This is a genomic window from Comamonas sp. CAH-2 (genome assembly GCF_009668305.1).
GTDB lineage: Bacteria > Pseudomonadota > Gammaproteobacteria > Burkholderiales > Burkholderiaceae_C > Comamonas > Comamonas aquatica.
Map to the genome: position 1 here is coordinate 112,535 of NZ_VSWF01000004.1, position 55,111 is coordinate 167,645.

56 protein-coding genes and 2 tRNA genes (2 of these 58 cut by a window edge) are annotated in these 55,111 nt (G+C 64.3%); 25 read left to right on the forward strand and 33 right to left on the reverse strand.

Features of this window, described 5'->3' with window-relative positions:
- From FYM52_RS04680 to FYM52_RS04705, 6 genes are all read right to left on the reverse strand, one after another.
- Window positions 1–63: the start of a hypothetical protein gene (locus tag FYM52_RS04680; RefSeq protein WP_154163262.1), read on the reverse strand. Its footprint begins 177 nt before the window's first position; the window shows 63 of its 240 coding nt (coding positions 1–63); the start codon lies at window positions 61–63; its stop codon lies off the left edge, out of view.
- Between the two features lie 54 nt (window positions 64–117).
- The gene (locus FYM52_RS04685; protein WP_154163263.1) at window positions 118–363 is read right to left on the reverse strand and encodes a hypothetical protein; all 246 of its coding nucleotides are present in this window, start codon (window positions 361–363) and stop codon (window positions 118–120) included.
- Window positions 360–578 (reverse strand): hypothetical protein, encoded by a 219-nt coding sequence (locus FYM52_RS04690; RefSeq protein ID WP_154163264.1) that lies wholly within the window; start codon window positions 576–578, stop codon window positions 360–362. Before FYM52_RS04690 ends, FYM52_RS04685 begins: the two co-directional genes overlap by 4 nt.
- A 1-nt stretch (window position 579) precedes the next feature.
- Window positions 580–891 carry a hypothetical protein gene (locus tag FYM52_RS04695; RefSeq protein ID WP_154163265.1) on the reverse strand — a complete coding sequence of 104 codons (312 nt, stop codon included), beginning with the start codon at window positions 889–891 and terminating at the stop codon, window positions 580–582.
- Window positions 892–912: 21 nt separating this feature from the next.
- The gene (locus tag FYM52_RS04700; RefSeq protein ID WP_154163266.1) at window positions 913–2,001 is read right to left on the reverse strand and encodes a replication initiation factor domain-containing protein; all 1,089 of its coding nucleotides are present in this window, start codon (window positions 1,999–2,001) and stop codon (window positions 913–915) included.
- Window positions 2,002–2,269: 268 nt separating this feature from the next.
- Window positions 2,270–2,491: a hypothetical protein gene (locus tag FYM52_RS04705; RefSeq protein ID WP_154163267.1), complete on the reverse strand. Its 222-nt coding sequence runs from the start codon at window positions 2,489–2,491 to the stop codon at window positions 2,270–2,272.
- Between the two features lie 70 nt (window positions 2,492–2,561).
- Between FYM52_RS04705 and FYM52_RS04710 the strand changes: the two genes are divergently transcribed.
- Together FYM52_RS04710 and FYM52_RS04715 are read left to right on the forward strand one after the other, a co-directional pair.
- Window positions 2,562–3,212: a hypothetical protein gene (locus FYM52_RS04710; protein ID WP_154163268.1), complete on the forward strand. Its 651-nt coding sequence runs from the start codon at window positions 2,562–2,564 to the stop codon at window positions 3,210–3,212.
- Entirely contained in the window at window positions 3,209–4,207 is a 999-nt protein-coding gene (locus tag FYM52_RS04715) for a tyrosine-type recombinase/integrase (protein ID WP_154163269.1), read from the forward strand. The genes FYM52_RS04710 and FYM52_RS04715 overlap by 4 nt, the downstream gene beginning before the upstream one ends.
- 397 nt (window positions 4,208–4,604) lie before the next feature.
- On the opposite strand, the gene FYM52_RS04720 is transcribed toward FYM52_RS04715, so the two are convergent.
- Window positions 4,605–4,681, reverse strand: a tRNA-Ile gene (locus FYM52_RS04720).
- A 53-nt stretch (window positions 4,682–4,734) separates the two neighbouring features.
- On the reverse strand, window positions 4,735–5,742 hold the full coding sequence (gene hrcA / locus FYM52_RS04725) for a heat-inducible transcriptional repressor HrcA (RefSeq protein ID WP_154163270.1): 1,008 nt from the start codon (window positions 5,740–5,742) through the stop codon (window positions 4,735–4,737).
- A 29-nt stretch (window positions 5,743–5,771) separates the two neighbouring features.
- Here hrcA and FYM52_RS04730 point away from each other — a divergent pair, with 29 nt between their 5' ends.
- From FYM52_RS04730 to rapZ, 3 genes are read left to right on the forward strand one after another with little or no spacing between them, the layout of a single operon-like run.
- On the forward strand, window positions 5,772–6,674 hold the full coding sequence (locus tag FYM52_RS04730) for an NAD kinase (protein ID WP_042416851.1): 903 nt from the start codon (window positions 5,772–5,774) through the stop codon (window positions 6,672–6,674).
- A gap of 2 nt (window positions 6,675–6,676) precedes the next feature.
- A complete protein-coding gene (gene recN / locus FYM52_RS04735) occupies window positions 6,677–8,335 on the forward strand; it encodes a DNA repair protein RecN (RefSeq protein ID WP_154163271.1) in 1,659 nt (552 codons plus the stop codon).
- Between the two features lie 26 nt (window positions 8,336–8,361).
- Window positions 8,362–9,282, forward strand: a complete 921-nt coding sequence (gene rapZ / locus FYM52_RS04740; RefSeq protein ID WP_042416857.1) for an RNase adapter RapZ — start codon at window positions 8,362–8,364, stop codon at window positions 9,280–9,282.
- A gap of 147 nt (window positions 9,283–9,429) precedes the next feature.
- On the opposite strand, the gene mutY is transcribed toward rapZ, so the two are convergent.
- The 3 genes from mutY to mutM all read right to left on the reverse strand — a co-directional run bounded on the left by mutY (window position 9,430) and on the right by mutM (window position 13,437).
- The gene (mutY, locus tag FYM52_RS04745; RefSeq protein ID WP_154163272.1) at window positions 9,430–10,515 is read right to left on the reverse strand and encodes an A/G-specific adenine glycosylase; all 1,086 of its coding nucleotides are present in this window, start codon (window positions 10,513–10,515) and stop codon (window positions 9,430–9,432) included.
- 47 nt (window positions 10,516–10,562) lie between these two features.
- Complete coding sequence (locus FYM52_RS04750) at window positions 10,563–12,524, reverse strand: dynamin family protein (protein ID WP_162524651.1); 1,962 nt, start codon at window positions 12,522–12,524, stop codon at window positions 10,563–10,565.
- A gap of 91 nt (window positions 12,525–12,615) precedes the next feature.
- Entirely contained in the window at window positions 12,616–13,437 is an 822-nt protein-coding gene (mutM, locus tag FYM52_RS04755) for a bifunctional DNA-formamidopyrimidine glycosylase/DNA-(apurinic or apyrimidinic site) lyase (protein WP_154163274.1), read from the reverse strand.
- A gap of 198 nt (window positions 13,438–13,635) precedes the next feature.
- Between mutM and FYM52_RS04760 the strand changes: the two genes are divergently transcribed.
- The 7 genes from FYM52_RS04760 (at window position 13,636) to pth (ending at window position 19,319) form a co-directional block, all read left to right on the forward strand.
- A complete protein-coding gene (locus FYM52_RS04760) occupies window positions 13,636–15,246 on the forward strand; it encodes a tetratricopeptide repeat protein (protein ID WP_238826123.1) in 1,611 nt (536 codons plus the stop codon).
- A gap of 14 nt (window positions 15,247–15,260) precedes the next feature.
- Entirely contained in the window at window positions 15,261–15,782 is a 522-nt protein-coding gene (locus FYM52_RS04765; RefSeq protein ID WP_154163275.1) for an outer membrane lipoprotein LolB, read from the forward strand.
- 45 nt (window positions 15,783–15,827) lie between these two features.
- Window positions 15,828–16,688: a 4-(cytidine 5'-diphospho)-2-C-methyl-D-erythritol kinase gene (gene ispE / locus FYM52_RS04770; protein ID WP_154163276.1), complete on the forward strand. Its 861-nt coding sequence runs from the start codon at window positions 15,828–15,830 to the stop codon at window positions 16,686–16,688.
- 43 nt (window positions 16,689–16,731) lie between these two features.
- A tRNA-Gln gene (locus FYM52_RS04775) sits at window positions 16,732–16,808 on the forward strand.
- Window positions 16,809–16,850: 42 nt separating this feature from the next.
- Window positions 16,851–17,810 carry a ribose-phosphate pyrophosphokinase gene (locus FYM52_RS04780; protein WP_042416873.1) on the forward strand — a complete coding sequence of 320 codons (960 nt, stop codon included), beginning with the start codon at window positions 16,851–16,853 and terminating at the stop codon, window positions 17,808–17,810.
- 129 nt (window positions 17,811–17,939) lie between these two features.
- A complete protein-coding gene (locus tag FYM52_RS04785) occupies window positions 17,940–18,557 on the forward strand; it encodes a 50S ribosomal protein L25/general stress protein Ctc (RefSeq protein WP_154163277.1) in 618 nt (205 codons plus the stop codon).
- A gap of 120 nt (window positions 18,558–18,677) precedes the next feature.
- Complete coding sequence (pth, locus tag FYM52_RS04790) at window positions 18,678–19,319, forward strand: aminoacyl-tRNA hydrolase (RefSeq protein ID WP_154163278.1); 642 nt, start codon at window positions 18,678–18,680, stop codon at window positions 19,317–19,319.
- Window positions 19,320–19,382: 63 nt separating this feature from the next.
- Here the strand turns inward: pth and FYM52_RS04795 are convergent, their stop codons facing one another.
- Entirely contained in the window at window positions 19,383–19,643 is a 261-nt protein-coding gene (locus tag FYM52_RS04795; protein ID WP_043380097.1) for a YfhL family 4Fe-4S dicluster ferredoxin, read from the reverse strand.
- A 188-nt stretch (window positions 19,644–19,831) separates the two neighbouring features.
- On the opposite strand from FYM52_RS04795, the gene FYM52_RS04800 reads away from it, so the two are divergent.
- From FYM52_RS04800 to FYM52_RS04820, 5 genes are all read left to right on the forward strand, one after another.
- Complete coding sequence (locus FYM52_RS04800) at window positions 19,832–20,794, forward strand: ABC transporter permease (protein ID WP_154163279.1); 963 nt, start codon at window positions 19,832–19,834, stop codon at window positions 20,792–20,794.
- The gene (locus tag FYM52_RS04805) at window positions 20,791–21,639 is read left to right on the forward strand and encodes an ABC transporter permease (RefSeq protein WP_154163280.1); all 849 of its coding nucleotides are present in this window, start codon (window positions 20,791–20,793) and stop codon (window positions 21,637–21,639) included. The genes FYM52_RS04800 and FYM52_RS04805 overlap by 4 nt, the downstream gene beginning before the upstream one ends.
- An 8-nt stretch (window positions 21,640–21,647) precedes the next feature.
- Entirely contained in the window at window positions 21,648–22,691 is a 1,044-nt protein-coding gene (locus tag FYM52_RS04810; protein ID WP_154163281.1) for an ABC transporter ATP-binding protein, read from the forward strand.
- Window positions 22,688–23,551 carry an ATP-binding cassette domain-containing protein gene (locus FYM52_RS04815; RefSeq protein ID WP_154163282.1) on the forward strand — a complete coding sequence of 288 codons (864 nt, stop codon included), beginning with the start codon at window positions 22,688–22,690 and terminating at the stop codon, window positions 23,549–23,551. The genes FYM52_RS04810 and FYM52_RS04815 overlap by 4 nt, the downstream gene beginning before the upstream one ends.
- 82 nt (window positions 23,552–23,633) lie before the next feature.
- A complete protein-coding gene (locus tag FYM52_RS04820; RefSeq protein WP_154163283.1) occupies window positions 23,634–25,133 on the forward strand; it encodes an ABC transporter substrate-binding protein in 1,500 nt (499 codons plus the stop codon).
- 96 nt (window positions 25,134–25,229) lie between these two features.
- Here the strand turns inward: FYM52_RS04820 and FYM52_RS04825 are convergent, their stop codons facing one another.
- The 17 genes from FYM52_RS04825 to FYM52_RS04905 form a co-directional block, all read right to left on the reverse strand.
- Window positions 25,230–25,880 (reverse strand): LysE family translocator, encoded by a 651-nt coding sequence (locus FYM52_RS04825; protein ID WP_043380069.1) that lies wholly within the window; start codon window positions 25,878–25,880, stop codon window positions 25,230–25,232.
- Between the two features lie 71 nt (window positions 25,881–25,951).
- Complete coding sequence (locus tag FYM52_RS04830; protein WP_042417021.1) at window positions 25,952–26,167, reverse strand: hypothetical protein; 216 nt, start codon at window positions 26,165–26,167, stop codon at window positions 25,952–25,954.
- A 10-nt stretch (window positions 26,168–26,177) separates the two neighbouring features.
- Window positions 26,178–27,059 carry an EamA family transporter gene (locus FYM52_RS04835; RefSeq protein ID WP_154163284.1) on the reverse strand — a complete coding sequence of 294 codons (882 nt, stop codon included), beginning with the start codon at window positions 27,057–27,059 and terminating at the stop codon, window positions 26,178–26,180.
- Between the two features lie 97 nt (window positions 27,060–27,156).
- Window positions 27,157–27,891, reverse strand: coding sequence for a GTP cyclohydrolase I (gene folE / locus FYM52_RS04840; protein WP_043380060.1), 735 nt, complete (start codon window positions 27,889–27,891; stop codon window positions 27,157–27,159).
- 59 nt (window positions 27,892–27,950) lie between these two features.
- Window positions 27,951–28,754, reverse strand: coding sequence for an endonuclease/exonuclease/phosphatase family protein (locus FYM52_RS04845; RefSeq protein ID WP_051519360.1), 804 nt, complete (start codon window positions 28,752–28,754; stop codon window positions 27,951–27,953).
- On the reverse strand, window positions 28,751–29,224 hold the full coding sequence (gene nudB, locus FYM52_RS04850; RefSeq protein ID WP_154163285.1) for a dihydroneopterin triphosphate diphosphatase: 474 nt from the start codon (window positions 29,222–29,224) through the stop codon (window positions 28,751–28,753). Before nudB ends, FYM52_RS04845 begins: the two co-directional genes overlap by 4 nt.
- A gap of 136 nt (window positions 29,225–29,360) precedes the next feature.
- Window positions 29,361–31,163: an aspartate--tRNA ligase gene (gene aspS / locus FYM52_RS04855; RefSeq protein WP_042416919.1), complete on the reverse strand. Its 1,803-nt coding sequence runs from the start codon at window positions 31,161–31,163 to the stop codon at window positions 29,361–29,363.
- Window positions 31,164–31,207: 44 nt separating this feature from the next.
- A complete protein-coding gene (locus tag FYM52_RS04860; RefSeq protein ID WP_042416923.1) occupies window positions 31,208–31,831 on the reverse strand; it encodes a DUF502 domain-containing protein in 624 nt (207 codons plus the stop codon).
- A gap of 16 nt (window positions 31,832–31,847) precedes the next feature.
- The gene (locus FYM52_RS04865; RefSeq protein ID WP_043380045.1) at window positions 31,848–32,123 is read right to left on the reverse strand and encodes an FmdB family zinc ribbon protein; all 276 of its coding nucleotides are present in this window, start codon (window positions 32,121–32,123) and stop codon (window positions 31,848–31,850) included.
- A 167-nt stretch (window positions 32,124–32,290) separates the two neighbouring features.
- Window positions 32,291–33,745 (reverse strand): sodium:solute symporter family protein, encoded by a 1,455-nt coding sequence (locus FYM52_RS04870; protein ID WP_042416928.1) that lies wholly within the window; start codon window positions 33,743–33,745, stop codon window positions 32,291–32,293.
- Window positions 33,746–34,002: 257 nt separating this feature from the next.
- Window positions 34,003–35,568, reverse strand: coding sequence for a ubiquinone biosynthesis regulatory protein kinase UbiB (ubiB, locus tag FYM52_RS04875; RefSeq protein WP_154163286.1), 1,566 nt, complete (start codon window positions 35,566–35,568; stop codon window positions 34,003–34,005).
- Window positions 35,565–36,128, reverse strand: a complete 564-nt coding sequence (locus FYM52_RS04880; RefSeq protein ID WP_042416934.1) for an SCP2 domain-containing protein — start codon at window positions 36,126–36,128, stop codon at window positions 35,565–35,567. The genes ubiB and FYM52_RS04880 overlap by 4 nt, the downstream gene beginning before the upstream one ends.
- Window positions 36,129–36,161: 33 nt before the next feature.
- Complete coding sequence (locus FYM52_RS04885) at window positions 36,162–37,160, reverse strand: Tim44 domain-containing protein (RefSeq protein ID WP_043380018.1); 999 nt, start codon at window positions 37,158–37,160, stop codon at window positions 36,162–36,164.
- An 81-nt stretch (window positions 37,161–37,241) separates the two neighbouring features.
- Window positions 37,242–37,973, reverse strand: coding sequence for a bifunctional demethylmenaquinone methyltransferase/2-methoxy-6-polyprenyl-1,4-benzoquinol methylase UbiE (gene ubiE, locus FYM52_RS04890; protein ID WP_042416939.1), 732 nt, complete (start codon window positions 37,971–37,973; stop codon window positions 37,242–37,244).
- A gap of 206 nt (window positions 37,974–38,179) precedes the next feature.
- Complete coding sequence (locus tag FYM52_RS04895) at window positions 38,180–38,629, reverse strand: gamma-butyrobetaine hydroxylase-like domain-containing protein (RefSeq protein ID WP_154163287.1); 450 nt, start codon at window positions 38,627–38,629, stop codon at window positions 38,180–38,182.
- Between the two features lie 112 nt (window positions 38,630–38,741).
- Window positions 38,742–39,182 (reverse strand): HIT family protein, encoded by a 441-nt coding sequence (locus tag FYM52_RS04900; protein WP_042416945.1) that lies wholly within the window; start codon window positions 39,180–39,182, stop codon window positions 38,742–38,744.
- Window positions 39,179–43,090 (reverse strand): DUF3683 domain-containing protein, encoded by a 3,912-nt coding sequence (locus FYM52_RS04905; RefSeq protein ID WP_154163289.1) that lies wholly within the window; start codon window positions 43,088–43,090, stop codon window positions 39,179–39,181. The genes FYM52_RS04900 and FYM52_RS04905 overlap by 4 nt, the downstream gene beginning before the upstream one ends.
- Before the next feature lie 411 nt (window positions 43,091–43,501).
- Here FYM52_RS04905 and ugpB point away from each other — a divergent pair, with 411 nt between their 5' ends.
- The 5 genes from ugpB (at window position 43,502) to ugpQ (ending at window position 48,739) form a co-directional block, all read left to right on the forward strand.
- Window positions 43,502–44,821 (forward strand): sn-glycerol-3-phosphate ABC transporter substrate-binding protein UgpB, encoded by a 1,320-nt coding sequence (ugpB, locus tag FYM52_RS04910; RefSeq protein WP_154163290.1) that lies wholly within the window; start codon window positions 43,502–43,504, stop codon window positions 44,819–44,821.
- A gap of 221 nt (window positions 44,822–45,042) precedes the next feature.
- On the forward strand, window positions 45,043–45,924 hold the full coding sequence (ugpA, locus tag FYM52_RS04915; protein WP_042416954.1) for a sn-glycerol-3-phosphate ABC transporter permease UgpA: 882 nt from the start codon (window positions 45,043–45,045) through the stop codon (window positions 45,922–45,924).
- A gap of 2 nt (window positions 45,925–45,926) precedes the next feature.
- Entirely contained in the window at window positions 45,927–46,775 is an 849-nt protein-coding gene (gene ugpE / locus FYM52_RS04920) for a sn-glycerol-3-phosphate ABC transporter permease UgpE (protein WP_154163291.1), read from the forward strand.
- Between the two features lie 48 nt (window positions 46,776–46,823).
- Window positions 46,824–47,831, forward strand: coding sequence for a sn-glycerol-3-phosphate import ATP-binding protein UgpC (locus FYM52_RS04925; protein ID WP_042416960.1), 1,008 nt, complete (start codon window positions 46,824–46,826; stop codon window positions 47,829–47,831).
- A 131-nt stretch (window positions 47,832–47,962) separates the two neighbouring features.
- On the forward strand, window positions 47,963–48,739 hold the full coding sequence (gene ugpQ, locus FYM52_RS04930) for a glycerophosphodiester phosphodiesterase (protein WP_154163292.1): 777 nt from the start codon (window positions 47,963–47,965) through the stop codon (window positions 48,737–48,739).
- Window positions 48,740–48,909: 170 nt separating this feature from the next.
- Here ugpQ and FYM52_RS04935 read toward each other — a convergent pair whose 3' ends face one another.
- From FYM52_RS04935 to FYM52_RS04945, 3 genes are all read right to left on the reverse strand, one after another.
- Window positions 48,910–49,881 carry a tripartite tricarboxylate transporter substrate binding protein gene (locus tag FYM52_RS04935; RefSeq protein WP_154163293.1) on the reverse strand — a complete coding sequence of 324 codons (972 nt, stop codon included), beginning with the start codon at window positions 49,879–49,881 and terminating at the stop codon, window positions 48,910–48,912.
- Between the two features lie 208 nt (window positions 49,882–50,089).
- Window positions 50,090–50,992, reverse strand: coding sequence for an N-formylglutamate amidohydrolase (locus tag FYM52_RS04940; RefSeq protein WP_154163294.1), 903 nt, complete (start codon window positions 50,990–50,992; stop codon window positions 50,090–50,092).
- On the reverse strand, window positions 50,992–51,975 hold the full coding sequence (locus tag FYM52_RS04945; RefSeq protein ID WP_154163295.1) for a tripartite tricarboxylate transporter substrate binding protein BugE: 984 nt from the start codon (window positions 51,973–51,975) through the stop codon (window positions 50,992–50,994). The genes FYM52_RS04940 and FYM52_RS04945 overlap by 1 nt, the downstream gene beginning before the upstream one ends.
- A 119-nt stretch (window positions 51,976–52,094) precedes the next feature.
- Here FYM52_RS04945 and FYM52_RS04950 point away from each other — a divergent pair, with 119 nt between their 5' ends.
- The gene (locus FYM52_RS04950) at window positions 52,095–53,000 is read left to right on the forward strand and encodes a LysR substrate-binding domain-containing protein (RefSeq protein WP_154163296.1); all 906 of its coding nucleotides are present in this window, start codon (window positions 52,095–52,097) and stop codon (window positions 52,998–53,000) included.
- 64 nt (window positions 53,001–53,064) lie between these two features.
- On the opposite strand, the gene FYM52_RS04955 is transcribed toward FYM52_RS04950, so the two are convergent.
- Complete coding sequence (locus FYM52_RS04955) at window positions 53,065–53,343, reverse strand: hypothetical protein (RefSeq protein ID WP_154163297.1); 279 nt, start codon at window positions 53,341–53,343, stop codon at window positions 53,065–53,067.
- 72 nt (window positions 53,344–53,415) lie between these two features.
- On the opposite strand from FYM52_RS04955, the gene hemA reads away from it, so the two are divergent.
- Window positions 53,416–54,711 (forward strand): glutamyl-tRNA reductase, encoded by a 1,296-nt coding sequence (gene hemA, locus FYM52_RS04960; RefSeq protein ID WP_154163298.1) that lies wholly within the window; start codon window positions 53,416–53,418, stop codon window positions 54,709–54,711.
- Between the two features lie 104 nt (window positions 54,712–54,815).
- A protein-coding gene (prfA, locus tag FYM52_RS04965) for a peptide chain release factor 1 (protein ID WP_154163299.1) crosses the window boundary here: on the forward strand, window positions 54,816–55,111 show its beginning. The gene runs 787 nt beyond the window's last position; only the first 296 of its 1,083 coding nucleotides appear in the window; the start codon lies at window positions 54,816–54,818; the stop codon falls past the right edge of the window.

Below are 55,111 nucleotides of genomic sequence, written 5' to 3' on the forward strand. Positions count from 1 at the left end.
TGCCAGGCCCGAGGTCACAACAGCTGCAATAGCTGCCTTGGTGACATTGAATTTCTTCTTCATGCGAAGTTCTTTCTAAAGTTGATTGAGCGGGAACCGCCCGCTCGACGGTGCAGTTCACCCGTGTCGAATGAGCCGCAAAATTTCTCCGACCATCCGTGCGAAAACAAAACACATCAGGACAGTGGTAAAGCCAATGCCAAAGGCCTGTGCAGCGACGCCTGAGTCGAGTGAAGGAGCCGAGCTGCTGACCTGCTGCAGAGCTTGCAAGTCGATGGCTAGCTCTTTACGGTGGTGCTGTTGGCATTCGCCCGTTTCAATGCTGTGTGGCATTTCGCAATAGAGGACAAATGCCTTGGTCACTGCACGAACTCCTCGCAGCTCAGTGGCTGGTAGAGCTGGATCAGCGAAGCACGGCCATCGAAGTGATCGACAGCGGCATGTATGGCTGCTTCACGGGTATCAAAGGGCACGGCGTGGGCCAGCAGGCTCTGAGTAATGACACCACCCTCGCCGTCCGGCGCAAGAAAGGCACCGTCATCTGTTGACTGGACATACCAGCAAGGGCGGTAGTCCATGTCAGGCACCCTTCGCTTGCTTGGTCAATTCAAGCGGACGCAGCGAGACGATTTGCGTCTTCTGTGTCTTGCCGTTGGTGACGATTTCCATCTCAGCATCACAGTCGAGAGGAAAAGGAAGATGCTTGTACTTGTGATATTCGTCGCTGGAGCCAAAGCCGTACTCAATTGACGCAGTGCCTTTGCCCATTCCCTTCGAGTCATCCAGCTCCGTCTGCACATAAATTTTGGTGCTGTCGTACTCCTGGCCACTTTCCAGCTTCCCCTTGGAGCCTTTAATTCCTGTCACAGTGATGCGGGTCGAAAATTTCATGATGTTTCTTTAATTCCGGCGTTAAATAGTTGCCAGCCCGGCCGGTTCGGGAGGCGTGGAAGAAAAGCGTTTGAGGGACTTGCGTATGCCCGCTTGCATAGCCTCCAGGGAAATGCCATTGAGTGATTTCGGGAGTGGCCGATGCGCCTGGTTTTCAGCGATGTCCATCAACCAGTCGAAGCCGGCAGCAAGGGAGAGATGCACCAGGGATGGGGCGACGGTGCGTTCAAACCAGCGCACCGTGCGTTCGACGGAAGACTCCGCAACTTTTTGCAGCGTGGGAATGGCCTGGGGTTCGACGTTTTCCAGGATGCGGGCCGTGAAGCCGTAGGCTCCGGCAAAGAAAGAGGCCGGGCGGATCAACGTTTCCAGAGGGATGACCCGGTTTGCACTGCGCAGCTCGACTTCGGCACGCCACCAGGGATCGTCCAGCAGCTTGAACTGGTGGCCTTTGTCGTAGCCACGGAACATCTTTCCGCTGTCGCGCTTGCCCACATAGAAGGTGGAGGCAAACCCTTTTTTGCTACCGGCGTCATCGAACGATGGCTTGCGTCCACGGTAGGAAAATTCGTCGTTCTGATAGGCCTCATAGGCTGCATCGAACCCATATTTGCCATCGAAGAAATCGCGGGCCAGGTCGATGCGGGTCACCTTGCCTTGCAAGGGCAGGAAGAAGTCATACAGGCGCTGTTCCCAGCCTGCTTGGCCGAAAGTGCAGCCTTCGCCCTTCACGGTGAAGCAGAAGGTACCGCGCTGGCTGACACCACCACCGCTGACGCTAGCTACTTCCTTGCCGTGTTCATTGATGATGGTGTACGAGTGGTCGTAGTAGTCCCTGCCTGGCCGGGCTTCACCAGGCAGAAAGCCCAGGAGCTTGGCGAAATGCACCGCCAGGTCTTGCACGATCTCGCTGTCGAGCTGCAGGCCATCCACGATCAGCTCACCCTTGCTGGGAATCTGGGCCGCGAACAGCGTTTCACGCTGCACGGTACAACGGAAGTAATCCACGATGACACCGGCATCTGCATGTGCGGCGCGCTCGGCACAAAGAATTTTGACCTTCTTGCCTTCAAGCACCAGGCGTTCATCGGTCTGGTAGCTCTGCTTCATTTGTTCATCCCCGTGTTACTCGGGGGGGATATGCGGCGCGAAGCGCCTGGGCGGCTGTCCTCGCTACGCTGCGGGCAGACGCCCAGGCACTTCTTAGGCTCGACAAGCGCCGCCGCCTGATTGGGCTTAACAACCTCCAACAGCTGACCCAAGGTGACCACAGTGCGAGTACGTAGCTCGGGCCAGAAATCAAGCTGTGCCGAAGGAGCATCTTTCCGCCCCGCCTTGCGGGAGAAAAAAGAGGATTGCTTTGTCATCCAACTGGCTCTCACAGCACAGCCTCTTGTGCTCGTGCCGCAGCCAGGACGCGCACCGCCTCAACATTGATAAAGACGCGACGACCTACCTTCATCTGTGGCCAGTAACCGCGATCAGCCTGAGCAATGAGCACGCCGACAGGCAAACCGATTGCATTAGCGAAAGCTTCACGCGTCATCAGGGGACTACACACAGCAGCACCCAATGGCAGATAAGATTGATCGAGACTCATGTTCTTTAACCTCCAATTCGTCTTATTTGGACGATTTGTAAGTTTAAGACTCTATTGCTAAGGCAGAGCTATGTCAACAACTATTGAAGACCGCTTAATTCTTTTGCTGAAGGAAGACGGAGAGCACCACGGCTACTGGCAGTCACTCGAAGAAGTGACAGGCATATCAGCCCAAAGATGGAGAAAAGCTTTTGCGAGGAGGCAACGGCCTACAACAGACATGTTTGCGGCCATCTGCAAGCTCTACCCGAAGTACGCGTTCTGGCTTGCAACAGGAATCACAGATGCAGTGAACGGACACGTCGCGCCACAAACAGCACTGACCTTTCCCGAGCGCCTGTACTCAGACGGAGAGACGACAAATGACTATTTCACTCAATCCCTGAAACTTGCAGACAAGCTGTATGCAGAAGCGAATGTTGATATCGAAGATGAAAAGCAGCGGATGTATGCGGTTGAGCGAATACATCCACTTGCACACTGGATTGCAAGTCCGCTGATTGAAAAGGCCTACGAGCTGTCCACATCAGAGGAATACAAGAAGCTCCAGAAGCTATGGCAGCGACGTGAACAAGATCGCTCCGAATTGCTGCAGAAGGCCACGACACCAGCTACCAAGCACAGCATGACTGACGAACCTCGGCGCACACCTATGTTGGGCTCCGACGACCGCACTGCTCACCAATCCATGTTCGAGCTGTTCTTCCGTGCAAAGAAATGACAATAAAGAAAACTGACTCTGGCTGGCTGGTAGATGTTCAGCCTGGTGGTCGAGGTGGCAAACGTTTTCGCAAGAGTTTCAGAACGCAGGCTGAAGCGAAGGCCTGGGAGGCATGGCTAAAAACTCAAGTTAACCAAGATGCCGACTGGCAGCCAGAGCGCCGCGACACTCGCAAGTTGAGCGAGCTGATCGAACTTTGGTACATACATCATGGATCCGGGCTCAAAGCTGCAGCCAACACATACGGGCGTTTAAAGCTTGCCTGCGCAGCAATGGGCAACCCTGTAGCAGACAGGTTTTCGGTAAATACATTTGCGACTTATCGCGCCCAAAGACTAGAAGCAGGTATTGCCCCAAATAGCGTCAATCGCGAACATGCCTACTTACGTTCAGTTTTCAATGAACTTAAGCGCTTGGGCCAGTGGAACAAACCTAACCCCCTGGCAGAGCTTAGGCAGTTCAAGGTAGAAGAGCGCGAACTCTCTTACCTGACCAAAGAGCAGATAAAGCGACTGCTAGCAGCTCTGCAGGAAGGAAGGAATCGTCACGCCTCTTTGGTTGCAAAAATATGCCTCTCAACTGGTGCTCGATGGGGCGAAGCTGAGAAGCTAGAGGCCAGGCATGTCAGAAATGGGCAGATTCAGTTTGCCGGAACCAAGTCTGGGAAGCTGCGCATACTTCCGATCAGCTCTGAACTTGAACATGAGATTCAAGCCCATCACAACAAGCTTGAAACAGGGCTGCAGCTTTTCTCACCTTGCTACTCGGCGTTTCGAGAGGCTGTTGATCGCGCCGAAATCGATTTGCAAGAAGGGCAACTGACACACGTTCTCAGGCACACATTTGCCTCTCACTTCATGATGAATGGCGGGAACATTTTGGTTCTTCAAAGAAGCCTGGGGCACGCAAACTTAACTATGACGATGCGCTATGCACACCTGGCACCAGACCATCTGCGTGAAGTCATAAAGCTCAATCCTTTGTCTGGCCTCTAAGCGTCTCAGGCACAGGCTCGTTCAGAGGCTGCAGCACGATCCAACCAAGCTCATTGGCCTGATCGATAAGCATCTTGCACGCTTCCGCCTTAGTCCAGCCATAAACAATGCGCTGGCCATTCGAGAGAGCGTAATGGTGCTTTTTATGCGCGGGCCCGACAGAGTCAGCAGGAATTGAAGCCGTAACCAAGTTCGCTTCAACCAAGCCTCCATCAATGAGCACAAGCAAATTATCTTTTGACCTCGCCATACCCCCTCCTTTAGACGATGGTACCAAGAGGAAAAGCTGCAAAAAAGCCTAGCTACAAACAGGACAGAAGGACGCGCCCCTGTTGACACTTCGTTGACAGTCCCAACGAAAAACGGGCTACGATTTCTCGTAACCCGTTGATATTATTGGTAGGGCGTGGCGGACTTGAACCGACGACCAAGGGATTATGAGTCCCCTGCTCTAACCAACTGAGCTAACGCCCCAACCGGGCTTGCCAACCCATGGCCGGGCCCGCAAAGCCTGCGCATTGTAACGGCTAGCGGTGGTGGCTCAGCGCATTGCTGACCAGCTTGGAAGTGATGTCCACAATCTGGATCATCTTGTCGTAAGGCATGCGCGTCGGGCCGATCACCCCCAGGGTGCCCACCACCTGCCCATCGACCTCGTAGGGGGCACTCACGACCGACAGCTCCTCGAACGGCACCACCTGGCTCTCACCACCGATGTAGATGCGCACCCCCTCGGCCTTGCTGGAGAAGTCCAGCAGGTGCAGCAGCTGGGTCTTTTGCTCGAACAGGTCGAAGGCGCGGCGCAGGTTGCCCATGTCGCTGGAAAAGTCGCTGACGGACAGCAGGTTGCGCTCGCCGGAAATGATGACCTGGTCCTGGAGGCCGGGGCTCATGGCTTCGGCGCTGATGTTCACGGCGGCCTGCATCAACTGGGCCACCTCACCGCGCAGTTGTTCCACCTCCTGCTTGATGCGCTCGCGCACCTGCTCGATGTCCAGGCCGGCGTAATGCGCGTTCAGGAAATTGGAGGCTTCCAGCAGTTGGGTCGAGGAGAAATCGGCATCCGTGAAGATCACACGGTTTTGCACATCGCCCTGGGGCGAGACGATGATGACCAGCACGCGCCGTTCGGACAGTTTCACGAACTCCAGGTGCTTGAACACCGAACTGCTGCGCGGTGCCATGACCACGCCCACGAACTGGGACATGTTGGACAGCAGTTGCGCCGCATTCGCAATCACCTTCTGCGGCTGCTCGGCCGCCAGGGCCGGCGTCACCAGGCTGCCTTGCTGTACGGTCAGCATGGTGTCCACAAACAGGCGGTAGCCGCGGGCGGTGGGAATACGTCCGGCCGAGGTGTGGGGGCTGGCGATCAGGCCCAGTTCCTCCAGGTCGGACATCACGTTGCGGATGGTCGCGGGCGACAATTCCAGGCCCGAGGCGCGCGACAAAGTGCGCGACCCCACCGGCTGGCCGTCGGCAATGTAGCGCTCGACCAGCGCTTTCAACAACAACTTGGCACGTTCATCGAGCATGCACAGATTTTAATGATGTAATTTCCTTTATGACGTCCAAGTTTCGCCACGTTGCCTTGGTTGGGAAATACCAAGCCTCCACCGCCTCCGACGCTTCCACGGCCCAGTCCCGTGAGGTCTTGCAGGACATTGCCGACTTTTTGCAGACGCAGGGCTGTGAAGTCATCGTGGAGGCGGAAACCGCCGCGCACACCGGCCTGCACCAGCGCCTGCCCAGCATGGATGTGGATGGCCTGGGCCGGCATTGCGACGTGGGCATTGTGGTGGGCGGCGATGGCACCATGCTGGGTATCGGCCGCCACCTGGCCCGGTACGGCACCCCGCTGATCGGCATCAACCAGGGGCGCCTGGGCTTCATCACCGACATTGCGCTGGACGACTACCAGCATGTGCTGCAGCCCATGCTGCACGGCCAGTACGAGGAGGATGCACGCCCGCTGATGCACGCGCGCGTGGTGCGCAACGAGCAGTGCGTGTTCGAGGCCCTGGCCATGAACGACGTGGTGGTCAACCGCGGCGGCACCTCGGGCATGGTGGAACTGCGCGTGGAAGTCGATGGGCGCTTTCTGTCCAACCAGCGCGCCGACGGCCTGATCGTCGCCACGCCCACTGGCTCTACGGCCTACACCCTGTCCGTCGGCGGTCCGCTGATGCACCCATCCATCCCGGCCTGGTTAATGGCGCCGATTGCGCCACACACCCTGTCCAACCGCCCCATCGTGCTGTCCGACCAGACGGAAGTGATGATGGAAGTGGTCGGCGGCCGCGATGTCAGCGCGAATTTCGACATGCAGTCGCTGGCATCGCTGCTGCACGGCGACCGCATCTACGTGCGCCGCTCGGCCTACAGCGTGCACTTTCTGCACCCCGTGGGCTGGAACTACTTTTCCACGCTGCGCAAGAAGCTGGGCTGGAACGAAGGGGGCTATTGAACATGGCGCTCAAGCGGATTGCACTGCGCGACTTCGTCATCGTGCAGCAGCTCGACCTGGATCTGCACACCGGATTCACCGTGCTGACGGGCGAGACCGGCGCCGGCAAATCGATCCTGATCGATGCCTTGCAGCTGGTGCTGGGCAGCCGCGCCGACACCGGCGTGGTGCGTGAGGGTGCCAGCCAGGCCGACATCAGCGCCGAATTCGACTGCCCCGCCCAACTGCAGCTGTGGCTGGAGGAAGGCGGCTTTGCCCAGGAAGACAGCCTGCTGCTGCGCCGCGTGATCGACACCCAGGGCCGCAGCCGCGCCTGGATCAACGGTGCGCCCGCCACTGCCACGCAGCTGCGCGGCCTGGGCGAGGCCCTGCTGGACATCCATGGCCAGCATGCCTGGCAAAGCCTGACGCGGGCCGACGCGGTGCGCGAGCTGCTGGATGCCTACGCCGGCGTCAGCACCCAGGCGCTGCGCCAGCACTGGATGGTCTGGCGCGCCGCCGCCAAGAATCTGGAGCATGCGATCGCGGCCCAGGACACCGTGCAGCGCGAGCGCGAGCGCCTGCAGTGGCAGATCGGCGAGCTGGACAAGCTCAGCCCCGGCGCCGACGAATGGGACGAGCTGAACACCCAGCACACGCGCCTGTCCCATGCCCAGGCGCTGCTGGAGACGGCTCAGGGCGCCCTGTTCCTGCTGGAAGATGACGAGGCCGGTATCAGCGGCCCGCTGGGGCGCGCGCAGGACATGCTGCAGGACAAGGAGCACCTGGAGCCCGAGTTCCAGGCGATCGCCGATGTGCTGGCCTCCAGCCTGGCACAGATCAACGACGCCCAGCACTCGCTGCAGATCTATCTGCGACGCACCGAGCTGGACCCCGACAAGCTGGCCGAGCTGGACGAGCGCCTGTCGCTGTGGATGCAGCTGGCGCGCCGCTACAAGCGCACCCCCGAGGAGCTGCCCGGCCTGCTGCAGTCCTGGCGCGACGAGCTGCGCCAGCTGGATGCGGTGGTCGACATCGGCCGCCTGCGCCAGGCGGAGCAACGCGCCCACGAGGCCTACCAGGCATCCGCCCGCGAGCTCTCGCAGCAGCGCGCCAAGGCCGCGCCCAAGCTGTCGCGCGCCATCACCCAGGCCATGCAGGGCCTGGGCATGCAGGGCGGCAAATTCGAGGTGCAGCTGGACAAGCTGACCGAGCCCAGCCCCCACGGCGTGGACAGCGTGCAGTTCCTGGTGGCCGGCCACCCGGGCGCCACGCCCAAGCCGATCGGCAAGGTGGCCTCGGGCGGCGAGCTGTCCCGCCTGTCGCTGGCGATTGCCGTCACCACCAGCCAGTTGGGCCAGGCCGGCACGCTGATTTTTGACGAGGTGGATTCCGGCGTCGGCGGCGCCGTGGCCGAAACCGTGGGCAAGCTGATGCGCGCCCTGGGGCGCGACCGCCAGGTGCTGGCCGTCACCCATCTGCCCCAGGTGGCCGCCTGCGCCGACCACCACTACGTGGTCGCCAAGAAGCGTGACAAGGGCGGCACCAGCAGCTCGGTCACACCCACCGACGCCACGCAGCGTGAGTGCGAGATTGCGCGCATGCTGGGCGGAGAGAAGATCTCCGACACCACCATGGCCCACGCCCGCGAGATGCTGCTGCAGGCCGCCCACACCCCCTAAACCCCTCGATCACGCAAAGGCAGGCTATGACGGATTTGGAAATTGTGCTGATCACCGGCATGTCGGGCTCCGGCAAGTCAGTCGCACTCCACGCCCTGGAAGACGCGGGCTACTACTGCGTGGACAACCTGCCGCCCGAGCTGCTGGCCGACTTTGTGCGCCTGCAGCACGTGCACCATGGCAACCGCGTGGCGATCGCCATCGACGCCCGCAGTGCCGCAGGCCTGCCCGATCTGCCGCGCGAGCTGGAGAAGCTGCAGCGCCTCAAGGCCTCGGGTGTGCACCTGCACGTGCTGTTCCTGGACGCCTCCACCAGCACCCTGGTGCGCCGCTTCTCCGAGACCCGGCGCCGCCACCCACTGTCCCAGTCCAAGCTGCCCGACGGCCGCCAGGCCCTGGTGGAGATCATCGAGCAGGAGCGCGAGCTGCTGGGCGACCTGCGCGAGTACGCCCACGTGATCGACACCAGCAACATCCGCGGCTCGCAGCTGCAAAGCTACGTCAAGGCCTTGATCCAGGCGCCCGCCAACCAGATGACGCTGGTGTTCCAGTCCTTCGGCTTCAAGCACGGCATCCCGGTCGATGCCGACTACGTGTTCGACGTGCGCATGCTGCCCAACCCCTATTACGACCTGGAGCTGCGCCCCCTGACCGGTATGGACGAGCCGGTGCAGCGCTTTCTGCGCCAGCAGCCCGACGCGGCGGCGATGCAGACGCACATCGCCCAGTTCCTGGACCACTGGCTGCCGGCCCTCAACGCCAACCACCGCAGCTACGTCACCGTGGCCATCGGCTGCACCGGCGGCCAGCACCGCTCCGTCTACCTGGTGGAACAGCTGGCCCAGCGCTACCAGGCGCAATGGACCACGCTGCGCCGCCACCGCGAAATGGACAGCCGCGGCCCAGCCGCCGCCGCTCCGGTGCCCGAGGCGCCACAGCTACTCTAAACAAAAAAAAGAGCTGCTCGCGCTCGATTCACAAGCAGTTCAAATACTTTTGTATTTGAATGCCTTTAAAAACAAGCACTAACAGCTCCTTTTTTCATACCCCTGCACCGCCCCTGCCACTGCGCAGGCACAGTCGGCCGCTTCAAGCTAACCGGCGGCAATGGCCTCCACCAGCTTGCGCACGGGTGCCGGCAGGCCTTGCTGCAACCAGTCCACTGCAGACTGCCACTGCCCGGCGCCCAGCTCCGCAGAGTCCAGGGGCAGGCGGCCCTCGGCCAGCTCCACCACCACCGGGTGCAGGAACAGGTCGCGGTGCGTCAGCACATGCAGCTGCGCCGGCCAGTCCTCGCGCCGGGCCACGGGCAGGGCCAGGGTCTCCAAGCCGTCCTCCAGCGCCGGGGCGCTGGCAAACACCGGCGGGCTGAACAGCCCGGCCCAGATGCCGGTCTCCCCGCCCTGGACAGGGCGGCGCTGCAGCCACAACTGCCCTTGCGGATCGCGCAGCACCAGCAGCCACCAGGACTGGGTGCTGCGCCGCGTTTTGCGGGTCTTGACCGGGTAGGCCTGCGGCGCGCCCTGCTGTGCGGCGCGGCAATGCGGCTGCAACGGACACACCAGGCAGGACGGGTTGCGCGGCAGGCACACGGTGGCGCCCAGATCCATCAGGCCCTGGGTGTAGCGCGGCATGCTGCTGGCCAGCTCCTGCGTCGGCAGCAGGTCTTCTGCCAGGGTCCACAAGGCCTTTTCGTTGCGGCTGCTGGACAGGTCTTCGCCATAGGCCAGCACCCGGGTCAGCACCCGTTTGACGTTGGCATCCAGGATGGCCACGCGCTCGCCAAAGCAGAACGAGGCGATCGCCGCCGCCGTGGACCGGCCGATGCCCGGCAACGTGGCCAGCACGGCCGCGCTGCGCGGGAAGGCCCCGCCATGCAGTTGCACCACCGCCTGGGCGCAGGCGTGCAGGTTGCGCGCCCGGGTGTAGTAGCCCAGGCCACTCCACAGCGCCATCACATCGTCCTGCGGCGCGGCTGCCAGGCTGGCGACGTCCGGGAAGCGCTGCAAGAAACGCTCGTAGTAGCCCAGCACCGTGCTGACCTGGGTCTGCTGCAACATGATTTCGGACAGCCAGACGCGATACGGGTCACGGGTCTGCTGCCAGGGCAGGTGGTTGCGGCCATGGCTGGCCTGCCAGCGGACCACGTCCGTGGCGATAGGAGGGAGAGGGGGATTCAAGGGAAAGCAACAGGTCAGAGAACGAAAGCCACAGGGCGCACGCAGCCTCAGACACCGGCGGCCGGGGCATCGGTCAGTGTGACCTCTGGCTCGGGCGGCTGCAGCAGTTGCTGCATCCACTGCGCCAACCGCTGCTCCAGCGCGGTGAGCTGCTGCTCCGCCGACTCGATCTCGGCAATCCGCTCCATCAGGCCGCTGGCCGCTTCGCTGATGCGGTCCACCGCCTCGATGCGGCGGGCAAAGCTGCGCTTGCGCTCCTTCAATTGTGCATCCAGCTGCGATGTGGCGCTTTTGCTCCACAAATCCAGGTCATTCGCTGCGGACTCGAACAGAGTGCGCAACCGCATGCCCAGGGCCTTGACCATGCGCTGGCCAAACAGCGGGTTCGCCAACTTGAGCGCATGGCCGAATCCCAGGTACTGCAGGTAGCTCTCCTCGATCTGCGCCAGCTCGCGGTCGAAGTCGTGCAGCTGCAAGTCACCAGGCAATTGCAGGGAGAAGCCAAACTCCGTGTTCAGTTCCTTGAACGTGGCGCTGAGCATGGTCTGGATTTCGCCGGCGGCGGCCTTGGCCTGCTGTCCCAGGCCACGCAGGCTCTCGAACGTGGCCGCATAGACCTTGCGCACCCCCAGCTTCAGTCCGGAATGCTCCAGTGCCCCAGCCAGTTGCTCCAGCTCGCGCCGCAGCGAGGTCGCGCCCAGCAGCTGGAAGGCCTGGTTCATGAGCTTGAGGTGCACCGTGCGCACCGCCAGAATCTTGGCGCTGCTGTCCTCGAACGTGCGCTGCTCCTGCTGGATGCGCTGGCGCATGCTCTGGATCACCGTGGCATTCTTGCCGCGCAGGCTGCGCAGCTCCAGCATCTGCTCGTCCAGGTCGCGGCGCCGGATCTGGATGGCGCGCTGCACCTGGGCCTGCAACTGTGTCACACCCGCCCCCACAACGTTGCGCAGGATGCTCTGGCGGTGTGCCAGGATGCCCTGCGCCAGCAGGTCCTCGAACAAGGGCAGACCACTGCGCTGCAGCAGAGGGGCATTGCTCTCGATCTTGGCCATCAGGCCTTTCTGCGCCGACAGCGGCAGGATGCGCGCCGGATCGATGCCCAGAATCTGCGCACTCTGCGCACGCTGGCGGTTCAGCTGGGCCTGCACTTCCGTGCCGGAATCCAGGCTGCCCCACAGGGTGTCGATCTTGTTCAGCACCACCAGGTGGGCATCGCCCTCGCGGTGGCAGGGCAGCAGGTGCTCGCGCCAGATGGCCAGGTCCGACTTGGTCACACCCGCATCGGCCGCCAGCAGGAACACCACGGCATGGGCCTGGGCGATCAGGTTGACGGTCAGCTCCGGCTCGGTGCCGACGGCATTCAGGCCCGGCGTGTCGACGATCACCAGCCCCTGCTTGAGCAGCGGGTGGGCCATGTTCAGCAGGGCATGGCGCCATTTGGGAATCTCAACCAGCCCCTGCTCATCGGGCACGGGGTTGTCGGCGCCCGCCTCATCACTCCAGAAGCCCAGGGTCCTGGCCTCCTCCACCGGCACCTTGCACACCTGCGCCACATGCGCCAGGGTGCTGGCCAACTGGTCCGGGTCGTGCACGTCCATGGGCAGCTGCACCCAGGTCGAAGGCCGGCTGCGCCATTCCGCCAGGCTGTAGGGCTGCGCCCGGGTCTCCACCGGCAGCAGCCGCAGGCAGGGGGGCAAGGCCGGGTCGTAGCCCAGCTCGGTCGGGCACATGGTGGTGCGCCCCGGCGTGGCCGGCATGATGCGCCGGCCATAGTGGGCAAAGAACACGGCGTTGATCAGCTCGGACTTGCCGCGCGAGAACTCTGCCACAAAGGCCACACAGACCTTGTCACCGCGCAGCAGATGCTCCAGGCGCAGCAGGTGGTCCTGCACGGCGGCATCCAGCAGGTCCTGGGCCGCCAGCCAATCCCGGAAACCGGCCATCTGAGCGGCAAACCCCTTGCGCCATTGGCCAAAACGATCAAATTGCTCGCCGAATGAAAGGCCCACGATCATCCCCTCTCGCAACGTCTGTGTGCTGCCTGCATGCAATATACCTGCAGCCCGCCTGCGGGGAGCCCGGTGAATGTGACCCTTTTGCCTAGGATTTCTGGCAGTGCGGGCAATAGAACGTGCTGCGCTGCCCTTGGCGCAACAAGGCAATCGGCCTGCCACACTGCACACAGGGCTGGCCTTCGCGGCCGTAGACCTTGGCTTGCAGCTGGAAGTGTCCCGGCAGCCCATCCGCATTCGAGAAATCACGCAGCGTGGTGCCGCCACGCTCGACCGCCAGGGCCAGGATGTCGCGAATCGCCTGGAACAAACGGCGGGCCTTGATGGCGCTGATGGCCTGCGCCGGTGTGGTGGGTGCAATCCGGCTGGCAAACAACACCTCGGAGGCATAGATATTGCCCACGCCCACCACCAGCTTGCCCCCCAGCAACAAGGGCTTGATGGGCGTGCGGCTGCGCGCAAGCCCATCCCGGAACGACTCCCAGCAAAAGTGGTGCGCATCCAGCGGCTCCATGCCCAGCCCGTCGAGCAGTTTGCGCGCCACCGGATCGTTGTCGCCGTCCGTGGCGATCACGGCACCGAAACGGCGCGGATCGTGCAGGCGCAGCGTGCCCCGGTCGGTTTGCATGTCGAAGTGCTCGTGCGGCCCCAGTGCGGCGGGCAGCTGGGTGGCGAACCGCAAGCTGCCGGACATGCCCAGGTGCACCATCAGCATGCCGCGGTCCAGATCGATCAGCAGGTACTTGCCGCGCCGGCGCACCTGCTGCACCCGGGCCCCCACCAGGCTGGACGGTGCACGCCCCAGCGGCCAGCGCAGGGGTTTGCCCAGGGTCACCGACAGCACCTGGGCACCGGCGATTTGCGACGCGAAGCTGCGGCGCGTGACTTCAACCTCAGGAAGTTCTGGCATCTGTCGAATTCATTCACAGGGGGGAAATGCTTGGATTATTATGGGTCGATGGTTCTCACACTCCGCACTTGGCACTTGGCCCTGATCCCTGCCCTTGTTCTTGGAACAGTGCCGGCTCACGCTCAAGGAAAATCCTCCCCCGCGCAGCAGCCCGACCAGCCATCGGCCTCAGACCTGGCCGCGGCCTTGGATGCGGAGTTGTTCTATGAACTGCTGGTCGGAGAGATGTCCGCCTCCCGGGGCGATGCCACCAATGCGATTGCGCTGTTCATGGATGCCGCCCGCCAGACCCAGTCGGCGCAGCTGTACCAGCGGGCCGCCGAGCTGGCCCTGCAATCCCGCTCGGGCCAGCGTGCGCTGATCGTGGCCAACGAGTGGTACAAGGCCTTCCCGCAGTCGCGCGACGCCAACCGCTACATGCTCCAGATTCTGCTGATGCTCAATCGCGTCTCCGAATCCCAGGAGTACCTGGCCCGCGAAGTCGCCTGGACCCCCGCAGCCTCCAAACCCGCCACTTATCTGGCGATTGCCCAGCTGTACAGCCGTGCCAGCGACAAGGCCATGGCAGCCAGCGTGGTCGAGCAGGCGCTGCAGCCCGATGTAAAGGACCCCGCCCTGGGGCCTGCAGCCTGGGCCACGATTGGCCATCTGCGCCTGGCGGCCGGCCAGAAGGACCTGGCACTGCAGGCCCTGGAACAGGCCTATGACCTCGGCCCACGCAATGGCGCCACGGCACTGCTGGCGCTGGAGCTGCTCGAAACCGGCAGCCTGTCCGTCGAGACAATGGTCCAGGATTACATGCAGCACCAGCCCGCACCGACCATACAGATGGCCTATGTGCGCGTGCTCATGGAGCAGCAGCGCCTGGAAGATGCGCAAAAGCAGCTGACGCCCCTGCTCAAGGCACAGCCCGACATGACCGATGCCTGGATGGCCCAGGCCAGCCTGCATGCCCAGCGCGCGGCCTGGCCGCAGGCGCAGCAGGCGCTGCAACGCCTGGAAAGCCTGTTGCTCCAGATCCCGAACGAAGCGCCGCGCACGCATGCACTCACCCAGGCCTATGTGCTGGGCGGGCGCATTTCCCTGCAGCAGAAAGACTACCCCCAGGCGCTGGCATGGCTGGACAAGGTGCCGGAAGAGACACAAACGCTGACGGTGCAAGGCCTCAAGGCCCAGGCCCTGGCCAAACAGGGCAAGCTGGCCCAAGGCCGCGCCTTGATCCGTGCCGTTCCCGCGAATGGCGATGAACAGGAAATGCAAAAACGCCGGGCTGAAGTGACTCTGCTGCGGGACAACGGCGCGCCCCAGGAAGCCTACCTGCTGCAACGCACCCTGTACGAGCAATCCCCCAGGAACGCCGACATCGCCTACGAAACCGCGATCCTGGCCGAACGTGCCGGCAAGCTGGAGGTGATGGAGAAAATCCTGCTCGACCTGATCGCACAGCACCCCGACCACTACCACGCCTACAACGCGCTGGGCTACTCCTGGGCCGACCGCGGCATTCGACTGCCGGAAGCCCGCAAGCTGATTGAAACCGCCCTGTCCCACGCCCCCGAGGACCCCTTCATCACCGACAGCCTGGCGTGGCTGGAGTTCCGTGCCGGCAACCACGCGCAGGCACTGGCGCTGCTGGAAAAGGCATACGCAGTGCGTGACGATGTGGAAATTGCCGCTCACCTGGGAGAAGTGCTCTGGACCCTGGGCCAGCACAACCGTGCACGCACCATCTGGCGCCAGGCGCAACGGCGCGATGCCGACAACGAAACCTTGCGCGCCACCTTGGAACGCCTGCAAGTCACGCCCTGATGCCGCGCCCCACCATGTCTGTTCTTTCCCATCCCCTGGCAGGACGTGCCCGCATGCTGGCCCTGGGCGCCATGTTGGTGCTCGCAGGCTGCAGCACCCCGCCACCGCCCGCCGCGTCCGGCCCGCAGCAGCAAGCCTGGGCGGGCCGCATGGGCCTGCAGGTGCACGACCCGCTGGCTCCGGAGCGCTCCTTCAGCGCCTCTTTCCATCTGCAAGGCACGCCGGACAACGGCCGGCTGGACATTTTCAATCCCCTGGGCTCACAGATTGCCAAGCTGGAGTGGCAACCGGGTGTGGCGCTCCTGCAGCAAGGGGACCGCATCACCGAATCGACGTCGCTACAAGAGCTGCTGGAGCGCAGCCTGGGCACACCGCTGCCCCTGGAGGCCCTGTTCGGCTGGCTGCGCGGCCTCCAGACCAGCGCACCAGGCTGGCAGGTGGACCTCAGCCGCTATGCGCAAGGCCGCATCACAGCGCAGCGCCTGAGCCCACCACCCACGGCCACCTTGCAACTGCTGCTACAAACACCCGAATAAGCCAAGAGGCAAGTCCTCTTTCGCGACATTTTTCCGCCCCTCTCCATGCACACCTTTTATGACGTGCCGGCCCCCGCCAAACTGAACCTGTTCCTGCACATCACGGGACGCAGAGCCGATGGCTACCACCTGCTGCAGTCGGTGTTCATGCTCATCGACTGGCAAGATCGTTTGCATTTCGAGCGCACGCACAGTGCCCAGATCTCCCGCCAGGACCTGAACCCCGAGGCCCCGCCGCTTCCAGCCAACGACCTGTGCACCCGCGCCGCCCAGGCGCTGCAAGCCGCCACAGGCTGCACCCAGGGTGTACGGATTGCGATCGACAAGCACATCCCTGCCCAGGCGGGGATGGGCGGGGGATCGTCGGATGCGGCCAGCACCCTGGTGGCCCTCAATCGCCTGTGGAACCTGCAGCTCTCGCGCACCGAACTGGCACGGATTGGTGAACGCCTGGGCGCCGATGTCCCATTTTTCATCCATGGACAGAATGCCTGGGTGGAAGGCATTGGCGAACACATCGCACCGCTCACCGGTGCCGCACAGCTGCCCGCCAGCGATTTCATCGTGGTCAAGCCCCAAGCCGGTTTGGATACGCAAGGCATCTTCGCCGCACCCAGTCTGACACGCGACACAAAGCGTGCTAGAATCGAAGACTTTGCTGCAGATCACTACGGTTTTGGCCATAACGACTTGCAGCCCGTCGCTGAAGCCTTGTGCCCCGACGTGAGAAAAGCGCGACAGCTGCTGGAATCACTGGGATTGCATGCTACAATGACTGGCTCAGGAAGTGCAGTGTTTGCACAAACCAGCAAAGCAATTGAATTGCAAAACGCACCGCGCGGATGGCAAATCAAACTTTGCAAGAATCTGGAAATACATCCTTTGTTTCACTGGATACCAGAGTAGTCAAGCTACCGGTTGGTTGTTATCAACGACAATTGACCTGTGTAGGGGAGTCGCCAAGTTGGTTAAGGCACCGGATTTTGATTCCGGCATGCGAGGGTTCGAGTCCTTCCTCCCCTGCCAAATATCTTCATGCGTTCAAGCAAACCCAATACTGGGAAGCTCATGCAATCCAACAATTCTGAATTCGTGGTTTTTACGGGCAATGCCAACCGCGGCATGGCCGAAGAAATCGCCAAGCATCTCGGCACGTCTCTGGGCGCGGCCGATGTTGGTCGTTTTTCCGACGGTGAAGTCACCGTAGAAATCAAGCAAAACGTTCGTACCCGCGACGTGTTCGTGGTGCAGCCCACCTGCGCCCCCACCAACGACAACCTGATGGAGTTGCTGGTGATGGTCGATGCGCTGAAGCGTGCCTCGGCACAAAGCATCTGCGCCGTCATCCCCTACTTTGGCTACGCCCGCCAGGACCGCCGCGTGCGCTCCACGCGTGTGGCCATCACGGCCAAGGTCGTGGCCAACATGCTGCAAGCCGCTGGTGTCAACCGCGTGCTGACCATGGACTTGCACGCGGACCAGATCCAGGGTTTCTTCGACATTCCCGTCGACAACATCTACGCCTCGCCCGTGCTCCTGGGTGATCTGAACCAGAAGAAGTACGACGATCTGATCGTGGTCTCTCCGGACGTGGGTGGCGTGGTGCGTGCCCGCGCACTGGCCAAGCAACTGGGTTGCGATCTGGCGATCATCGACAAGCGCCGCCCCAAGGCCAACGTGTCCGAAGTGATGCACGTGATTGGCGACATCGATGGCCGCAACTGCGTCATCATGGACGACATGATCGACACCGCCGGCACCCTGGTGAAGGCTGCCGAAGTGCTGAAGGAACGCGGTGCGAAGAACGTGTATGCGTATTGCACACACCCCATCTTCTCCGGCCCTGCGATCCAGCGCATCACCGAAGGCTCGGCGCTCGACGAAGTCGTGGTGACCAACACCATTCCTCTGAGTGCAGCCGCCCAGGCGTGCAGCAAGATCCGCCAACTGTCCGTGGCTCCGCTGTTTGCGGAAACCATCCAGCGCATCTCCACCGGTGACTCGGTGAGCAGCCTGTTCCAGGACTAAAGTTTTTCCTTCGGGATCCGTGACAGCCTCCTTCGGGAGGCTTGCGTTTTCCGGAGTTTCTTCCAAAGCCTGTGCTTTGGTCATCAACCGAGTGGGACTGGTCGCGGTCCACTCACATTGGAGTTAGTTATGCAAATCGCTGCAACATCGCGCAATCTGCAAGGTACGGGTGCGAGCCGCCGCCTGCGTATTTCCGGCAACACCCCTGGCATCCTGTTCGGTGCTGGTCAGGACGCACAAAAGATCGAAATCGATCACAACACCCTGTTCCACGCTCTGAAGAAGGAAGCTTTCCACACTTCGATCCTGGATCTGGACCTGGACGGTCAAGTCGTGAAGGCCGTGCTGCGCGACGTGCAGTACCACCCCTTCAAGCCCGCGATCCTGCACGTGGACTTCCAGCGCGTGGACGAAAACACCAAGGTCGAATCCAAGGTGGCCCTGCGTTACGAAGGCGCTGAGCAATCGCCCGCCGTGACCGTGGAAAACGGCACCGTGACCCCCCTGATCACTGAAGTGTCCGTGCTGGCTACGCCCGCCAAGACCCCCGAGTTCATCACTGTGGACCTGTCCAAGCTGACCTCGAAGATCATCCCCGGCCTGCAAACCGTGAAGGCACCTGCTGGCGTGAAGATCATTGCCCGTGGTTCGAACAAGAACCCCGTGCTGGTCGCTGTGAAGCTGCCCGAAGCTGCCGTGGCAGCACCTGTGGCCGCAGCCGCTCCCGCCAAGAAGGGCAAGAAGTAATTCTTGCGCTTGGCGCCGGACAGTCCCGACGGACTGTCCCCCAACAATGGCCCGCCCTGTGCGGGCCATTTGTTTTGCACGGCCGCGCGGCACACGCGGCCCTGATTGGATAATCCGCACATGATCAAACTGTTTGTGGGCCTGGGCAACCCAGGCCCGGAATACGAAGACACACGCCACAACGCCGGGTTCTGGTGGATTGACGGGCTGGCGCGGGAACTCAAGGTGCACCTGCAGCCCGAACGCAGCTACTGGGGGCTGGCGGCCCGCGCCAACGTCCAGGGGCAGACGGTGTGGCTGCTGCAGCCGCAGACCTTCATGAACCTGTCGGGCAAGTCGGTGGCGGCCCTGGCGCGCTTTTTCAAGATCAGGCCCGAAGAGGTGCTGGTGGTGCACGACGAGCTGGATTTCGAGCCCGGCCAGATCAAGCTCAAGCAAGGCGGCAGCCACGGCGGCCACAACGGCCTGCGCGACATCCACGCCCAGCTGGGCAGCCCCGACTACTGGCGCCTGCGCGTCGGCATCGGCCACCCGGGGCAAAAGGGCGAGGTCTCGGGCTGGGTCCTGCGCAAGCCGCCCCAGGACCAGTGGCAGGCCATCCACGAGCAACTGGACCGCAGCCTCAAGGCCTGGCCCCTGCTGGTGGCCGGCGAGATGGACAAAGCCATCGCCCAGATCAACACCAACAAGCCACCGCGTCCCAAGCCACCGCGCAAACCGGCGCCCGACGACGCTGCCGGTGCGCCAGCGATCAAGGAATAAAAAAATAGCTGCTGACGCTTGACTGGTAAGCATCAGCAGCCAGTTTGACTGATATTTTCTGGGTCAGATTTTCTGCGCTTGCGCCTGCAGGCGCTCGAACTTCTGCAGCAGACTGTCGCGGCTTTCAACAAACTCCGGGTTGACCGGAATGCAGGAGACCGGGCAGACCTGCATGCACTGTGGCTCGTCAAAGTGGCCAACGCATTCGGTGCACTTGTGCGGGTCGATCTCATAGATCAACTCGCCCATGAAGATGGCATCGTTGGGGCACTCAGGCTCGCAGACATCGCAATTGATGCACTCTTCCGTGATCATCAGTGCCATGGCACGCCTCCTGGGCACAGTTCGGCCCGCACGGCGGCCCAGGGGTCGGGGGGGGTCAACTCAGGCAACATGCACCGATTATCCCGCGCCTGTCCCCAGTGCCGTGCAGGGGGTCACTACGTCCATGCTTTGCACTGTGGGATTTGCCGCTATGCTCGGGGCCCGCGCCCCTCGCCTGCCTTGCCTTCATGAGTGTTTTCCTCGCCAAACGCCTGCTCACGCTGATTGCCACCCTGCTCGGGGCATCGGTCGTGGTGTTTGCCGTGCTTGAGGTCTTGCCGGGCAACGCCGCCCAGGTGCTGATGGGCCCCGATGCCGACCCCGAGGCCGTGGCCGCCATGGCCGAGCAACTGGGCCTGCACCAGCCCGCGCTGCAGCGCTACGCCCACTGGGTGCTGGGCTTTTTCACCGGCGACCTGGGCAACAGCTATGCCTATGGCTCGCCCGTGTGGGAGCTGGTGGGGGAGCGCCTGGCGCTGACGCTGCCGCTGGCCATCCTGGCCATGGCCCTGACCACCGTGCTGGCCTTGCTGGCGGGCGTGTATGCCGCCTCGCAGCACAACAAGCTGGGCGACATCGGCACCATGGGCCTGGCCCAGCTGGGCATTGCCATCCCCAACTTCTGGTTTGCCATCCTGCTGATCCTGCTGTTCTCCGTGAAGCTGCAGTGGTTCTCGGCCGGCGGGTTTCCCGGCTGGAGCGCCGAGATGGGCGGCGGCTTCTGGCCCGCGCTGCAAGCCCTGCTGCTGCCCGCCATCGCCCAGGCCGTGGTGCAGGCCGCGATCCTGGCCCGCATCACACGCTCGGCCGTGCTGGAGGTGCTGCGTGAAGACTTCGTGCGCACCGCACGCGCCAAGGGCCTGAGCCAGCGCGCCGTGCTCTGGGGCCATGTGCTGCGCAATGCCATGATTCCGGTGGTCACCGTCATGGGGCTGCAGTTTGCCAACCTGCTGGCCGGCACCATCGTGGTGGAGAACGTGTTCTACCTGCCCGGCCTGGGCCGGCTGATCTTCCAGTCCATCGCCAACCGCGACCTGATCGTGGTGCGCAACTGCGTGATGCTGCTGGCCGCCATGGTCATCGTGGTCAACTTCGTGGTCGACGTGCTGTACGCGGCCATCGATCCGCGCGTGAAGGCCAGCGACCTATGAGCGCCACCGCCGCCTGGCCGCAGCGCGCGCTGCACCATCCCAGCCTGGTGGTGGGCGCCGCGCTGACGCTGGCCCTGATCGCCACAGCCCTGCTGTCCTTCGTCTGGACGCCGTGGAGCCCCTATGAGATGAACCTGGACGCCAAGCTGCTGGCGCCCAGCGCCCAGTTCTGGATGGGCACCGATGCCTTTGGCCGCGATGTGCTGTCGCAGATCATGGTCGGGGCGCGCAGCTCGATCGCCGTGGGCCTGGTGGCCGTAGGCATCGGCCTGGTCTGTGGCGTGGCCCTGGGCCTGCTGGCTTCGGCCCTGCGCGGCTGGACCGAAGAGCTCATCATGCGGCTGTCGGACTTCACCTTCGCCTTCCCCGCCATCCTGTCGGCCATCATGATGACAGCGGTGTTTGGCCCAGGCATGGTCAACGCCATCGTCGCCATCGGCATCTTCAACATTCCCACCTTCGCGCGCATCACCCGGGCCTCGGCGAACGCCATCTGGGCGCGCGAGTACGTGCTGGCGGCGCGCGCCTGCGGCAAGCACCGCCTGAGCATCACCGTGCAGCATGTGCTGCCCAACATCCTGGGCGTGCTGGTGGTGCAGGCCACCATCCAGTTCGCCCTGGCCATCCTGGCCGAGGCCGCCCTGTCCTACCTGGGCCTGGGCACCCAGCCACCGCAGCCATCCTGGGGGCGCATGCTCAGCGACGCCCAGACCCTGATGTTCCAGGCGCCGCTGCTGGCCGTCTTCCCCGGCGCAGCGATTGCCCTGACCGTGCTGGGCCTGAACCTGCTGGGCGATGGCCTGCGCGACCTGCTGGACCCGCGCCTGTCCCGCCAGCGCCAGTGAGCCCCGCCATGCCCTTGCTTGAAGTCACCGGCCTCAACCTCTTTCTGCGCAGCTCCGGCCGCAGCGTGCAGGCACTGCGCCACCTCTCATTCAAGCTGGAACGCGGCGGCGCCCTGGGCCTGATCGGGGAGTCCGGCAGCGGTAAATCGCTGACCGCGATGACGCTGATGGGCCTGCAGCCCCAGCAAGCCAGCGTGACCGGTAGCCTGCAGTGGGAAGGCCAGGAACTGCTGGGCAGCACCGAGCGCCAGTGGCAGGTGCTGCGCGGCAACCGCATGGCCATGGTGTTCCAGGAACCCATGACCGCCCTCAACCCGGTGCACACCATCGGCCGCCAGGTGGCGGAACCCATGGTGCGCCACCTGGGCCTGGCGCCGCGCGAAGCCCTGAAGGCCGCCACCGGCCTGCTGGAGCGCGTGGGCATCCCCGAGCCCTCGGTGCGCGCGCACGACTACCCGCACCAGTTCTCCGGCGGTCAGCGCCAGCGCATCACGATCGCCATGGCCCTGGCCTGCCAGCCGGACCTGCTGATCGCCGACGAACCCACCACGGCCCTGGACGTGACGGTGCAGCAGCAGATCCTGGATCTGATCAACGACCTGGTGGCCGAGCGCGACATGGCGCTGATCCTGATTTCGCACGACCTGGGCGTGATCTCGCAGAACGTGGACGACATGCTGGTCATGTACGGCGGGCAGATCGTCGAAAGCGGGCCCACGGCGGCCATCTTCCGCCACATGGCCCACCCCTACACCCGCGGGCTGATGGCGGCCCGCCCGCGCCTGGATGCCGCGCGCCAGCCCAGTGGCCAGCCGTATGCGCTGTTCACCATCGCCGGCAACGTGCCCGCCCTGCCCGATCTGCCGCGCGGCTGCACCTTTGCCGGCCGCTGCCCGTTCACCGAAGCCCGCTGCTTCGAGGAGCGCCCGCAGCGGGTGGGCATTCCCAGCTTCCAGCCGCAGGAGGCCGAATACAGCAGCCTGGGCGTGCACCAGGTGCGCTGCCTGCGCCCGGAAGCCATGCGCCCCGGCAACACGGAGGCCTGGCAATGACCCCCGACAACCTGCGCCCGCCACTGCTGCAGCTGCAGGGCGTCAGCAAGACCTACCGCCTGCCGCGGCGCCAGCTGTGGCAGCCTGCCCCCCTGGTGCAGGCCCTGCACGGCGTGGATGTGACGGTGTACAGCGGACGCAATGTCGGCATCGTCGGCGAGTCCGGCTGTGGCAAATCCACGCTGGCGCGCCTGGCCATGGCACTGGACACCCCCAGCAGCGGCCAGGTGCTGTTTGAAGGCCAGGACCTGCAGCGCCTGCCACGCCCGGCCCTGCGCGCACTGCGGCGTGACTTCCAGATGGTGTTCCAGGACCCCTACGGCTCGCTGGACCCGCGCATGACCGTGGCGCGGATCGTGGCCGAACCCCTGAGCGCCCAGGCCGGCACCAGCCGCCTGGAGCAGCGCGAGCGGGCCGCCGAGGTGCTGGCCCAGGTGGGCCTGCACCCGCACGACCTGGACAAGTACCCGCATGAATTCTCGGGCGGACAGCGCCAGCGGATTGCGATTGCCCGCGCGCTGATCACGCGCCCCAAGCTCATCGTCGCCGACGAGCCGCTCAGCGCGCTGGACGTCTCCATCCAGGCCCAGGTGCTGAACCTGCTGCTGGACCTGCAGCAGCGCTTTGGCATGACCTACCTGCTCATCAGCCACGACCTGGCCGTGGTCAACCACCTGTGCGATGAAGTGCTGGTGATGCAGCAAGGCCAGGTGGTCGAGCGCGGCACGCCCCACCAGTTGTTCACGCAGGCGCGCCACCCCTACACCCAGACCCTGGTGAACGCCGTGCCCCAGATTGCCCCGGGCCGCGCGCGGGCCCTGCGCCAGTTGCGGGCCAAAGCCCCGTCCAACTTGGTGTAAAAACGCGCATTGCTTGGCCGGGCCACCCCGGCACGCCAGCTTGTTGACCCGATACCCAGAAGCCCCCCGGAGACCCGCCACCATGATCCACCGCCGCAGTTTGCTTGCCTCTGGCGCGCTTGCCAGTCTGACCACGCTCATGCCCCTGGGCAGCTGGGCGCAGGCCAAGAAAGACACGGTGACGCTGGCGCTGACGCTGGAGCCGCCGGTGCTCGACCCCACGGCCAGCGCCTCCTCGTCGATCGCCGAGATCACGCAGTACAACATCTACGAGACCCTCACCAAGATCAACCCCGACGGCAGCGTCTCGCCCCTGCTGGCCGAAAGCTGGGAGGTCTCGCCCGACCTCAAGACCTACACCTTCCGCCTGCGCAAGGGCGTGCGCTTCCACAACGGCGAAGTCTTCGACGCGCTGGCCGTGAAGTTCTCGTTCGAGCGCGCCGGCGGCGAAAAGAGCACCAACAAGGACAAGCGCAGCTTCGCCAATCTGCAGGTGCGGGTGATCGACCCGCACACGGTCGAGCTGGTCACCGAGGACATCGACCCCGACTTCCTGTTCGTGCTGGGCCAGGGCACCTCCATCATCGTCGAGCCCAAGAGCGCCCCCACCAACGCCACCAAGCCCGTGGGCACCGGGCCCTACCGCCTGGGCATGTGGCAAAAGGGCGCCTCCATCACCCTGGTGGCCTGGCCGCAGTACCGCGATGCGGCCAAGATCCGTATCCACCGCGCCACCTTCCGCTTCATCCCCGATGCGGCCGCCCAGGTCGCCGCCCTGCTGGCCGGCGATGTGGACGCCTTCCCGCGCGCCACGCCGCGCAGCGTGCCCCAGTTCGAGAAGGATGGGCGCTTCCAGGTCCTGGTCAGCGGCTCGCGTGCCAAGACCATCCTGGCCATCAACAACGGCCGCAAGCCGCTCAACGATGTGCGCGTGCGCAAGGCGATTGCCGCAGCCCTGGACCGCAAGGCCATCATCGAAGGTGCCGCCGAGGGCTATGGCGTGCCGATTGGCAGCCACTACGTGCCCGGCGCCTTTGGCTATGTGGACACCACCGGCATCAACCCGCACAACCTCGACAAGGCCAAGGCCCTGCTGGCCGAGGCCGGCGTGAAGCTGCCGCTGAAGCTGAACATGACGCTGCCCCCCGCACCGTACGCGCGCCAGGGCGGTGAAATCATTGCCGCCCAGCTGGCCAAGGTGGGCATCGAGGTCAAGCTGCAGAACGTGGAATGGGCGCAGTGGCTGTCCGGCACCTACGGCAACAAGCAGTACGACCTAACCATGATCAGCCACGTCGAGCCCTTCGACCTGGGCAACTTCGCCAAGCCCGACTACTACTGGGCCTACGACTCGCAGGCCTTCCGCGACCTGTTCGACAAGATCAAGCACACGCCCAAGCCCACGGACCGCGCGCGCCTGCTGGGCGAGGCCCAGCGCCTGCTGGCCAACGACGCGGTGCATGGCTTCCTGTACCAGCCGCAGTGGGTGACGATTGCCAACAAGCACCTGCGTGGGCTGTGGAAGGACATGCCGATCTTCGTCAACGACCTGTCGGTGATGTACTGGTCGGAGAAATCCTGATCACCAGCGACCATAGCGCCTGGCGCTGATGGAACAAGGGCTTCAGAGCAAAAACACTCTGAAGCCCTTTGTTTATGCGCGCAAAGCGCTCCGCTTTTATTTGTCCACCGTCGCCAGGCGCACGGCCAGGCCCAGAAAGACCACGCCGGTCAGGCGGTTCAGCCACCACTGCGCGCGGGCCGAGCCCATCAGCACCTGGCCGAAGACGCCGGAAAAACACGCAACGGCGGCGAACACCGGAAACGCCGCCAGCACAAACACCCCGCCCAGCACCAGCAACTGCAGGGCCACGCTGCCGCGCGCCGGATCGGCAAACTGCGGCAAAAAGGCCAGGAAGAAGATCAGCACCTTGGGGTTGGTCAGGTTCATCACCACCCCGCGCCCGACCAGGCGCCAGGCCTGGGCCGCATCCAGGCGGTCGGCACGCGCCGTCTGCGCCTGCGGCAGTGCGGACCGCTGCGCCGGGGCCCGCAAGGCCCCCCAGGCCAGGTACGCCAGGTAGGCGGCGCCGCACCATTTCAACAGTGTGAAGGCCAGGGGCGACGCGGCCAGCACCGCCGCCAGGCCCAGCGCCACCGCCAGCGTGTGGCCCAGAACGCCCAGGCACAGGCCCAGCACCACGCACAGGCCCACGCGCCAGCCGCGCTGTACCGACTGCACCAGCACAAACAGGTTGTCCGGTCCCGGGCTGAGCGACAGCAGCAAGGCTGCACCATAGAAAGCCACCAATGTTTCCCAAGCAGGCATGTGTCAGGCGCCGTGTGGCGCTTCGCAAAAAATGGCATTGTGCAGGCGCCGCGGGTGCGCCACAACCGGCGTCAGCGCGGTGGCACCTGGCGCTGCGGACGGCACTGGGGGTTGTTGAAGGGCCCCTCCGCCTGCGTCCAGCCCTGGCGCGGCATGAACTGCGCGCACACGCGCTGGCCGTCGACCTTGCTGGTCCACCAGTACCAGGGCGCCGGCGCGGCACGCGCGCCCTCCAGGCCCATCCACAGCAGCAGCGCGCCGCTGCAACTCACAACATATCGCAGCATGCGGGCCACTTTACCCCAGGCCCAGCGCCGTCACCCCCAGGGCGATCAGCACCGCCCCACCCATGCGCACCAGGCGGTCGCCCTCCCGCAGCAGGTGGCCACCAATCAGGGCTGCGAACAGCATGGACACCTCGCGCGCCGGCGCCACGTGCGAGATGGGCGCACTTTGCATGGCAAACAGCACCAGCACATAGGCCACCGGGCTGACCACGGCCACCAGCAGCGCCCAGCGCCACTGCACCGTCCACAGCACACGGGCTTCGGGCAGGTTGCGCAGCACCACGGGCGACAGCAGCAGCACGCGCAGGCAGCTGCCCAGGTAGTCGATCAGGATGGGGGACAGCAGCAACACCTTGACGCCATAGCCATCGACCACGGTATAGGCCGCAATGAACACCCCGGTCAGCAGGCCGTACAGCAGACCCTGGTGCAGCCGCAGGCGGGCCACCGGGTCCTGGCGCGCGCGCAGCAGGCCCGGCCCCCCGGCGATCAGGAACACGCCCAGCACCACGCCGGCCACGCCCAGCAGGCCCAGCTGCGAGATCTCCTCACCCAGCACCACGATGGCAAACAGCGAGCTGATCAGCGGGCCGCTGCCGCGCGCAAGCGGATAGACCACGGTCAGGTCGGCCTGGCGGTAGCCGCGCAGCAAAATCACGTAATACGCCAGGTGCAGCACCCCGCTGACGGCCACCAGGGCCCAGGCCTGCCAGCCCCAGTGCGGCACCACATCGTGGCCCACCCACCAGGCCAGGGGCGCCCAGACCACCACCAGCAGCAGCGAGCTGAAGAAGGCGAAGCGCGCATCACCGCCAGCTTTCTTGGCAGCAATGTTCCAGCCGGCATGGATCAGGCCGGCCAACAGAATCAGGGCGAAGGCTTGCAGTGACATAGGACCCCGGGGCAGCGCCAGCGGCGCAGTGCCCACGGTGCGCAGGAAAGAAAAAGGCTGCGGGGTACGCAGCCGGAATGAAGGGGGGAAACCGCGCTTACTGGCGCCCGGGGATCAGGGCCAGAAACTCACGCCGCAGTGTGGGGTCCTTGAGGAAGGCGCCGCGCATGACCGAGTTCAGCATCTTGCTGTCCTTTTCGCGCACACCGCGCCAGGACATGCAGAAATGCGAGCACTCCATGACCACAGCCAGGCCATCAGGTCGGGTTTTTTCCATGATCAGGTCGGCCAGCTGGATGATGCCTTCCTCCTGGATCTGGGGGCGGCCCAGCACCCAGTCGACCAGGCGCGCGTACTTGGACAGGCCGATCACATTGGTGTGCTTGTTGGGCATCACACCGATCCACACCTTGCCCATGACGGGGCACAGGTGGTGGCTGCAGGCGCTGCGCACCGTGATGGGGCCGACGATCATCAGCTCATTCAGGCTCTTGCCGTTCGGAAACTCGGTGATTTTGGGCGGCTGATGGTAGCGGCCGGCGAACACCTCCTTGAGGTACATCTTGGCCACACGGCGGGCGGTGGCCTGGCTGTTGTGGTCGTTGGCAGTGTCGATGACCATGCTGTCCAGCACGCCCTGCATCTTGGCCTCGACCTCGTCGAGCAGCAAATCCATTTCGCCGGGCTCAATGAAGTCGGCGATGTTGTCGTTGGCGTTGAAACTGCGCCCTGCTGCCTGCACCCGCTCACGAATCCTGACAGAAATGGGCGTGCCCTGCGGGTCTCCACCGGCAGGCTTTTTATCGGATGCGGCAAGCAAATCTGTAAACATGGGCGGGATGGTAACAGTGAATCAGCGGGCCGACAGGCGCCATGGAATTAGCGGCGGACTCAGAGTTTGAACTCGGCAATCAGGGGCAAATGGTCGGACATGCGCCACCAGATGCGGCCCTGCGGCACCACCAGACTCAGGGGTTCCAGCCCACGCACGTAGACATGGTCCAGCTGCGCCAGCGGCAGGCGTGAGGGGTAGGTGAAGCTGCTGCGGTCGCCCTCGTATTCGTGCAGGCCGAAGCCCGCCAGCATGCGCTTGATGTGGTTGCCCCAGTCGTTGAAGTCGCCGGCCACCACCACCGGGGCGCCGGGCGGCACCTCGCGCTCGATGAACTGGTGCAACTGCTGGATCTGGCGCACCCGGCTGCCGGCAATCAGCCCCAGGTGCACCACCACGGTGTGCACGGCGCGGCCGTGGAACTCCACCTCGGCATGCAGCAGGCCACGCTGCTCGAAGCGGTGGTCGGACACGTCCAGGTGCTTGACATCGCGCACCGGCCAGCGCGACAGCAGGGCATTGCCATGCTCGCCATCCTTGGTCACGGCGTTGGTGCGGTAAACCGCCTCATAGCCCTCGGGGGCCAGGTACTCGGCCTGGCCCACGGCGGGCCAGCGTTCGAAGTACTGGGCCTCGCGGCGGTTCATCTTGCGCACTTCCTGCAGGCAGACGATGTCGGCATCCAGCTGCTCCACGGCCAGGCCCAGGTTGTGGATCTCCAGCCGGCGCGTGGGCCCCAGGCCCTGCACCCCCTTGTGGATGTTGTAGGTGGCCACGCGCAGGATGCGCGGCTCCGGCGGCAGCAGGATGCCCGACGGCGTGGACGGTGACAGCGGCGACAGGGTCGGTAACTCAAACGTCATGCAGCGACAAAAGCAGGCAGATGGAGGATGGCTTCGGCATTCGACGGGGCGTAACAGCGGTCTGCCGCTTCACGCCAAGCATGCCAAGCAAATGCGGTGTGCTCCCGGGGATTCAAGGTGACGTGGGTGTAGGACGCCACCTCCAGCCCGAACACGCGCTCGGTGTTCATGCACACGCCCGGGGCGTAGCGGTGCAGCCACTGGGGATAGATCGGGTAGGTGTTCTCCAGTTCCCAATCGTGCAGACGGCAGCCCGGGGCCGTGGCGTCGATGCCGGTCTCTTCCTGCACCTCGCGCACGGCCGCGGCCGCCCAAGGCTCGCCCTCGGCATCCAGGCTGCCGGTGACGGACTGCCAGAAGGCCGCCCCCAGGCCGTCGCCCAGCGCGCGGCGCAGCAGCAGGACCTGCAGATCCGGCGTGTAGATCACGACCAGCACGGAGCGTGGGATTTTGTAGGGCGGGCACACCATGGCGGCATCTTCGCACCGGAAGCCGGGCCCTGGATGCAAAAAAGCCTTTGCGTCACCGCAAAGGCTTTTGGAGCGTTTCAAGGCTTCAGCGCTTGTCCATCCGGCGCCAACAGCTATGAATTTCAGAGCCCTCGAATCACGATGCCTTGACGGCGTCGGGGTTGCGCAGGCGGATGTGCAGCTCGCGCAGCTGCTTTTCGTCCACGGGCGAAGGGGCCTGGGTCAGCAGGTCCTGCGCACGCTGGGTCTTGGGGAAGGCGATCACGTCGCGGATCGACTCGGAGCCGGTCATCAGCGTGATCAGACGGTCCAGACCGAAGGCCAGGCCACCGTGCGGGGGCGCGCCGTACTGCAGCGCGTCCAGCAGGTAGCCGAACTTGGCACGCTGCTGCTCGGGGGTGATGTTCAGTGCTTCGAAGACCTTGGCCTGCACGTCGGCGCGGTGGATACGCACCGAGCCGCCGCCCAGTTCCCAGCCGTTGAGCACCATGTCGTAGGCCTTGGCCACGCACTTGCCGGGATCGGTGGCCATGAGTTCTTCGTGGCCGTCCTTGGGCGAGGTGAAGGGGTGGTGCACGGCCACCCAGCGGTCTTCTTCCTCGTCGTGCTCGAACATGGGGAAGTCCACCACCCACAGCGGTGCCCACTTGTCTTCGAACAGGCCGCTCTTCTTGCCGAATTCGCTGTGGCCGATCTTCAGGCGCAGTGCACCGATGGCGTCGTTGACGATCTTGCCCTTGTCGGCACCAAAGAAGATCAGGTCACCGTCTTGTGCCGCGGTGCGCTTCAGGATTTCAGCGATGGCGGCATCGTGCAGGTTCTTGACGATGGGCGACTGCAGACCGTCGCGGCCCTTGGCCACTTCGTTGACCTTGATCCAGGCCAGGCCCTTGGCACCGTAGATCTTCACGAAGTCGGTGTACTGGTCGATCTCGCCGCGCGAGATCTGCGCACCACCGGGCACGCGCAGGGCCACCACACGGCCACCCTTGGTGGTGGCGGGGGTGGAGAAGACCTTGAAGTCCACATCGGCCATGACGTCGGTCAGCTCGGTGAACTCCAGCTTGACGCGCAGATCGGGCTTGTCCGAACCGAAACGGAAAGCCGCGTCCTGGTAGGTCATGATGGGGAATTCGCCCAGGTCCACGCCCAGCTGGGTCTTGAACACTTCGGTGATCATCTGCTGGAAGATGGCGCGGATTTCCTCTTCGTTCAGGAACGAGGTTTCGCAGTCGATCTGGGTGAATTCAGGCTGGCGGTCGGCGCGCAGGTCTTCGTCGCGGAAGCACTTGGTGATCTGGTAGTAGCGGTCAAAGCCCGAGACCATCAGCATCTGCTTGTACAGCTGGGGCGACTGGGGCAGCGCGAAGAACTGGCCGTCGTGCACGCGCGAGGGCACCAGGTAGTCGCGGGCGCCTTCAGGCGTGGACTTGCCCAGCATGGGGGTCTCGATGTCGATGAAGCCCAGCTTGTCCAGGAAGTTGCGCACCTGGATGGAGGTCTTGTAGCGCAGCATCAGGTTGCGCTGCATCACGGGGCGGCGCAGGTCCATCACGCGGTTGGTCAGGCGCACGTTTTCCGACAGGTTGTCGTCATCCACCTGGAAGGGTGGGGTCACGGCGGCGTTCAGCACGTTCAGCTCGTGGCACAGCACTTCGATCTGGCCGCTCTTGAGCTTGTCGTTGGTGGTGCCGGCGGGGCGTGCGCGCACGATGCCCTTGACCTGCACGCAGAACTCGTTACGGATGTCCTCGGCCACCTTGAACATCTCGGGACGGTCCGGATCGCACACCACCTGCACATAGCCTTCGCGGTCGCGCAGGTCAATGAAGATCACGCCACCATGGTCGCGGCGACGATTCACCCAGCCGCACAGGGTAACGGTTTGGCCCATCAGGGCTTCGGTCACAAGACCGCAATATTCGGAGCGCATGGCCATGGTCTATCTTCCTGCGCCCTTGGGGGACGCGCTTTCAGGGTTGTTTATCGTTCTTCGTCGGGCACGGGCAGCGGTGGCGGAGCCACCACCCCCATGGAGACGATGTACTTGAGCGCGGCGTCCACGCTCATTTCAAGTTCCACACAGTCACTTTTGCGCATCAGCACAAAGTAGCCGCCGGTCGGATTGGGCGTGGTCGGCACGAACACGCTGACGAATTCATCGCGCAGGTAGCTGGCCACCTCGCCCGCCGGATTGCCGGTGATGAAGGCCACGGTCCACACCCCCTCGCGGGGCCATTGCACCAGCACCGCCGTCCGGAAGGCGTTGCCGCTGTCCGAGAACACGGTGTCCGACACCTGCTTGACGCTGGAATAGATGGAGCGTACCACCGGGATGCGGGTGATCACCGCATCGCCCCACTGCACCAGCTTGCGGCCGACGAAGTTGCTGGCGATGGCACCGATCACCAGTAGCACGGCCAGCGTCAGCAGCACGCCGAAGCCAGGGATGTGCATGCCCAGCAAGTGGTCGGGCTGCCAGGCTTGCGGCAGCAGGTACAGCGTTTGGTCCAGCGTGCTGATGATCCAGTTCAGCACCCAGACGGTGATCACACCGGGCACCAGGACCAGCAAGCCGGTGAACAGCCATTTGCGCAAAGCAGACATAGACAAAAAGGGGGATTTAGGCTTCGGTGGCGGCAGGGCAGCCGGCGGCGGCGCAGGCGCTGCCGCCATTGTCGCAAGCTGCGGCCGGCGCTGCCGCGGCGCTGCTGGTTCCACCCTTGAAGTCGGTGGCATACCAGCCCGTGCCCTTGAGCTGGAAGCCGGGTGCGGTCAATTGCTTGGAGAAGGCCGCGGCACCACAGGCCGGGCAATCGGTCAACGGTGCATCCGACATCTTCTGGAGCACATCCTTGGCGTGGCCACAGGCGCCACACTTGTACGCATAAATCGGCATAGCTTCTGTTTCCGTGTGCGAGACAACAATCAAGCGAAATTCGCAAAACCCTCGATTATAGGCGGGCCTGTTTTGGGATGAGGCCCACGCCCCGCTTGCCCAGACGCGACACAGGGCGCCTGAGCGCCCTGTGCATCGCCAGCGAGGGTGCCCGGGGCACCGGTCGCTTACTCCGCGGAACCCTGGTAGTGCACCACGTCTTCGTGTTCGTTGGCGATGTACTGGGGCGCCAGCGAGCCGAACACCATGCCGGCGAACGCACCTAGCAGGCCGGCCAGCTGCTGCGGGAAGGCCTCGCCCCAACCGGGCATGAAGACGAAGGTCAGCCACACGCCCAGACCGGACACCACGGCCAGCAGGGCGCCCTGGGTGGTCGCGCGCTTCCAGTACAGGCCGCAGACCAGGGGCACGAAGGCCCCGACCAGCGGCACCTGGTAGGCCCCGGCGACCATTTCATAGATGGAGCTGTCCTGCATGCTGATGGCGTAGACCAGCACACACAGCGTAAAGACCACCACGGTCACGCGCATGGCCTTGAGGGTCTGCGCGTCGGTCATGCCGGGCTTGATGTTGCGCAGCACGTTCTCTACGAAGGAGGTCGAGGGCGCCAGCATGGTGGCCGAGGCGGTGGACATGATGGCCGACAGCAGCGCGCCGAAGAAGGCGATCTGCAGCACCACGGGCATGTGGCCCATCACCAGGGTGGGCAGAATCTTCTGGGGATCGTCGGCGATCAGGGCCTTGGTCTCTTCGGGCATGACCAGCACGGCCGCCGTCACCACGAACATCGGGATGAAGGCGAACACGATGTACAGGCTGCCACCGATGATGGGACCCAGGCGCGCCACGTTCTCGTCCTTGGACGACATCACGCGCTGGAACACGTCCTGCTGGGGGATGGAGCCCAGCATCATGGTGATGGCCGCGGCAAAGAAGAACAGCCAGGTCTTCAGGTCCGCATCCTGCGGGAAGAACTGCAGCTTGCCCTCCGTCACGGCATAGTCGATCACCTTGTCGGCGCCGCCGGCCAGGTTGCCGGCAAACCAGGCGATCGCCAGCAGGCCGACGCAGATCACGATCATCTGCACCAGATCGGTGATGGCCACCGACCACATGCCGCCAAACAGGGTGTAGATGAGCACGATCACGGTGCCCAGCACCATGCCCGCCACGATCGACAGGGCGCCACCGGTCAGCAGGTGGAACACCAGACCCAGCGCCGACACCTGCGCCGCCACCCAGCCCAGGTAGCTGAAGATGATGATGATGGAGCACAGCAACTCCACGGCACGGCCATAGCGCAGGCGGTAGTAGTCACCGATGGTGATCAGGTTCTTCTTGTACAGCTTGTAGGCAAAGAACAGGCCCACCAGGATCAGGCACATGCCCGCGCCAAACGGGTCCTCCACCACCCCTCCCAGGCCCTCTTCCACGAACACCGCGGACACGCCCAGCACCAGCTCCGAACCGAACCAGGTCGCAAACGTGGTCGCCACCACGATGTACAGCGGCAGGTTGCGCCCAGCCACGGCGTAGTCGGCCGTGTTGTGCACACGGCGGGCTGCGTAAAGGCCAATGCCGATCGACACCAACAGGTACGCGGCGATAAAGGTAATCAGCATGGTGGCTGGTCCCTCCGGGAAAAGGAAAAGGGTTGTGGAAAAATTTGAGGCGCGATTATGGACACCACTTGTGTCCGCACGCGGAAAAAATCGCGCGCTGTCTGCTTCAGGCCACAAACAAAAAGGAGCGCCTGGCGCTTGCCTCGATTGGATTTCGATATCCAATGACATCGAAATCCAAACGGAACAAGCGCTAAGCGCTCCTTTTTTCTTGAACTGAGCACCTGCTCACGCAGCAGGCGCCCATGCAGGCCGGATCAGAAAAGCCGAATTCGCGTAAGGACTTGCATGACCAGCATGCCTAGTACAAACCCGAGCCCGCCGTACACCAGCCCCTGCAGCAAACGATTGGTACGCCGCTGCTCGCGAAGCAACTCCTGTACCAGTTCCGGGTCCGCAGCCTGCTGGCGCTGCAGCGCGGCGTGCACCAGGCGCGGCAACTCCGGAATCAGCTTGGCGTAGCGCGGGGCCTCGGCCTGCAGCTCGCGCCAGAAGCGCTGCGGCCCCATCTGCTCCAGCATCCACTTTTCCAGGAAGGGCTTGGCCGTGCTCCACAGGTCCAGGTTGGGGTCCAGCTGGCGGCCCAGGCCTTCGATATTGAGCAGCGTCTTTTGCAACAGCACCAGCTGCGGCTGGATCTCGACCTGGAAGCGGCGCGAGGTCTGGAACAGGCGCATCAGCACCATGCCCAGCGAAATCTCGGCCAGCGGACGGTCAAAGTACGGCTCGCACACGGCGCGGATGGCCGCTTCTAGCTCTTCCACACGCGTGCTCGCCGGCACCCAGCCACTTTCGATGTGCAGGGCGGCCACGCGCTTGTAGTCGCGGCGGAAGAAGGCCAGGAAGTTCTGCGCCAGGTATTCCTTGTCGAACTCGGTCAGCGTGCCGACGATGCCGAAGTCCAGCGAGATGTAGCGCCCGAAGGTGGCCGGTGCCAGGCTGACCATGATGTTGCCCGGGTGCATGTCGGCGTGAAAGAACCCGTCGCGGAACACCTGGGTGAAGAACAGGGTCACGCCGTCACGCGCCAGCTGCGGAATGTCCACCCCGGCTTCGCGCAGGCGCTCGGTCTGGCTGATGGGCACGCCGTGCATGCGCTCCATCACCATCACCTCGGCATGGCAATAGTCCCAGAACACCTCGGGGATCAGCACCAGGTCCAGGCCCTCCATGTTGCGGCGCAGCTGTGCCGCGTTGGAGGCCTCGCGCACCAGGTCCAGCTCGTCGTGCAGGTAGTTGTCGAACTCGGCGACCACCTGGCGCGGCTTCAGGCGCTTGCCATCGGCCGAGAGCTTTTCCACCCAGCCGGCCATCATGTGCATCAGGGCCAGGTCCTTGTCGATCACCGTCTTCATGCCCGGGCGCAGCACCTTGACCGCCACCTCGCGCTCCACGCCATGCTTGTCGCGGGTCACGGCAAAGTGCACCTGGGCGATCGAGGCGCTGGCCACCGGCGTGCGCTCGAACTGCACAAAGATCTCGTCCAGCGGTTTGCGAAAATTGCGCTCGATGGTGTCGACGGCGATCTGCGAATCAAACGGCGGCACCCGGTCCTGCAGCTTGGCCAGCTCCTCGGCCACATCGGGCGGCATCAGGTCGCTGCGCGTGGACAGCACCTGACCGAACTTCACGAAGATGGGGCCCAACTGCTCCAGCGCCTCGCGCAGGCGCTGGCCGCGCGGCGCATCCAGCTTGCGGCCGATGGTGAGCACGCGGCGCAGGCGGTGCAGCCACGGGTGCTGGAAGCTGGAAAGCACCAGCTCATCCAGGCCGTAGCGCAGCACCACCCAGATGATGGTGCAGCCTCGGAAAAAGCGGCTCATTGCGACAACCGGTCCGCGCCGCTGGCGGCAGCGCCTTGGCCCATGCGACCGCCGACAAACTGGCGCACCGCCCCGGCAATGCTGCGCCCCAGATTGGCCAGGGTGTGCGCGGGCACGTCGCCGATGATGCGGGACATGTCTTCCTCGACGTCCCACTGCACGTTGTCAACCAGCCAGTTGATGTCGGCCGCCAGTTGCACATCGCCCTGGATGCGCAAGGCTGGCTTGTCACCGCGCAGCGCCATCTGGGCCAGGGCCAGCGGGTTGCTGTCGGTGATCTCCAGCTGCAGATCAGGCTGGGCGCCCTCGGCCGCCAGGTTCAGCAGGCCGGCCGGGGTCACCACCAGGGCCATGTTGAAGTTGCGCCACTGCACACGGGCCACGCGCCCCTTTTGCCGCACCAGGCGCTCCATGGCCTCGCGTTCCTGCATCAACACGTGGTTGAGAAACAGCACGATGCGCTGCTGGGTTTCGTGGACGAGCCAGCTGGGCGGCTGCACGGCCTGCACCGCGCGTTCCACCAAGCCGTTCAGTAAAGAAAAAGGGGACTGTGTTGCCATAGTCCCCTGATTATTCCTGAAGTCGCAAGTTTTTTAGGCCAAGGCCTGTAAACCCGCTACCAACCAGCCGCTGGAGTTGTCCTTGGGCTTGGCCATGTTCCACACTTCACGGAAGGGGTTGGGGCCGGCGGAGGCTTCTTCGCGGATCAGGCCGGAGAATTCCACGCTGGCCATGTAGGAATCGCCCAGGTCCTCGATGCCCAGCAACTGCGCATCGATCATGACCACGTCGGTCTGGTTGAGGGCACCACCGCTCTGGGCTTCGCGCTCTTCCAGCTGGTGCTTGATCTCGGCCAGCATGCCGTCGGTCATCATGGAGCGCAGGGTGGTGATGTCACCCTTGTCCCAGGCCGCCTGCAGGGTCACGAAGTTGCGCTTGGACGCCTCCAGGAAACCCTGTGTGTCGAAGTCGGCAGGCACGCTCCAGGTTGAGGCTGCGGTGCCCAGGCCGGAGCCGATCATGCTGCCGCTGGCACCGGGGATCTGCTCCCAGGGACGGGCCGAGGCGTCATTGCCCACGTTCTGGGGCTTGTACTGGGGCGGTGTGGCCACGCTGTCGGGCGTCACCGGGGCACCGGCGCCCTGGAAGGCGAAGGGCGAGGCCGCCGCCATCGCGGGCGCCGCCTTCTTGTTGGCGCGGGCGCGCATCACCATGCCGACCACGACCATCACGGCCAGGGCCAGCAGGCCGAACATCAGCATGTTGGCGAAGGCTTCGCCAAAGCCCAGGCTGTGGGCCAGCCAGGCCAGCCCCAGGCCAGCAGCCAGGCCGCCAAGCATGGCGCCCCAGGGCTTCTTGGCGGCGGCTGCGGGGGCCGCCGCGGGGGGCGTTGCGGGTTTGGCAGCGGCGGTGTTCTGCGCAGGCTGCTGCGCAGGGCTGGCCGGTGGGGTGGCTGGGGGCGTCGCCTGGCGCTGCGTCACATTGCTGGACTGCTTGCCGATCGAGCCGCCACCGCCCATGCGCTTGGCTTCTGCCAGGGGATGCATGACGACCAATGCCGCCGCCAATGTCACTGCCCACACCTTCTTCATCGCTGTATCTCCGCTTGAATTTGAATAAACCGTTGATTAACCAAAACCTGCAAACACGTTATGCATGGGACATCTCCCTGTTCAGCATTTGATCCCGACATGCAGCGCGACGATGCCGGCCGACATGTTGTGGTAGTCCACGTGCCCGAAGCCCGCCTGCTGCATCAGGGCCTTGAGCTCCTCCTGGCCCGGGTGCATGCGGATGGATTCCGCCAGATAGCGGTAGCTGTCGGGGTCGCCCGCCACCATCGAGCCCATCTTGGGCAGGATGTTGAAGGAGTACCAGTCGTACACCTTCTCCAGCGGTTTGGCGACCTTGGAAAACTCGAGCACTAGCAGCTTGCCGCCGGGCTTGAGCACGCGGTTCATTTCCTTGAGGGCGGCGTCCTTGTGCGTCATGTTGCGCAGGCCGAAGGCCACACTCACCAGATTGAAATGGTTGTCGGGGAAGGGCAGCTTCTCCGCATCGCACACCAGCGTGGGCAGGAAGATGCCTTTGTCGGTCAGGCGGTCACGTCCAACGCGCAGCATGGCTTCGTTGATGTCGGTGTGCACCACGGTGCCACTGGCGCCGACCTTCTTGGAGAACGCCATGGACAAGTCGCCCGTGCCCCCGGCAATGTCCAGCACCTGGTCGCCCTCTTTGAGGTTGGCCACCATCACGGTATAGGCCTTCCAGGCGCGGTGCAGTCCGCCGGACATCAGGTCGTTCATGACGTCGTACTTGGACGCCACGGAGTCGAACACGCCGCGCACGCGACTGGCCTTGTCTTTTTCGTCGACCGTCTGGAATCCAAAGTGTGTGCTGCTCATAAGCTTGAAATGTAAGCAGGCTGCTGCGTCTGGTACAGCGACAACCCCGTGCACCCCCAGGGCATAGCAGGCCTGCAGTCAAAATCTGGTGCCGGGAAAACGCTTTTCAAGCGGTCGTCTCCAGCTACTTTAAATATAGCACCACCGAGGGAATATCCCAGCCCAGCGACGGCACTTGTTGCGCGCGGGGCATGCCGCCCCGGGCTTCAGCAGCCGCAGGAGCCGCTGCCGCAGCCACCACCGCTGCTGGCACCACCGCCGGTGCCGCAGCTGCCGCCGGACTTCTGCGGCATGGGGGTGTCGCGGTCCACGCCGGCCGCCTCCAGGCGCGCCAGGTAGTCGCGCCACAGGGTGTCCTGGTTCTGGCCCAGCTCGTACAGGTAGTTCCAGGTGAACAGGCCGCTTTCATGGCCGTCGCTGAAGAACGGCTTGATGGCGTAGTTGCCCACCTGTTCGATGTTGTCGATGCCGACTTCGCGCTTGCCGGTCTGCAGCACTTCCTGGCCCGGGCCATGGCCCTGCACTTCGGCCGAGGGGGAATACACGCGCAGCAGCTCGAAGGGCAGGCGGAAGGTCTGGCCGTCGGAATAGCCGACCTCCAGCACGCGCGAGGCGGCGTGCACGGTCAGCGATTGGGGAAGAGACATGTCTGCCATGGAATGCAACCTATCAAAACAATAGCTGCCTGCGCTTGCCAAACGCCAACTTCAGCCCTGAAACCTGCTGAAGTCGCGATATGGTCAGCGCAAACCGCTCACATCAATGTGATCACGCCCAGCGTGCCAGCGCCTGGGCGATGGCAGCATCGCAGTCGGCGAGTGCGTCCTGCAATTGTGCTTCGCGGGCCAAATCGCGCGCCCGCAAGGGGTTTGCCCAGACGGGCGCCGGGAAATGGCTGTCCCAGTCATGGCGCGCAATCACATGCCAGTGCAGGTGCGGCACCATGTTGCCCAGGGCAGCCAGGTTGATCTTGGTGGGCTGCAGCTCGGTGCGCAGCACGCGCTCCACCGCGGCCACCACGGCCATGCAGGTGTTGCGATCGACCTCGGACAGGTCCGACAGCTCGGCCGCATGCGCGGTCCAGATCACGCGGTAGAAGGCCGGGAAGCCCTCCTCCTGCGCCCGGATGACGCGCAGCTGTGCGCCCTGCCAGACGGGCAGGCCGCCCGCCTCGCGGCACAGCACGCAGTCCGCGGACGGCGCGCTCACAGCAGCACCCGTTCGATGCCGCCGGCGTTGGCGCGCTGCACGTAGTCCGGCATCCAGTTCTCGCCCAGGATCTGCTTGGCCATCTCGACCACGATGTAGTCGGCTTCCAGCAGACCGTTCTGCAGGTCGTTGCCGTAGCGGCTCAGGCCTTGCAGGCAGCTGGGGCAGCTGGTCAGGATCTTGACGTTGTCCTTGGCACCGACGGAGCCGTTGGCCCGCAGCTCAGCCTCACCCTGGCGCAGCTCGGTTTCCTTGCGGAAACGGATCTGCGTGGAGATGTCAGGCCGCGTCACGCCCAGAGTGCCGGATTCACCGCAGCAGCGGTCGCTCTTGAGCACGCCATCGCCGACCAGGGCCTTGACGGTCTTCATCGGATCCTGCTGCTTCATGGGGCTGTGGCAGGGGTCGTGGTACAGGTAGCCGCCCTGCGCCCCCTCCGCCGCGCCCGGCAGCGTGATGCCCTTTTCCAGCAGGTACTCGTGGATGTCGATGATGCGGCAGCCCGGGAAGATCTTGTCGAAGGCGTAGCCCTGCAACTGGTCGTAGCAGGTGCCGCAGCTGACCACCACGGTCTTGATGTCCAGGTAGTTCAGCGTGTTGGCCACGCGGTGGAACAGCACGCGGTTGTCCGTGATCATCTTGTCCGCCACGTCGTACTGGCCCGAGCCGCGTTGCGGATAGCCGCAGCACAGATAGCCCGGTGGCAGCACCGTCTGCACGCCGGCATGCCACAGCATGGCCTGGGTGGCCAGGCCCACCTGGCTGTACAGGCGCTCCGAACCGCAGCCGGGGAAGTAGAACACCGCCTCGGTGTCGGCCGTCGTCGCCTGGGGGTCGCGGATGATGGGGACGTAGTCCTTGTTCTCGATGTCCAGCAGCGCGCGTGCCGTCTTGGTCGGCAGACCGCCTGGCAGCTTCTTGTTGACGAAGTGGATCACCTGCTCCTTGAGCGGTGGCTTGCCCACCGAGGCCGGTGGGTGCTTCATCTGCGGCTTGGCCACGGCGTGCAGCAGGTCGGACGCCAGGCGCTGCGCCTTGAAGCCCACGCCCACCATGCCCTTGCGCAACAGGTTGATGGTGTCGGGGTTGGTGGCATTCAGCATGGCCATGGCCATCTTGTTGCCGGGATTGAAGCTCTTCTTACCCATCTTGCGCAGCAGGTTGCGCATGTTCATGGTCACATCGCCGAAGTCGATCTTGACCGGGCAGGGCGTGAAGCACTTGTGGCAGACCGTGCAGTGGTCGGCCACGTCCTCAAACTCCTGCCAGTGCTTGATGGACACGCCGCGGCGCGTCTGCTCCTCGTACAAGAAGGCCTCGACCAGCAGCGAAGTGGCCAGAATCTTGTTGCGCGGGCTGTACAGCATGTTGGCGCCGGGCACGTGCGTGTTGCACACGGGCTTGCACTTGCCGCAGCGCAGGCAGTCCTTGACCGAATCAGCGATGGCGCCGATGTCGCTTTGCTGCATGATCAGCGACTCGTGGCCCATCAGGCCGAACGAGGGCGTGTAGGCGTTAGTCAGGTCAGCGTACATCAGCGCGTCGCGCGGCGACTCGGCCGGCACCAGACCGTTCTTTTCGCGGATCAGCTTGCCGCGGTTGAAGCGGCCATGGGGATCGATGCGCTTCTTGTAGTCGGCGAACGGCTGCAGCTCCTCATCGCTCAAAAATTCGAGCTTGGTGATGCCGATGCCGTGCTCGCCGGAGATCACGCCGTCCAGGCTGCGCGCCAGCTGCATGATGCGCGCCACGGCTTCGTGCGCGGTCTGCAGCATCTCGTAGTCGTCGGAATTGACGGGGATGTTGGTGTGCACATTGCCGTCACCGGCGTGCATGTGCAGTGCCACCCAGACACGGCCCTTGAGGACCTGCTGGTGGATCTTGACGGTCTCGGCCAGGATGGGCTTGAAGGCGTCGCCATTGAAGATCTGCGCCAGGGGCGCCTTGATCTGCGTCTTCCAACTGGCGCGCAGGCTGTGGTCCTGCAGTTGCGGAAACAGGGTGGCCACGTCGGCCAGCCAGCCCGCCCACAGGGCGCGCACGTCCTGCACCAGCGCGATGGCCTGTTGCACCCGGTCTTCCAGCAGTTCGGCCGAGGGAATTTCACCCGCATCGTCCTGCTTGCCCAGCGGGAGATTGCCCTTTTCAAAGAAGGCCAGCAAGGCATCGCAGAACTTGAGCTTGTTGCGCAGGCTCAGCTCGATGTTGATGCGCTCGATGCCGTCCGTGTACTCCGCCATGCGGGGCAGCGGGATCACCACGTCCTCGTTGATCTTGAAGGCGTTGGTGTGGCGGCTGATGGCGGCCGTACGCTTGCGGTCCAACCAGAATTTCTTGCGCGCCTCGGCGCTGATGGCCACAAAGCCTTCGCCGTTGCGCGAATTGGCGATGCGCACCACTTCCGAGGTCACGCGCGCCACTTCGTCGGCGTCGTCACCGACGATGTCGCCGATCAGCACCATCTTGGGCAGGCCGCCGTTGCCCTTCTTGGACTTGGTGGCATAGCCCACGGCCTTCAGGTAGCGGTCGTCCAGGTGCTCCAGGCCGGCCAGCAGCACGCCCGAGCGTTTTTGCTCCTCGAACATGTAGTCCTTGATCTCGACGATCGAGGGCACGGCATCCTTGGCGTTGCCAAAGAACTCCATGCACACGGTGCGGGTGTGCTCGGGCATGCGGTGCACGATCCAGCGCGCGCTGGTGATCAGGCCGTCCGTGCCTTCCTTCTGCACCCCGGGCAGGCCGGAGAGGAACTTGTCCGTGACGTCCTTGCCCAGGCCTTCCTTGCGGAACTTCTGACCGGGAATGTCCAGGCGCTCGGTGCGCAGCGGCGTCTTGCCGTCGGCCGCGAAGTAGCGTAGCTCGAAGCTGGCCATCTCGGCATCGTGGATCTTGCCCAGGTTGTGGCCAATGCGCACCACCTCCAGCCATTCGGCATCGGGGGTGACCATGCGCCAGGAGGCCAGGTTGTCCAGTGCCGTGCCCCACAGCACGGCCTTCTTGCCACCGGCGTTCATGGCGATGTTGCCGCCGATGCAGGACGCCTCGATCGAGGTCGGGTCCACCGCGAACACAAAGCCCGCGCGCTCGGCCGCATCGGCCACGCGCTGGGTCACCACGCCGGCTTCCGTCCACACCGTGGGCACGGGGTGGTCCACGCCAGGCAGTGCCACCGACTCCACCTCGGTGATGGCCTGCAGCTTTTCGGTGTTGATGACCACCGAGCGCCAGGTCAACGGAATCGCGCCACCGGTGTAGCCGGTACCGCCGCCCCGCGGAATGATGGTCAGACCCAGCTCGATACAGCCCTTGACGAGACCGGCCATCTCGACTTCCGTGTCCGGGGTCAGCACCACGAAGGGGTATTCGACACGCCAGTCGGTGGCGTCGGTCACATGGCTGACGCGCGACAGGCCGTCAAACTTGATGTTGTCCTTGTGCGTGAGCTTGCCCAGGGTCTTGCGCACGCGGTGGCGCAACTCGGCCGCCTCGACGAACATGCGGTCAAACTCAACCACGGCGCGGTTGGCGGACTTGATCAGCTCGCCCACCAGATGATCGCGTTGCGGGTCATCCTGTGGCATGCGGCGCTTGTGGACCTCGGCCATGCGGTGTTGCAAGGCATCGACCAAGAGCTTGCGGCGCCCGGGGTTGTCCAGCAGGTCGTCCTGCAGGTAGGGGTTGCGCTGCACCACCCACATGTCGCCCAGCACCTCGTACAGCATGCGGGCAGAGCGGCCGGTCTGGCGCTCTTCACGCAGCTGGTTGAGCACACTCCAGGCCGAAGTGCCCAACAAGCGGATCACAATTTCCTTGTCGGAGAACGAGGTGTAGTTGTAGGGAATCTCTCGGAGACGGGCGGGTTCGGCAACCTTGGTTTCCAGCATTGCCTGCGCAATCGGTGCATTCATGGACGTGGACCGGATCGGGCGCTCAAGCGGCGCCCCTGAGTCATGGGGGGGCCAATTTTATGCCACCCCTAGGCACCACCCCCGAGGCTGTGTCAGAGACCTCTCGGCGCGCTGACCCAGCCGCCACCGCCGCGGCACGTCAGATTTGAACCACTACGCAAATCCCACAATTGCGAAAATAAATAATCAAAAAAGAAAAGAATTCGCGCATACCCGCATTCACCAGCGCAGGCCCGGCTTCTAGAATGCGGCCACAGCCACGGGCCACCCACCGGCGTTTGCCACGCAAGTGGAGTACAAAGGACCGTGCGGCTGTCATTTGGCCCTACACCGGCCGGATGACTGTCATAAAAGTGCCATCTTCATTCTTAGGATGGGCAGCACACATTTCTACACGTTGAGGAGTTTTCCATGCAATACAAGCGTTTCGCCCTGACCGCCGTCGTCGCGGCCACCGCCATGGGCGCAGCCAATGCAGCCACTGAAATCCAGTGGTGGCACTCGATGACCGCCGTGAACAACGAGTGGGTCAACGATCTGGCCAAGCAGTTCAACGAAAGCCAGAGCGAATACAAGGTGGTCCCCACGTTCAAGGGCGTGTATGACGAATCCATGACCGCCGCCATCGCGGCCTTCCGCTCCGGCAATGCGCCCCACATCCTGCAAGTGTTTGAAGTGGGCACCGCCACCATGATGGCCTCCAAGGGCGCCACCGTGCCCGTGGGCAAGATCATGGCCGATGCCGGCGCCAAGTTCGACCCCTCGGCCTACATCCCCGCCGTGGCCGGTTACTACACCGCCCCCAACGGCCAGATGCTGAGCTTCCCGTTCAACAGCTCGACCACCATCTTCTACTACAACAAGGACGCCTTCAAGAAGGCTGGCCTGAACGCCGACGTGGCCCCCAAGACCTGGCCCGAAGTGTTCGCCGCAGCCAAGAAGCTGAAGGAATCCGGCCACAGCTGCCCCATGACCCTGGCCTGGCAAGGCTGGACCCAGCTGGAGTCCTTCTCCACCTGGCACAACGTGGAGTTCGCCACCCACCAGAACGGCCTGGGCAAGGAAGGCTACAAGGCCCGCCTGAAGATCAACTCGCCCCTGCACGTCAAGCACATCGAGAACCTGGGTGAAGCCGCCAAGAATGGCGAGTTCGTCTACAAGGGCCGTGCGTCCACCGCCCAGGCTTCGTTCACGGCTGGCGAGTGCGCCATGATCCAGACCTCGTCCGGCTTCTACGGCGACGTGTCCAAGAACGCCAAGTTCGCCTACGGCCTGGCCCCTCTGCCCTATTACCCCGATGTGAAGGGCGCACCCCAGAACACCGTGATCGGTGGTGCGTCCCTGTGGGTGATGGCAGGCAAGAAGGCCCCCGAGTACAAGGGCGTGGCCAAGTTCTTCGAATTCCTGTCCAAGCCTGAAATCCAGGCCGCTTCGCACCAGCGCACCGGCTACCTGCCTGTGACCATGGAGTCCTTCAAGATGACCGAAGCTTCGGGCTTCTACCAGAAGAACCCCGGCACCGACGTGGCCGTGAACCAGATGATCCGCAAGGTGACCGACAACTCGCGCGGCATCCGCCTGGGCAACTACGTGCAGATCCGCACCATCGAGGACGAAGAACTCGAACAAGTGTGGTCCGGCAAGCAATCCGGCAAGCAAGCGCTGGACAACATCGTCAAGCGTGGTGACGAACTGCTGGCCCGCTTCGAGCGCGCCAACGGCGGCAAGTAACCCGCGACCACAGAAGGGCTAATACCCTTCTGACTTCAACGGAACAGCCGCTGCGTCTCTGGCGCAGCGGCTGACAGCTAGGCACAATACGCGCTCATTCGATACACATAGTGTTTCGCCTTGGTTCGTTTTGACGCGATTCCAACGCGACACGCCTCGATGACCCTCACTCTCCTCCGCGGCTGATGCAGCTCCGGCGGTTTTTTATTTTGTGATCCATCATGGAAAAACGCGTACTTTTCCGCTCCCGATGGCTGCCCTGGGCGCTGATCATGCCCCAGCTGCTCATCATCGGCATCTTCTTCTTCTGGCCAGCCGGCCAAGCCGTGCTCCAGTCTTTCCAGATGGAAGATGCGTTCGGCATGTCGACCGAATGGGTCGGATTGGACAACTTCCGCAACCTGCTGGATGACCCCACCTACCTGAATTCCTTCCAGCGCACCGCCGTGTTCTCGGTGCTGGTGGCAGGGGTCGGGATCGCCGTGTCACTGGGTCTGGCGATCTTTGCCGACCGCATCATCCGCTTCGCCATGGTCTACAAGACCCTGCTGATCGTGCCCTACGCCGTGGCGCCCGTGATCGCCGGCGTGCTGTGGGTCTTCATGTTCTCGCCCTCCATCGGCGTGATCACCCACTACCTGGGCAAACTCGGCTACGAGTGGAACCACCTGATGAACGAGAACCAGGCCATGGCCCTGATCGTCATCACGTCGGTGTGGAAGCAGATCTCGTACAACTTCCTGTTCTTCCTGGCCGGCCTGCAGTCGATCCCCAAGGCGCTGATCGAGGCTGCCTCGATTGACGGTGCCGGCCCCTGGCGCCGTTTCTGGAACATCCAGCTGCCCCTGCTGTCGCCCACCACCTTCTTCCTGCTGGTGATCAACATCGTGTACGCGTTCTTCGACACCTTCGGCATCATCGACGCGGCCACGCAAGGCGGCCCCGGCCAGTCGACCTCGATCCTGGTCTACAAGGTGTACCAAGATGGCTTCAAGGCCCTGGACCTCGGTGGCTCGGCCGCCCAGTCCGTGATCCTGATGCTGATCGTTGTCGTGCTGACCGTGATCCAGTTCCGCTATGTTGAAAAGAAAGTGCAGTACTGATCATGGTTGATCGCAATCCCTGGCTCACCTTCATCTCGCACACCGTCCTGATCCTCGGCGTGGCGATCGTCGCCTTTCCGCTGTACCTGGCGCTGATCGCCTCGACCCACACGGCCGATGCCATCGTGCAGTCGCCCATGCCGCTGCTGCCCGGCGCCCACATGTGGGACAACTACAAGGAAGCGCTGCTGGGCTCCGGCAAGCTGGGCTCCAACACCAACGTCGTGCACATGATGTGGGTGAGCTTCGTGGTGGCCATGGTCATCACCCTCGGCAAGATCGCCATCTCGCTGCTGTCGGCCTTCGCCATCGTCTACTTCCGCTTCCCCTTCAAGATGCTGTGCTTCTGGGCCATCTTCCTGACGCTGATGCTGCCCGTGGAAGTGCGGATTCTGCCCACCTACAAGGTCGTGGCCGACCTGGGCCTGCTCAACAGCTACGCAGGCCTGACCCTGCCCCTGATCGCCTCGGCGACCGCCACCTTCCTGTTCCGCCAGTTCTTCCTGACCGTGCCGGACGAGCTGGTGGAGGCCGCCCGCATCGACGGCGCCGGCGCCATGCGCTTTTTCAAGGACATCCTGGTGCCCTTGTCCAAGACCTCGATCGCTGCGCTGTTCGTGATCCAGTTCATCTACGGCTGGAACCAGTACCTGTGGCCGCTGCTGATGACCACCTCGGAAGACATGTACCCCGTGGTGATCGGCATCAAGCGCATGCTGGCCGGCGGTGAAGCCGCCGTGGACTGGAACATCGTGATGGCCACTGCCATCCTGGCCATGCTGCCCCCGACCTTGGTCGTGATCCTGATGCAAAAGTGGTTTGTCAAAGGCCTGGTGGATACCGAAAAGTAATCCGCTGCCGCATCCACCCTCTTTTGACCGATTCAACGAAATACTGTTATGGCATCCATCTCTCTCAAGAACATCGTCAAGCGCTACGGCACCGGCAAGACGGCCGTGCCCGTGATCCATGGCGTGAACGTCGACATCAAGGACGGCGAATTCATCGTGCTGGTCGGCCCCTCGGGCTGCGGCAAGTCCACCCTGCTGCGCATGATTGCCGGCCTGGAAGAAATCACCGGTGGTGACCTGATCATCGGCGACAAGAAGGTCAACGACCTGGAACCCGCCAAGCGCAACATCGCCATGGTGTTCCAGAACTACGCGCTCTACCCCCACATGAGCAACTACGAGAACATGGCCTACGGCCTGAAGCTCGCCAAGGTGCCCGAGGACGAGATCAAGCGCCGCGTGGACAAGGCCGCCAAGATCCTGGAGCTGTCCCACCTGCTGGACCGCAAGCCGCGCCAGCTGTCCGGCGGCCAGCGCCAGCGCGTGGCCATGGGCCGCGCCATCGTGCGCCAGCCCCAGGTGTTCCTCTTCGACGAGCCCCTGTCCAACCTGGACGCCAAGCTGCGCGGCCAGACCCGCATCGAGATCCAGAAGCTGCACGCCGAACTGGGCATCACCAGCCTGTTCGTGACCCACGATCAGGTCGAGGCCATGACCCTGGCCCAGCGCATGGTGGTGATGAACGGCGGCAACGTGGAACAGTTCGGCACGCCCGAAGAGGTCTACCACACCCCCGCTTCCACCTTCGTGGCCGGCTTCATCGGTTCGCCCCCGATGAACCTGCTCAAGCACTCGCCCAACGGCAAGCCCGGCCTGATCCTGGGCATCCGCCCCGAGCACATCGACCTGGTGGAAACCGGCGGCGTGGAATTCCGCGTGGAAACCGTGGAACTGCTGGGTGCCGAGCGCCTGCTGTACGGCAAGGTGGGTGACGAGGACGTCACCGTGCGCGTGGAAGAAGGCAAGCCCTTCCCTAAGCCCGGCGAGACCGCCCGCATCTCGGCCCGCCAGGACCGTCTGCACTGGTTCGACGCCGAAACCGGCAAGCGCGCCTGAGCGTTCAGGCGCGTGGCCGCGCCGAATGCACAGGTGCATGCCTGCGGAATGACTTCTGCACTAAGCTTTCCCAAGCGCCCCAGCCCACGCTGACGGCGCTTTTTTCACGTCTCTAGGGGCGCAAATCCACGATGACTACTGCATTGAAACCCTGGCCCTACCCCCGTTGGGTGGCCCACCGCGGTGCCGGCAAGCTGGCACCGGAAAACACCTTGAGCGCCTTCCGCCTGGGCGCGCAGCACGGCTACCGCTTTTTTGAGTGCGACGCCAAGCTCAGCAGCGATGGCGTGCTGTTCCTGATGCACGACGCCACGCTGGAGCGCACCACCAACGGCCACGGCGTCGGCGGCGCATTGACCATGGGTCAGATCGCCCAGCTCGATGCCGGCAGCTGGCACTCGCGCGCCTACGCGGGCGAGGCCCTGCCCACGCTGGAAGCCCTGGCGCGCTGGTGCCTGGCCAACCACCTGCACCTGAATGTGGAGATCAAGCCCACACCCGGCCAGGAGCTGGAAACCGGTCGCGCCTGCGGCACGCTGATGCAGCGCATCTGGCCGCACAGCGACGTGCCGCCGCTGTTCACCTCGTTCAAGCCCGAGGCCCTGCAGGGCGCGCGCGAAACCGCGCCCCACATCCCGCGCGGCCTGCTGGTGGACAAGCTGGCCGATGGCAACGGTGACGCCGATCTGCAAGTGGCCTTGGACCTGGACTGCCACGCCATGGTGCTCAACCACGCGCTGTGGACCCCCGAGCTGGTGGCCAAGGTGCATGGCGCCGGCCTGCGCTGCAGCAGCTACACCGTGAACGACGAATGGGCCGCCCAGCGCCTGATCGACCTGGGCACGGACGGCATCATCACCGACCGCGTGGACCTGTTCAGCCCGGCCCAAACTAGCACCTCGATCTAAAAAAGAGAGCTGTTTGCGCTCTATCACAGCGCATTTCATGCACAAAACACACTGAAATGCTTGCACAGCGCGCGCTGTGCGCTATCGAGTTCGCCAGCACGGCATCCAAAAAGGCCTTCCCCTGCGGGAAGGCCTTGCTCTTTGCGCAGCCTGCCACGCGGGCTGCACGCTCAGTCCATCTTCGTGCCCGAGGCCTTGACCGCATCGGCCCAGCGGGGCATTTCGGCGGCGAGGAACTTGGCAAAGGTCTCGGACCCCATGAAGTCGGGGTTGGCGCCCTGGCTGACCATGCGCTCGCGCAGCTCGGGGTTCTCCATCACCTTCTGGAAGGCCTGGCTCAGGCGATCGACCACAGGCTTGGGCGTGCCGGCCGGGGCCAGGAAGCCGTAGAAGCCAACCACTTCGAAGCCCTTGAGGCCGCTTTCGATGGCGGTCGGGATCTCGGGCAGCGCCGGGTTGCGCTCCCGGCTGGTCACGGCCAGCGCGCGCACCTTGCCCTGCTTGTGGTAGGCCGCGGCCTGCGGAATGCTCTCAGCCATGAACTGCACCTGCCCGCCCATCAGGTCGGTGAAGGCCGGGGCGCTGCCCTTGTAGGGGATGTGCACCATCTGGATGCCGGTGGCGGACTTGAACATCTCGGGCACCAGGTGGCTGATGCCACCGTTGCCGGCCGAGCCGAAGTTGACCTTGCCCGGATGGGCCTTGGCATAGCTGATGAACTCCGGCAGGGTCTTGACTGGGGTGTTGTTGCTGACCAGCAGCGCCAGCGGCTGCATGGCGGTGCGCGCAATCGGCGTGAAGTCCCGCAGCGTCTGGTAGGGCAGCTTGGGGTAGAGCGCGGGGTTGATCACCATCACCCCGGTGTTGGCGATCATCAGCGTGTGCCCGTCGGGCGCTGCCTTCATGACCTCCTGCGCCCCCAGCGTGCCGCCGGCACCGGGCTTGTAGTCCATGACGATGGGCTGGCCCAGCTCGGCCTGCAGCTTGTCGGACAGCAGGCGGGCGTGCTGGTCCAGCGGGCCGCCGGCCGGGAACCCCATCACGATGCGGATGGGCTTGCTGGGAAAGTCCTGCGCCTGCGCCCCCACCGCAGCCACCAGGCACGCGGCCGCAGCCAGGCATGTACGCCATGTTGTGTTCATTCAATGCTCCTTGTTGTGGAATGGCCCGCCTGCCGTCTGGCGACAGGCATGGCGGGCGGATTCTAGGGAGCCAGCCCGGGGCCGCGGGACTGTAATGTGACAAATTCATGTCAAATCCGTGAAAACCCCGGGGCGTTCGCGTGCCCTCACCCCGCGGGCGGTCAGGGCCATTCCGGGCCGCGATGCCGCCACCGACAAGCCCGCAGGCTCAGGCGCGCGGCAGTTGGCGCATGCGCTGGCGCACGTGCTCGGCCACCACCGGCATCAACTGCTGCAGGTGCTGCTGCACCTGGGCAAAGCCGGCGCTGGGCAGGCGTGTGTCCTCGTCCAGGTAGATGCGGCGGTTGATCTCGATTTGCAGGCTGTGGCGGTGCAGATGCGGCTGGCCAATGCGGCCGATCAGGGCCACGCCCTTGTACGGCTCGTTGTAGGCCACGCTGTAGCCCTGGGCCTGCAAGGTCTCGCCAATCAGGCGGATAAAGTCCGGATCGCAGGTCGTGCCATCCCGGTCGCCCAGGACAAAGTCGGCCAGGGTCTTCTCGGGCGTGCCCAGGCGCTGGTAGACATCGCTGGGCATGGAGTGCAGGTTGATGTGCCAGACCCCGCCGAAACGCCCCACACACCAGCGGATGGCCTGCGCCAGCGCGGCGTGGTAGGGGCGCCAGTAGCGCTCGATGCGCTGCTGCACCTCGGCCACGCTGAGTGCGCGGTCGTACACCGGGGTGGAACGGCCGGCCTGGCTGAGCTTCTCCCACACCAGACCTAAGCCCTGCAGGGTCTTGGGGCTGGGGTGCAGCGGCGTGGGCCAGGGGCCGTCCAGCATCGCGGGGTTGATGTCGTCTTCCTCGCGGTTGGGATCGATGTAGGTGCGCGGAAACGTGGCCTCGACCAGGGTCGCACCATGCTCGGGCCAGGCCTGCCACAGGCGGTCCACCAGCGAGTCCTCCCCGCGGCGCAGCTGCGCCAGGGGCAGCGCGAACCCGAAATCCGCCGGATAGGCCGTGCCGCTGTGCGGGGAGTCGCACACCAGCGGCAAGACCTCGGCCTGGGGCGGGTGCACCCGCACCGGGGCCTCCGGGCGGGGCTGCAGAAAATCAGGCAAACCGGGCATCAGTTGATCTTGATGTTGGCGCGCTGGGCCACGGCGGTGTAGCGGGCGATGGCGGCATCGATCTGCTTGGCAAACTGCTCGGGCGTGTTGGCCATACCTTCACCGGCGATGTCCTTTTGCTTGGCCAGGTAGCTGGGGTCCTGCATGGCCTTGTGGGCGGCCGCGTTCAGCTGGTCGATGATGGCCTTGGGCGTGCCTGCGGGGGCCACCAGGCCGAACCAGCCGCCATCACCCATCTGGGGGTAGCCCAGCTCGGCATAGGTGGGCACGTCCGGCAGCACCTCGGTGCGCTTGAGCGCCAGCACCGCCAGCGGACGCAGCTTGCCGGCCTTGATATTGGTCAGCGACGAGGACAGGTTGTCCGTCATTGCGTGCACCTGGCCCCCCAGTGCGTCGTTCAGCGCCTGGCCCGCGCCCTTGTAGGGGATGTGCAGCAGGTCGATGCCCGCCAGGTTCATGAAGTTTTCGATGTTGGCATGGCCCAGCGAGCCGGTGCCGGGCGAGGCGAAGCTGTACTTGCCGGGTTCCTTCTTGGCCAGGGCGATGAACTCCTTCATCGTCTTGGCAGGCACGCTGGGGTGCACCACAAACACGCTGGGCACGGCCATCACGTTGGTGATGGGGGCGAAGTCCTTTTTCGCGTCATAGGGCAACTTGGCCATGATCGCGGGGTTGGCGCCGTGCGTGGACACGGTGGCCATGCCGATGGTGTAGCCATCGGGAGCGGCCTTGGCGATTTCCGCGGCACCGATCGAGCCACCGGCGCCGCCCTTGTTCTCGATGACGATGGGCTGGCCCAGGATGGGGCCCATTTTGTCGGCCAGCAGGCGCGCCACGATGTCGGTCGACCCCCCCGCACCAAATGGCACCACCAGCTTGATCGGACGGCTGGGGTAGTTGTCGGCAGCCAGGGCAGCGGGGGCCAAAGCGCCCAAGGCGGCAGCAGCGGCGACGGAAGACAACAGGGTGCGGCGCAAGATCATGGGGTTTTCTCCAGGGTTCCGATGTTTTATGAGGGGTACGCACAGATTCTTGGCCACTGGGGCGCAGGAAAAAAGGGACAAAAAAACAAGCAAGCATTACCAAAAGTCATAATTTGGTCATGCGCCTTCAGTCCCCGTCCATTTCGGAGCTCCATGCCTTTGTCCAGGCCGCGCGGCTGGGCAGCTACACCCAGGCGGCCGATGCCCTGCAGGTCACCCAAGGGGCCATCAGCCGCGCGATTGCCCGCCTGGAAGAGCACCTGGGCTTTGCCGTCTTCGAGCGCCAGGGCCGGCGCAGCGTGCTGACCACGGCCGGGCGCCAGTACCTGGACGCCGTGGGGCCGGCCATCTTCACCATCGAATCGGCCACCCAGGCCATGCGCCGCAAGCGCGAGGGCCGGCATGTGCGCCTGTCCATGCCGCCCACGCTGTTCAGCCACTGGCTGATCCCGCGCCTGCCGGATTTCAGCGCGCGCCACCCGGGGACCGTGCTGTCGTTCGCCCCGTATCGGCGCGACGACCCCATCACCTCGCCCGACATCGACGCCTGGGTCCGCATCGGCAGCATGCCGTTTCCCGAGACCGTGCAGGCCGACTACCTGGTGGGCCGCGATCTGGTGCCCATCTGCCGGCCGCAGGATGCGTTGGGCATCTGCCGCCCGCAGGACCTGCTGCGCCGCCCGCTGCTGGCGCACACCAACTACCCGGACAATTGGGCGCGCTGGTTCGAAAAAATGGGCTGTGACGGCCCCTACCCGGCACCGGCCGCCGACTTCGAGTTGGTGGGCATGCTGGTGCAGGCCGTGGTCGCCGGCATGGGCGTGGCCGTGGTGCAGCGCTGCCTGATCGAGGACGATCTGGCCGCCGGGCGCGTGGCCATCCCCGTGCACCGGCCCTTCCAGATCGAGCGCGGCTATTTCCTGTGCCAGCCCGCTTCGCGGCCGGCCTCGCATGCGTTGCAGGATTTCCGTGACTGGGTGCTGGCGCAAGCCCGGGACGACCAGGCCCAGTACGCGCAGGCCTAGGCGCCTCCGCCGCACCACTTAGGCCGCAACTGTTCGGTCAGGAACGCGGGCAGCGTCGTGCGGCTCAGCCGCGCCAGCCCTGGGACATCAGCCACTGGCAGCTGCCCATGGCCAGCACCAGGACGGCATAAGTACCCATGCGGCCGTCGTGGCCGGTCAGCACCACGCCCAGGGCCAGCACCAGCACGCCCAGCAGCAGGTTGACGGCGGCCATCAGGTACCAGGGCAGCAGGTGCGCCCGTTTGCGCCACAGCACGCACGCGCCCAGCGCCAGCACCAGGGCCAGAAAAACAGCCGGTGCCACGAAGTTGAGCAGGTGGTTGAGGTAGTCCAGGACGGGCATAGAAATGACACAGATCAAGACTTTGGACTGTAGGACAGCGCAAAGCGGCAGCAAATTTTATAATCTCGGCTTATGGCAGTCTGGGCACTCGGCATCAACCACAACACGGCACCGTTGGATTTACGGGGCCGTTTTGCGTTCGCCATCGACCAGATCGCCCCCACCCTGCACGGATTGCGCCAGGCGCTGACCAGCGCCACACGCCACCCCGAGGTGGAAACCGCCATCCTCTCGACCTGCAACCGCACCGAGATTTACTGCGCCGCCGACGCCCCCGCCCTGGACCACACCCTGGGCTGGCTGGCCCATGCCGGCGGCGTGAGTGCGGACATGCTGCGCTCGCACTCCTACCTGCTGGAAGACGGCTCCGCCGCGCGCCATGCCTTCCGCGTGGCCTCAGGCCTGGACTCCATGGTGCTGGGCGAAACCCAGATCCTGGGCCAGATGAAGAACGCCGTGCGCGCCGCCGAGGAAGCCGGCGCCCTTGGCAGCACGCTGAACCAGCTGTTCCAGCGCAGCTTTGCCGTGGCCAAGGAAGTGCGCAGCTCCACCGAGATCGGCGAGCACTCGATTTCCATGGCCGCCGCCGCCGTGCGCCTGGCCGGCCAGCTGTTCGAAGACCTCACAAAGATCCGCATCCTGTTCGTGGGCGCCGGCGAGATGATTGAGCTGGCCACCACCCACTTTGCCGCCAAGAACCCCGCCCACATCACCATCGCCAACCGCACCATGGAGCGCGGGGAAAAGCTGGCCAGCCGCTTTGGCGCCGAGGTGATGCCGCTGGCCGAGATTCCCGAGCACCTGCACGAGTACGACGCCATCATCAGCTGCACGGCCTCGACCCTACCCATCATCGGCCTGGGAGCGATCGAGCGCGCGCTCAAAAAACGCAAGCACCGCCCCATGTTCATGGTCGACCTGGCCGTGCCCCGCGACATCGAGCCCGAGGTCAAGGACCTGCGTGACGTCTACCTGTACACCGTGGACGATCTGGCCAGCGTGGTGCGCACCGCCCAGGCCCAGCGCCAGGCCACCGTGGCCGAGGCCGAGGTCATCATCGACGCCGGCGTGCTGAACTTCATGCAGTGGATGCACCAGCGCGCCCAGGGCGGCGTGGTGCCGCTGATCCAGCAGCTCAACGCCCAGACCGATGCCTGGCGCGCCGCCGAAATCGCCCGCGCCAAGAAGCTGCTGGCCAAGGGCGAGGATGTGGATGCCGTGCTCGACGCCCTGTCACGCGGCCTGACCCAGAAGATGATGCACGGCACCCTGGCGGCCCTGCACAAGGGCAGCGCCGAAGAGCGCGCCCAGACGGTGGACACCGTCTCCCGGCTGTTCCTGCGCCCCGGCAAGCCCGGCCAGCGTTAGCGCCGCTGCGCGCTGCGGCTTCTGAGCCAAAACACCCTCCAGCGCCGATCTGACCAGCGCTTGCCGCTACGTTTCAAGTAGCACCCCATTTCCCCCAATCGACCATGCAACCATTCCTGCGCACCCAGCTGGAGCGCTATGCCCAGCGCCTTGAAGAACTGGATTTCCTGCTCTCGCGCGAAGACATCATGGGCGACATGCAGCAGTACCGCCGCATCTCGCGCGAGCATGCCGACGTGACCGCCGTGGCCGGCCGCTACCAGCGCTACCTGCAGACCGAGACCGACATCGCCACCGCACGCGAGATGCTGGACGACCCGGACATGGCCGAGATGGCGCAGGAAGAGATCCAGGCCGGCGAGGCCGAGCTGCTCAAGCTCGAGGACGAACTGCAGCGCCT

What these genes read in the sequence shown, in the direction of transcription:
- FYM52_RS04690 (WP_154163264.1), bottom strand. Translation starts at nt 578, where the DNA reads ATGGACTACCGCCCTTGCTGGTATGTCCAGTCAACAGATGACGGTGCC.
- FYM52_RS04695 (WP_154163265.1), bottom strand. Translation starts at nt 891, where the DNA reads ATGAAATTTTCGACCCGCATCACTGTGACAGGAATTAAAGGCTCCAAG.
- FYM52_RS04700 (WP_154163266.1), bottom strand. Translation starts at nt 2,001, where the DNA reads ATGAAGCAGAGCTACCAGACCGATGAACGCCTGGTGCTTGAAGGCAAG.
- FYM52_RS04705 (WP_154163267.1), bottom strand. Translation starts at nt 2,491, where the DNA reads ATGAGTCTCGATCAATCTTATCTGCCATTGGGTGCTGCTGTGTGTAGT.
- FYM52_RS04710 (WP_154163268.1), top strand. Translation starts at nt 2,562, where the DNA reads ATGTCAACAACTATTGAAGACCGCTTAATTCTTTTGCTGAAGGAAGAC.
- FYM52_RS04715 (WP_154163269.1), top strand. Translation starts at nt 3,209, where the DNA reads ATGACAATAAAGAAAACTGACTCTGGCTGGCTGGTAGATGTTCAGCCT.
- hrcA (WP_154163270.1), bottom strand. Translation starts at nt 5,742, where the DNA reads ATGCTCGATGAACGTGCCAAGTTGTTGTTGAAAGCGCTGGTCGAGCGC.
- FYM52_RS04730 (WP_042416851.1), top strand. Translation starts at nt 5,772, where the DNA reads ATGACGTCCAAGTTTCGCCACGTTGCCTTGGTTGGGAAATACCAAGCC.
- recN (WP_154163271.1), top strand. Translation starts at nt 6,677, where the DNA reads ATGGCGCTCAAGCGGATTGCACTGCGCGACTTCGTCATCGTGCAGCAG.
- rapZ (WP_042416857.1), top strand. Translation starts at nt 8,362, where the DNA reads ATGACGGATTTGGAAATTGTGCTGATCACCGGCATGTCGGGCTCCGGC.
- mutM (WP_154163274.1), bottom strand. Translation starts at nt 13,437, where the DNA reads ATGCCAGAACTTCCTGAGGTTGAAGTCACGCGCCGCAGCTTCGCGTCG.
- FYM52_RS04765 (WP_154163275.1), top strand. Translation starts at nt 15,261, where the DNA reads ATGTCTGTTCTTTCCCATCCCCTGGCAGGACGTGCCCGCATGCTGGCC.
- ispE (WP_154163276.1), top strand. Translation starts at nt 15,828, where the DNA reads ATGCACACCTTTTATGACGTGCCGGCCCCCGCCAAACTGAACCTGTTC.
- FYM52_RS04780 (WP_042416873.1), top strand. Translation starts at nt 16,851, where the DNA reads ATGCAATCCAACAATTCTGAATTCGTGGTTTTTACGGGCAATGCCAAC.
- FYM52_RS04785 (WP_154163277.1), top strand. Translation starts at nt 17,940, where the DNA reads ATGCAAATCGCTGCAACATCGCGCAATCTGCAAGGTACGGGTGCGAGC.
- pth (WP_154163278.1), top strand. Translation starts at nt 18,678, where the DNA reads ATGATCAAACTGTTTGTGGGCCTGGGCAACCCAGGCCCGGAATACGAA.
- FYM52_RS04795 (WP_043380097.1), bottom strand. Translation starts at nt 19,643, where the DNA reads ATGGCACTGATGATCACGGAAGAGTGCATCAATTGCGATGTCTGCGAG.
- FYM52_RS04800 (WP_154163279.1), top strand. Translation starts at nt 19,832, where the DNA reads ATGAGTGTTTTCCTCGCCAAACGCCTGCTCACGCTGATTGCCACCCTG.
- FYM52_RS04805 (WP_154163280.1), top strand. Translation starts at nt 20,791, where the DNA reads ATGAGCGCCACCGCCGCCTGGCCGCAGCGCGCGCTGCACCATCCCAGC.
- FYM52_RS04810 (WP_154163281.1), top strand. Translation starts at nt 21,648, where the DNA reads ATGCCCTTGCTTGAAGTCACCGGCCTCAACCTCTTTCTGCGCAGCTCC.
- FYM52_RS04815 (WP_154163282.1), top strand. Translation starts at nt 22,688, where the DNA reads ATGACCCCCGACAACCTGCGCCCGCCACTGCTGCAGCTGCAGGGCGTC.
- FYM52_RS04820 (WP_154163283.1), top strand. Translation starts at nt 23,634, where the DNA reads ATGATCCACCGCCGCAGTTTGCTTGCCTCTGGCGCGCTTGCCAGTCTG.
- FYM52_RS04825 (WP_043380069.1), bottom strand. Translation starts at nt 25,880, where the DNA reads ATGCCTGCTTGGGAAACATTGGTGGCTTTCTATGGTGCAGCCTTGCTG.
- FYM52_RS04830 (WP_042417021.1), bottom strand. Translation starts at nt 26,167, where the DNA reads ATGCTGCGATATGTTGTGAGTTGCAGCGGCGCGCTGCTGCTGTGGATG.
- FYM52_RS04835 (WP_154163284.1), bottom strand. Translation starts at nt 27,059, where the DNA reads ATGTCACTGCAAGCCTTCGCCCTGATTCTGTTGGCCGGCCTGATCCAT.
- folE (WP_043380060.1), bottom strand. Translation starts at nt 27,891, where the DNA reads ATGTTTACAGATTTGCTTGCCGCATCCGATAAAAAGCCTGCCGGTGGA.
- FYM52_RS04845 (WP_051519360.1), bottom strand. Translation starts at nt 28,754, where the DNA reads ATGACGTTTGAGTTACCGACCCTGTCGCCGCTGTCACCGTCCACGCCG.
- nudB (WP_154163285.1), bottom strand. Translation starts at nt 29,224, where the DNA reads ATGGTGTGCCCGCCCTACAAAATCCCACGCTCCGTGCTGGTCGTGATC.
- aspS (WP_042416919.1), bottom strand. Translation starts at nt 31,163, where the DNA reads ATGGCCATGCGCTCCGAATATTGCGGTCTTGTGACCGAAGCCCTGATG.
- FYM52_RS04860 (WP_042416923.1), bottom strand. Translation starts at nt 31,831, where the DNA reads ATGTCTGCTTTGCGCAAATGGCTGTTCACCGGCTTGCTGGTCCTGGTG.
- FYM52_RS04865 (WP_043380045.1), bottom strand. Translation starts at nt 32,123, where the DNA reads ATGCCGATTTATGCGTACAAGTGTGGCGCCTGTGGCCACGCCAAGGAT.
- FYM52_RS04870 (WP_042416928.1), bottom strand. Translation starts at nt 33,745, where the DNA reads ATGCTGATTACCTTTATCGCCGCGTACCTGTTGGTGTCGATCGGCATT.
- ubiB (WP_154163286.1), bottom strand. Translation starts at nt 35,568, where the DNA reads ATGAGCCGCTTTTTCCGAGGCTGCACCATCATCTGGGTGGTGCTGCGC.
- FYM52_RS04880 (WP_042416934.1), bottom strand. Translation starts at nt 36,128, where the DNA reads ATGGCAACACAGTCCCCTTTTTCTTTACTGAACGGCTTGGTGGAACGC.
- FYM52_RS04885 (WP_043380018.1), bottom strand. Translation starts at nt 37,160, where the DNA reads ATGAAGAAGGTGTGGGCAGTGACATTGGCGGCGGCATTGGTCGTCATG.
- ubiE (WP_042416939.1), bottom strand. Translation starts at nt 37,973, where the DNA reads ATGAGCAGCACACACTTTGGATTCCAGACGGTCGACGAAAAAGACAAG.
- FYM52_RS04895 (WP_154163287.1), bottom strand. Translation starts at nt 38,629, where the DNA reads ATGGCAGACATGTCTCTTCCCCAATCGCTGACCGTGCACGCCGCCTCG.
- FYM52_RS04905 (WP_154163289.1), bottom strand. Translation starts at nt 43,090, where the DNA reads ATGAATGCACCGATTGCGCAGGCAATGCTGGAAACCAAGGTTGCCGAA.
- ugpB (WP_154163290.1), top strand. Translation starts at nt 43,502, where the DNA reads ATGCAATACAAGCGTTTCGCCCTGACCGCCGTCGTCGCGGCCACCGCC.
- ugpA (WP_042416954.1), top strand. Translation starts at nt 45,043, where the DNA reads ATGGAAAAACGCGTACTTTTCCGCTCCCGATGGCTGCCCTGGGCGCTG.
- ugpE (WP_154163291.1), top strand. Translation starts at nt 45,927, where the DNA reads ATGGTTGATCGCAATCCCTGGCTCACCTTCATCTCGCACACCGTCCTG.
- FYM52_RS04925 (WP_042416960.1), top strand. Translation starts at nt 46,824, where the DNA reads ATGGCATCCATCTCTCTCAAGAACATCGTCAAGCGCTACGGCACCGGC.
- ugpQ (WP_154163292.1), top strand. Translation starts at nt 47,963, where the DNA reads ATGACTACTGCATTGAAACCCTGGCCCTACCCCCGTTGGGTGGCCCAC.
- FYM52_RS04935 (WP_154163293.1), bottom strand. Translation starts at nt 49,881, where the DNA reads ATGAACACAACATGGCGTACATGCCTGGCTGCGGCCGCGTGCCTGGTG.
- FYM52_RS04940 (WP_154163294.1), bottom strand. Translation starts at nt 50,992, where the DNA reads ATGCCCGGTTTGCCTGATTTTCTGCAGCCCCGCCCGGAGGCCCCGGTG.
- FYM52_RS04945 (WP_154163295.1), bottom strand. Translation starts at nt 51,975, where the DNA reads ATGATCTTGCGCCGCACCCTGTTGTCTTCCGTCGCCGCTGCTGCCGCC.
- FYM52_RS04950 (WP_154163296.1), top strand. Translation starts at nt 52,095, where the DNA reads ATGCGCCTTCAGTCCCCGTCCATTTCGGAGCTCCATGCCTTTGTCCAG.
- FYM52_RS04955 (WP_154163297.1), bottom strand. Translation starts at nt 53,343, where the DNA reads ATGCCCGTCCTGGACTACCTCAACCACCTGCTCAACTTCGTGGCACCG.
- hemA (WP_154163298.1), top strand. Translation starts at nt 53,416, where the DNA reads ATGGCAGTCTGGGCACTCGGCATCAACCACAACACGGCACCGTTGGAT.